We start from the raw sequence: 55,628 nt of genomic DNA, 5'->3' as shown, positions 1-55,628 counted from the left end.
GCCGCGGGAGGAGTGACCGCCCACCGTCGCGGCCGCCGCCGCGCGCACCCCCCGGCACCGCCCGCGCCCGTCGGCCGGTTCAGTCCCATCCCGGGAACGGGCCGGCCCCGGCGAGGGTGGCCAGCAGCTCGTCGTCGTCGACCTCCCAACACGAATGCTCCGCGCCGTCGACCAACACCACCGGCAGGCGGTCGCCGTATTCGGCGGCGAGTTCGCGGTCCGCGGCGTGGTCGACGTCGGTCACCTCGAGCCGGGCGCCCGCACCCTCGCACAGTGGGATCAACTGGCCGTGGACGCGGACGCAGCTGCCGCAGCCCTCGCGGGTCAACAGGGTCACCGTGTGCACCATGGCTCGATAGTGCACCACCCCCTCGGGGCTGCCCTAGGATGGGGTCCCCGCGCCCCTTGAGGAGGTCCCGCCCGGTGAACGACTCCCGCCCGGTGAACGACGACGCCGACGACAACGACGACGACAACGCGCCCACCCCCGGCGGCGAGGCCTCCGAGGACGCCGCCGAACCGGTGGAGTCCCACCGCTCCCGGTCCGGCCCGCGGCTTCCCGGTCGTGCCGATCTCGGCTCGGCTCTGGGTCGGCTGCTGTGGCGGCGCCGCGACGCGCGGATCCAGCGGCGCGCCGGTGAGGCCTCCGCCCAGCACGCCGTCAAACTCGACCCCGGTGCCGAGCCCGGCCCGCCGCTGGCCGACTACGACCCCGCCGAGGGCGAGGGCGAGGGGTCCGGCGCGGGCGCGGGTGCCGGGACCGCCGTCGCCGACCGCCCCGCGGACGCCGTCGCAGAGCGTGTAGCAACCGACCGTGCCGCCGCCGACCGTGCCGCCGCCGAGACCGACGAGTCGCTCGAGCCGTTCGTGCCGGACCCGCGGGTCGCGGCGTTCTTCGACGTGGACAACACCCTCATCCAGGGCGCGTCGATCATCCTGCTGGCCCGCGGGCTGGCCAAGCATCGCTTCTTCACCGCGCGCGACGTCGCCGGGTTGGCGTGGTCGCAGGCCAAGTTCCGGATCTCCGGGGAGGAGAACGCCGAGGACGTCGCCACCGGACGCGACAAGGCCCTGAGCTTCGTCAAGGGTCGCACCGTCGCCGAACTGACCGAATTGAGCGAGGAGGTCGTGGACACCTCGATGCTCGACCGCGTCTGGCCGGGCACCCGCTCGCTGGTGCAGATGCACCTGGACGCCGGGCAGCAGGTCTGGCTGGTCACCGCGACGCCGGTGATGCTGGCGCGGGTGATCGCCGCCCGGTTGGGCCTGACGGGTGCGCTGGGCACGGTCGCGGACGAGGAGTACGGCGTCTACACCGGCCGGCTCGTGGGCGACATCCTGCACGGGCCCGGCAAGGCGCACGCGATCGCCAAGCTCGCCGAGGCCGAGGGCTTCGACCTGGCCAAGTGCTACGCGTACTCGGACAGTTTCAACGACATGCCGATGCTCACGATGGTGGGCAACCCGGTCGCCATCAACCCGGATTCGAAGCTGCGCAAGTACGCCTCGGAGAACGGCTGGAACATCAAGGACTTCCGCACCGTCCGCAAGGCCGCGAAGAAGGCGATGCCAGGCGTCCTCGCCGTCGGCGGGCTCGCGGGCGCCCGAGCGGCCGCGCGCTCGGACTACGCCAGCCGCGCGATGGACCGGGCGCGCCGCATCTTCTGACGCGGGTCCACGCCGGGGCGCTCCCCCGCCGCCGGCTCAGCCGAAGAAGACGCTGCCGCGGCGGGCGAGGTTGCGGAACAGCGTGTTCTGGATGGTCTCCCGGACCTGGTCGGTGATCTCGAAGACCACCATCGGGTCCTCTGCGGCGTCGGGCCCCAGGTGCGAGGTCTCGATCGGCTCGCCGAACTCGATCGTCCACTTGGTGGGCAGCGGGATGCCGCCGAGCGCGCCGAGGAGCGGGAACGCGGGCGTGACGGGCATGTACGGCAGGCCGAGCAGCCGCGCGAGCGCCGGGACCTCACCGATCTTGGGGTAGATCTCCTCGGAGCCGACCACCGAGCACGGGATGATCGGCGCGCCAGCGGCCAGGGCGGTGGCCACGAACCCGCCGCGGCCGAAGCGCTGCAGGCGGTAGCGGTCGGCGAACGGCTTGCCGAGCCCCTTGAAGCCCTCCGGCCACACGGCCACCACGTGACCGCTCTCCAGCAGGCGCTCGGCGTCGGCGGCACAGGCCAGGGTCGCCCCCGCCCGGCGGGCCAGCGGCGCGGACACCGGCAGCGACATGGCCAGGTCGGCGGCGAGCAGACGCAGGGCGCGTCCGGCGTGGTCGTGGACGGCGACGGTGGTCATCATCCCGTCGAGCGGAAGGACGCCGGCATGGTTGGAGACGATCAGGCCGGCGCCGTCGGCGGGGATGTTCTCGGCACCGATCACCTCGACCCGGAACCAGTGCTCGAACAGCGGCCGCCACAGGGGCAGCCACACGTTGGTGTGGAAGTGCTCGTCGAACCCGAACTCGTCGACCTCGTACCCGCCGGTGACACGGGTGGCCAAGAGCTCGCCGGCGGCGTTGACGGCGTCGGCGAGGGTGGACAGGGCGCTGACGTCGCCGGTCGCGAGCATCGTGTCGACACCGCGGGTCAGTTCGCGGACGGGTGCCAGGACCTCGGCGTCGAGGGGCAGTGCGTCGACCACCTGACCGATCGAGCTGCGCAGGGAGGTGAGGAACCTGTCGACGATCCTGCCGAGCTCGGTGGCCGCGGCATCGCTGTTGGTGGTCTCCCCTACGAAGCCCTCGCCGACGGTTCGGTAACCGGGGGCGTCGCGTCGGCCCTCTCCCCAGCGGGGGCCGCCGAGTGGTTGGGACAGGTCGAATTCCGGGCCCTTCACGGCGCCCCCTCCTCGCTCGGGTCGGGCTCGTTCGTCTCCGGCCGGTTCGAATCGGGCTCGATCGGCTCCGGCAGGGCCCCTATCGACTCGAGCTCGCCGATGGTCGAGTTCACGCCCGCGCGCAGTCGGCTGGCCACCGGGCCGGGCAGTCTGCTGGCGATCTTGGCGGTCTTGCGCTCGAGTGCGGCGCGCGTGACGAGGGGCTCGGCCCCTGAGTCGACGAGGTAGGCGTGCAGCGCCTCCTCGGTGGTGTACCGGGGCGTGAACCCGAACCTGGTGCGCATCCGGGTGGTGTCCATGGTGCGGCCGTACCGCAGGTAGCGCAGCTGCGAGGGCCCGATGTCGCGCAGTCCCTGGCTGGAGAGCAACCGCGCCGCGAGTTTGAACGTCTGCGGCATCACCGGCAGCGGGATGTGGCCGGCGCGGCGGATGGCCTGCGTCAGGGTGAGGATGCCGTCGGCCGCGATGTTGTACGTCCCGGGGGGCGCCCCCGTCGCGGCGTGCAGCAGCGCATCGAGTGCGTCCTGCGGGTGCAGCAGCTGGATGCGCGGGTCGTACCCGGCCAGTACCGGCGCCACCGACGGCAGCAGCAGCTCGCCGACCACCGTGGGCTCGGGCAGCCCGAGGATGGCCGGGATGCGCAGGATCGTCACGTCGATGTCCGGGCGCTTGCGGGACATCCCCCGCACGTAGCCCTCGACCGACGAGTGGTCGAGGGGGATGCCGCCGCTGGGCAGGCGCCGGGCGGCCATGTCCTCGGTGAACATCGCCGGGTCGACCCCCGAGGAGCCGTACACCGAGGTCGACGAGATGAGCACGAACCGCTTGACCGTCGCGGCCCGTCCGCACGCGGCGATCACGTGCATGGAGCCCATGATGTTGGCCTCCTTGACGGCCGCGCGGCCGCCGGGGGCGAAATCGGTGTGGTGCAGCCCGGCGTGCACGACCGTGTCGATGCCGGCCTCACGCAGAATCCCCTGCAGGCGCGGGGACTGCGGGTCGAGGCGCACGAACTCGGCGTCGCGCATCCGTCGGCGGTGCTGCGGCGACGGCTTGACCGAGTCGATCGCCAGGACGCGCTCGACGGAGTCGTTGCGCAGCAGCATGCCGACCAGGTGGGCGCCGAGATACCGGCTGCCGCCCACGACCGCGACGGCACGAGCCGGGCTACGGTCGGGCAGTTCGGTGTCCACCCGGCCGAGTCTAACTGCGGACCCCCCTGCCCATGTGCGCGGACCTCGCCGCCGACGCCGGCCGAGCGGCGCCCCGCCCTGCCCTGCCCCGCCCTGCCCCGAGTCGACACCCCGCCCCGAAATACACCGATGCCCGCCACCACTGTGGGTGACGGGCATCCGCTACAGGCGTGAGTCCGGGCGCTACCGAGGCGCCGCCGGACTCACTTACCGAGTTTGCGACGCTGCACGCGGGTACGGCGGAGCATCTTGCGGTGCTTCTTCTTGGACATACGCTTGCGGCGCTTCTTGATCACAGAACCCATATCGGGGTCACCTACCTGTCGACTACTGGTCTGGGGCCTTACAGCCCGCGAAGGGCCTTGACTTGCGCTCCGGCGCCTGAGAGCGAGCTCGAAAGCCGGGACGGAACCCATCCAGACTACCTCTCGCTCCCCGCGGCCACGAAAACGGGCCGGACACCGCCCCGCCGGGGCGGTTCAGTGCGTCAGCCCGCGGAGAAGTACGACGTGTCGAGGTACTCGTGCACGGCCTTGGAGTGGACCCGGAACGACCGCCCCACCCGCACGGCGGGCAGTTCGCCCGAGTGGACGAGCCTGTAGACCGTCATCTTGGACACGCGCATCAGCGCGGCGACCTCGGCCACGGTGAGGAACTGCGAGCCCCCCGCCGCCTGTGCGCCGCTATCGGTCTTGTCGGTAGTCGCCATTGTCACAACCCTTCGTGGCACGCGTCGTGCCGCAGGCTTCCCCTCCTGCGGTACGGACACGCACGTGCTGGGTATGAGCCTAGCGTGAATGGTGTGATCAATGCGACGGGAGTGGGCGAATTACATCGACGACACGCCGCCCGATCCGCGCCTCACCCGCCCTGAACTGGGCTTGTGCTACATAAGCGACCCGCCGGGTGGGTCACATCTCACCCGGCGGGCCGGTTCGGTACGCGCACACCCGGCCCGTTCGGTCGCCTCGGCGACGGGCCCGGGTGGCGGGGTCAGTCGATCTCGTCGTCGTCGTCGCCATCGGTGGAGGCCAGTGCCAACGCCCGCGACCGCGACGCCGCCGCCTCGACCGCGTCCGCCACCGCCGAGCGCAGTCCCCCGGCCTCCAGCCTGCGGATCGCCGCGGCGGTGGTGCCGCCCGGGGAGCTGACGTTGTAGCGCAGTTCGGCGGGTCCCTCGCCGCCGCCGGTGAGCATCGCGCCCGCGCCGAGCGCCGTGCCGGCCGCCAGCTTCAGCGCCACGTCGCGCGGCAGCCCGCGCTCCACGCCGGCGTCGACCATCGCCTCCGCCATGAGGAAGAAGTAGGCGGGGCCGGACCCGGACACCGCGGTCACCGCGTCCATCTGGGCCTCGGTGACGACGACGACGAGGCCCACGCTCTCCATGATCGTGGACACCTGCTCGAGATGCTCATCGCGCGCATAGCGGCCCTTGCAGAGCGCGGAGACGCCGTGCCCGACGAGCATCGCCGTGTTGGGCATGACCCGCACGACCGGCGAGCCGGCGCTGAGCTTGTTCTCCAGCACGGTCGTCGGCACGCCGGCCGCGAGCGAGACCACGATCGACTCGTGGACGCTGTCGGAGATGGCGTCGCCGATGCGGCCGACCACCGCCGGCACGTCCTGGGGCTTGACGGCAACCACGATCACGTCGGCGCCCTCGCAGCCGATGTCGAGGCTGGTGGACAGGATGTTGTATTTCTTGGCCAACTGCTCGGCGCGGGCCTCCACGGCCTCGATCACCACGATGTCCGACGGCTCGGTCCCGGCCTCACGGAGTCCCGCGATGAGGGCCTCGCCGATGCGTCCGCCACCGACCACTGCGATTCTCGTCATGCCCTTTACAGTGCCACACGCGTGCGCGGCCGGCCGCCGGCCGCGGGGGACGGGGCTGCCCGCCGGCCGCGGTCGAACGGGGCCGCCCGCTCGCGCCACCCATCGAATCGCGCCCGCCGCCACCGCCGCCTATTCGATGTCGCTCCACCTATCGCATCCGGTGGGTGGAGCGACATCGGATGGGCGGCGGGAGGGATTCGGTTGCCCGTCGCCGGTTCCCGCTCGCGCACCGCGGCTGAAACGGCCCCGCCCGCACCTGGAGCAGGCGCGGGCGGGGTGCGGGTCGTGGCCGGGATGCGGCTAGGAGACGAGTCTGAGCAGGAGTGGCCCGCACGTCACGCCCAGGCCGACGATCACCGCGAGGGCGATGCTGACGGAGTCGTTGCTCCTGCGCAGGACGCGGACCATGGCCACCAGTCCGACGATCACGACGATCGCCAGCGCAAAGGCCACCCACGGCAGGTCGCGCCAGAGCAATTGGAAGCCGATGAACAGTGCCGCGCCCGCGACCGCGGAGGCGAGCACCTGCGCGACGAGGATCAGCCACTGCGACGCCGGCGACCGCTCGGGCTCGGCTCCGCCGGGGGCGTCGTCGATGTCACGGTACTGCGAGCTGTCCGGCTCCGCCGGGGTCTGCTGCGACGCGGGCGCGGGGGTCGGAGCGTCGGCCCGGTCGGCGCCGGGTTGGTCTGTGCTCGTCCGGTCGGCGACGGGGGCGTCGGCCCCGGGCCGGGCGACCGGCTGCTGGTCCGCTGTCGTTGCGCCGGCCTTCGTCGCCTCGGTCTGCGCCGCGTCGGTCTGCGCCGCGCCGGACTTCGTCTCGTCGAGCTTCGGCCGCTCGGTTCCGGTGCCCGCGCCGGCCACTGCCGCGGCCATTCCCGCGACTCCCGCACCTCCGGCGGCGGCAGCGGTCGCCGCACCCAGGGCACCCCCGCGCGTGGCGGAGTCGGAATCGTCGGACTGCTCGGCGGTCGCCTCGGGGGCGCGGCGGGCGGTCGAGCCACTGCCCGACGGCACACCCCATGCGGAGGCATCGGCCCCTGCGGCGGGCTTGTCTGCGGCGGCGGGCTTGTCGGCCGCCGGAGCGGCGGGGGTCCCGGCGGACTTCTCGGTGACGCGCTTGTCTGCTGTGACGGCCGTGTCGGTGGCCCCGGAAGCCTTGCCGACCTCGGCAGAACCGGAGGTCGCGGCAGACTTGTCGGTACCGGACTTGCCGGTGGCGGGCTTGGCGGTGGCGGGCTTGTCGGTGCCGGGCTTGACCGCCGGGGCGGTGGACGAGGCCGGCGCGGCCTTGTCTGCCGTTCCGGCCGCTGCGGACGGAGCTGACTTGTCGCCCGAGCCCGGGGCTGCGGTGCCGGCGACACCGGCAGCAGCAGCGCCCGCAACACCTGCGGCCGCGGCGCCGGCGGGCCCCACGCCCCCACGATCAGCGGGCGTCGGGCGGGTGGCGGGAGCGTCGGACCCCGACTGCTCCGCATCCTTGCGCTTGCGGCCGAACAGCCCGCGCAGACCGCCCTTCTTTCCCTGCTGGCCGGCGTCATCGGAGGCGGAGCGCGACGGGGCGGGCGCGGACGGAGTCGCCGACGTCGGGGCCTGCTGCGGTGAGGCGGCCGGCATCCGCGTGGTGGCCTGCTGCGAAGCCGGCGGTGTGGTTGCCGACGGCGGGGTGGACGGCGTCGTGGTGGCCGTCGACGAGGCCGGCGGCGTGGTGGTGCCCGATGGCGTGGTGGCCTTCGCCGCGGACGACTTCTCGGCCGACCCGGCCGGCGTGGACGCGGGCGCCCCTGCCTCCGGGGCCCGCCGCCGTCCCGAGGGCCGCGGGGTCTGCGGGGCCTCAGAGGTGGACGACCTCGTCGTCGTCCCCGGGGTCTCCCCGGCGCCCGTCGGGGCACCACCGTCGGCACCCGACTCCGCGTCCCGCTCGGCGTCGCCACCGGCGGCCGCGGCCTCTTCGGCCTCCCGCGCCCGACGCCGCGCCGCGCGACCACCGAGCACGGTGTCGTCGGTGATCTTGGGGATCTCACCGGTGAGCTCGGAGACGCTGAGTCCGCCGCCCTCGTCGGCCCGGCGACGCCGACGCCCGGCCGGGGCGTCCTGCTGCTCCGCGCCCATGCGCTTGAGCAACTCCGCCACGGTGATCTGCTGACCGTCTGAATCCTCGGCCATCGTCAGCTCCCCTTCCCGTCGCCGCCCACGTCCCGGTCGAGACGCTGCAGGATGAGCCCCTCTCGCAGAGCCCACGGACAGATTTTCACACTTTCCAGACCCAACGCACGCATGGACGCCTCCGCCACCAGCGCTCCCGCCACCACCTGATGCGAGCGGTCGGAGCTGATGCCCTCCAACTCTGCCCTGTCGGCGGCCGTCATGCGGGAGATAAACGCGATCACCTGCCGCAGACCGGCGGCCGTGAGGACCCGCTCCACGCGCGGGCCCTCCGACGACGGCGCCGCACCCGTGAGCCGGGCCAACATACGGAACGTCTTGGAGGTGGCGCACGCGAGGTCGGGCTCACCGGCCGCCCGGAGTTCCCGGGCCGGCCCGTCGAGCTCGGCGTCGATGTAGTCACGCAGCTGGTTGATGCGCTTGCGCTCCGGCGGGTCGGTCTTGAACCAGTCGTGGGTGAGCCGGCCGGCGCCCAGCTGCAGACTGAACGCCTGCTCGGGCAGCTCGTCCTCCCCGTGGGTCATTTCCAACGACCCACCACCGATGTCGAGGTTGATGATCCGCCCCGCGCTCCAGCCGTACCACCGACGCGCGGCGAGGAACGTCATGCGCGCCTCGTCCTCACCGGAGAGCACCCGCAGCTCGATGCCGGTCTCCTTCTCCACCTTGGCCAACACGTCGTCCGAGTTGGCCGCGTCGCGCACGGCGGAGGTGGCCAACGCCATGACCTCGCGGCACTTGGTGGCCTCGGCGAGCTCGGCGGCCTCGTTGACCGCGTCGATGAGCCGGGCGATGCCGGTCTTGGAGATATTGTTGTCGTCGTCCAGGTACTCGATCAGGCGTAGCCGGGTCTTGGAATCGTTCATGGGCGTGGGATGACCACCCCGGTGGGCATCGACCACCACGAAGTGGACCGTGTTACTTCCCACGTCCAGGACACCTAATCTCACACGACCACCCTAAACGGTCTACGGTCGCAGGTTGTGACCGCCACCGAACGCCCCCCGACCCCGGGCGCCCCTCAGCCCGAGGTCCCCCTCGACTTCCCGCGGGAGTGGTACACGTTCCCCGACCCCGCGAATGACGAACATCTGATCTCCGCCGACATGACCTGGCTGCTGTCGTCGTGGACGTGCGTCTTCGGCACGCCCGCCTGCCACGGCATCGACCGCGACCAGCCCGACTCCGGCTGCTGCACGCACGGCGCCTTCCTCTCCGACGACTCCGACCGGCAACGGCTCGAGGCCAACGTCGCCCTGCTGCGTCCGGAGGAATGGCAGCACCGCGAGGCCGCCCACGCCGCCGCGACGGCGGAGGGGGCCGCGCAGGAGGCGTGGCTGGAGGAGGACGAACTGACCGGCGACGACGGCGAGATGGAGCCCGCTCTCAGGACGCGCCGCCTGGGCGGGAGGTGCGTATTCTTCAACGACGTCGGATGGCCGACCGGGTCGGGCTGCGCCCTGCACCACTTGGCCGGGCGGACGGGGCGGAGCCTGCCCGAGTCCAAGCCGGACGTGTGTTGGCAGCTGCCGATCCACGTGACCCGCGAATGGGAGACCCGTCCCGACGAGGTGGAAATCCTCCACACCCGCGTCGGCGAGTACGACCGCCGCGGCTGGGGCCCGGGCGGGCTGGACCTCGACTGGTACTGCACAGGCTCGCCCGAGGCTCACGTCGGCGTCGACCCCGTCTACGTGTCGTTGCGCGACGAACTGGTCGAGCTACTGGGCGCCGAGTGCTACGAGGTGCTCGCCGCGGCGTGCCGGCGCCGGCGACAGCTCGGGATCGTGGCCGTGCACCCGGCGACCGAGCGGGCGCAGACCGAACGAGCCAGCGAGACCTGACCGGGGCAGTCCGGAATCCGCTACTCCGACTCCGGATCCGCTACCCGTGTAGGGGTAGCGGATCCGGACGGGGGGTAGCGGATTTCCAGCGGGGGCGGATGCTCCTATGGATGTCAAGCGGCTTTGGCGAGGTCGGCGGTGGTCGGTGCTTTGGTGGCGGGGTCGCGAGCCTGCAGGTCGTTGATCAGGGCATGGTAGATCTCGCGCGCGATGTGGCGTTTGAGGCAGCGCATGATGTCTTTCTTGGACAGGCCTTGCGCGGTTCGTCGGTCAACGTATGAGCGGGTGCGTTCGTCCCATCGCATGCGGCTCAGTGCGATGGTATGCAGGGCGTGGTTCGCGGCCCGGTCGCCACCGCGGTTGAGTCGGTGTCGGTCTCGTCGTCCTGAAGAGGCAGGGATCGGGGCCACGCCGCACAGGTGCGCGAACGCCGCTTCGGAGCGCAGCCTGTCTGGGTTGTCGCCCGCGGTGGCCAGAAGCTGCCCGGCGACGTCAGGTCCCACGCCCATGCGGTTCATCAGGGTCGGAGCCGTCTGCGCGGTCAGGGCTTTTAGCTCGACGTCGAGGTCGGCGATCTCCTCACTCAGTGCCAGGATCCGGCGGCTCAGAATGCGTAGTGCCGCCTTGGTCGCGCCGAGGGGACTAGCGAGGTCGCTGGGACGGAACCGGGCGCAGACTGCGGCCAGCTCGCGGGCGGGCAGGCCACGCAACTGGGCTCGCAATTCCTCCGGAGCGGTGATCACCAGCTGCCTGGCCTGGTTGATCGCTTGGGTGCGGGCCTTGACCGCGGAGCGCCGAGGCACACGCAAGGCCCGGACGACCTCCACGATCCCGTCGCGGGTCTTCGGCACGCCAGTGGCACGCCCGGAGGCGACCGCGGTAGCAGCGGCATAGGCGTCTATCGGGTCGGACTTGCCCTTCATCCGCCGGGTCTTGCGGTCGGGTCGGTCGACTTCGACCACCGGTAGTCCGGCCCGGGCCAGCACCCGAGACAGCTCGGCGCCGTAGGCTCCGGTGCCCTCGACCCCAACGGCCTGCACGGTGCCGTGGCCGCCGAGCCATGAAAGTAGCTGCCGGTACCCGGAACCCGTGGCCGGGAACTCTCGGTCGGCCAGATGCCGCCCGAGGGAGTCGATCACCGCCGCGTGATGGGTCTGGCCATGCGTATCCACTCCGGCGATGACATGCACGTGCTGATCGGACATCATGGTCACTGCTGCCTTTCTCGTTGATCCCGGTGGGGCAGCACGCGCCGGCCAGGCGGGCGGACAAGACAGTGGCGGGGCTTCTGAACCAAGCTCCTATGAGGTCACAAACGCCCGTCCGGTCGCGTGCGTAGCGATCCCCCGAGCGGGCCGACAAATCCGCTTCTAGTCAGCCACCGCGACGGTCAGCCCGTGAGTCAGACCCGCCCGAAGAACCACTACACACATCATCACTGTCAGCCCTCGAACTTGTAGCCCAGCCCGCGGACGGTCACCAGGTGCACCGGCTTGCCGGGATCGGACTCGATCTTCGAGCGCAGACGCTTGACGTGGACGTCGAGGGTCTTGGTGTCGCCGACGTAGTCCGACCCCCACACCCGGTCGATGAGCTGTCCGCGCGTGAGGACCCGGCCCGAGTTGCGCAGCAGGTACTCCAGCAGGTCGAACTCCTTGAGCGGCAGCGTGACGGCCGTGCCGCGGACCAGCACCGTGTGCCGCTCGATGTCCATCCGCACCGGCCCCGACTCCAGGACGCCGATGTCGCTGACCGGCTCCGCCTCGGCCTCGGCGCCGCGGCGCAGCACCGCCCGGATGCGGGCGATGAGTTCGCGGGCCGAATAGGGCTTGGTCACGTAGTCGTCGGCGCCCAGCTCCAAACCGACGACCTTGTCGATCTCACTGTCGCGGGCGGTCACCATGATCACCGGGACGGTCGACGTCGTCCGCAGTCGCTTGCACACATCGGTGCCGGACATCCCGGGGAGCATGAGGTCCAGCAGCACGATGTCCGCGCCCTCGGACTCGAAGTTCTCCAGCGCGGTCGGGCCGTCCCCCGCGACGGTGACCTCGAAGCCTTCCTTGCGGAGCAGGAACGCCAGCGGATCCGCCAGCGAGTCCTCGTCCTCCACGATCAGCACCCTGGTCACGGCACCTGGTCCTCTCCTTGGTCGGCGTGCTCGGCGCCGGGGGTCCCCCCGGCGCCACCCGGCTCCACATGAGCCGGAAGTTCGAGTGTGAAGGTCGACCCCGTACCGGGGCGGCTCCACAGGCTGACGGCGCCGTTGTGGTTCTGGGCGACGTGCTTGACGATCGCCAGACCCAGCCCGGTCCCGCCGGTGGCGCGGGAACGGGCCTTGTCGACGCGGAAGAACCGCTCGAAGACGCGGGCCTGGTGCTCCGGGGCGATGCCGATCCCGCGGTCGGTGACCCGCAGCGTCACGGTGTCCCCGGTCGCGGACCGGGTGATCGACACCGGGGTGTGGTCGGGCGAGTAGTTGATGGCGTTCGAGATGAGGTTGGCCACCGCCGTGACCAAGAGGGTCCAGTCCCCCTTGACCTCCAGCCCGGACGGCGCATCGGTGATGAGCTCGATCCCGGCCGCCTCCGCCGCCGACGCGGACCGGCGCAGGGCCTCGGCCACCACGTCGTCCACGTCCACCGGTTCCGGGTCGCGGATCCGTTCGGCGCCCTGCAGTCGAGAGAGTTCGATGAGCTCGGAGACCATCTTGCCGAGCCGCTGGGCCTCGCTCACCACGCGTCCGCCGAAGTACTCGACCGAGTCCGGGTCGTCCTTGGACTCCAGCAGCGCCTCGGCGAGCACCGCCATCGCCCCGACCGGGGTTTTGAGCTCGTGCGACACGTTGGCGACGAAGTCGCGGCGGGCCGCCTCCATACGACGGTGCTCGGAGTCGTCGTCGGCGAAGACCACGACGAACTGCTCGCCGTTGCCCTCGAGGATCTCCCCGCGCCCGCTCACCGACGGTATGCGGCGGCGGCCGGGGGCCATCTTGGCGGGCAGGTCGAACCGGGCGGGGTGGCCGTCCGTGAACGTCGACCGGGCCGCGCGCCAGACCGGCTCCACCAGCAGGCGGTCATCGACGATCCCCAACTCCGCTGCACGACGGTTGTAGAGGACCACGTCCTGGTGGCGATCCACGACCGCCAGTGCGTACGGCGCCTGCTGATAGACGCCCCGCAGGACATCCAGCCGGCTGGGCCCGGCCTGCTCCGCGCGCCGACGCTCACCGCGTCGGTGGATCAGTGGGACGACGAAGCCGCCCACGATGAAGCCGATGATCCCGGCGACGATCGCGAGGAAGATCCCCAGACTGACCTGCACGACCCCGATCCTACGGTGTGGCGTTCCGGCGCCCGAATCGCCAAACCCCCGGCCACCTGCGCGAAGTTCGCAGGCTGCCGGGGGTTCGCGACCCGTTCACCGGGCCTTCACCTACTACTTGCCGCCCTGGTTGGCCACGGCGGCCGCACCCGCGGCGGCGGCCTCCGGATCGAGGTAGGTGCCGCCCGGGTTGGCGACCAGCCCGGTCTCGTCGAAGTGGTAGACCAGCGGGATCCCGGTGGGGATGTTCAGGCCGGCAATATCCTCGTCGGAGATGCCGTCGAGGTGCTTGACCAGGGCGCGCAGCGAGTTGCCGTGCGCGGCCACCATCACGGTCTTGCCCTCCGCGAGCTTGGGGGCGATCTCGGCGACGTAGTACGGGATGAACCGGTCCACGACGTCCTTGAGGCACTCGGTCAACGGCACCTCCGGCAGGTCCGCGTAGCGCACGTCGGAGGTCTGCGAATACTCGCCCGCCGGGTCGATCGGCGGCGGCGGGGTGTCGTAGCTGCGGCGCCACAACATGAACTGCTCGTCGCCGAACTGGTCCTTGATCTCCGCCTTGTTCAGGCCCTGGAGCTTGCCGTAGTGACGCTCGTTGAGCTTCCAGTGCCGGATCACCGGGACCCAGTGGCGGTCACAGGCGTCCAGCGCGATGTTCGCGGTGGTGATCGCGCGACGCAGCAGCGAGGTGTACAGGATGTCCGGCAGGATCCCGGCCTCGGCGAGGAGCTTTCCGCCGCGGACCGCCTCCTCCCGACCGAGATCGGTGAGGTCGACATCGACCCAGCCCGTGAACTGGTTGGATGCGTTCCACGTGGACTGCCCGTGACGCAGGAGGACGAGTGTTCCGTAAGCCATACGGCCATTATGACCCGCGCTCCGAGGACTACGGTGCAGACATGACCGCACACGCCGGAGACACCCCCGAATCGACCGGGCGGCCGTGGACCGTCCACTACACGCCGGGGACCACGCAGGATCTCGACTACGGCACCACCACGCTGATCGACCAGTTCGACGACGCCGTGAGCTCCTACTCGTCCCGGCCCGCCACCGAGTTCTTCGGCCGCCTGACCACCTACGCCGACCTGGGCAGGCGGGTGCGCCGCGCCGCCGAGGGCCTGCGGCGCCTGGGCGTCGACCGCGGCGACCGCGTCGCCGTGCTGCTGCCCAACTGTCCCCAGGGCGTCGCGGTCTTCTATGCGGCCCTGCGCATCGGTGCGATCGTCGTGGAGCACAACCCCCTGTACACCGCCGACGAGCTCGAGGGCCCCTTCGCCGACCACGGGGCGAAGGTGGTCGTGACCTGGAACGTCGTCGCGCCCGTGGTGCGGGACCTCGCCGACCGGCCCGGCACCGCGATCGAGCACATCATCTCGGTCGACCTGCTCGACGAGCTCCCCGCCGCCAAGAGGCTGGCGCTCAAGCACCTGCCGGTGCCGTCACTGCGCGCCTCCCGGGACAAGCTCTCCCGGCCGGCACCCGGCACGCTGGACTGGGCGGACCTCGAGACGGGCGCCGAGCTGGATTTCTCGTACCCGCGGCCGGCGGCCGAGGATCCCGCGTTGATCCTCTACACCTCCGGCACCACCGGCACCCCGAAGGGCGCCGTGCTCACCCACGCCAACCTGGTGGCCAACGCGAAGATGGGTCGCGCCTGGGTTCCCGAACTCACGCCGGGCGAGGAGAAGTTCCTCGCCTCCCTGCCGATGTTCCACGCCTACGGCGTCACGCTGTGCGTGGTGTTCGGGATCGCCGAGGGCGCGCGGCTCCAACTGGTCCCGACCCCCGACATGGACCTCATCATGCCGATCCTGAAGAAGGAGCTGCCGACCTTCATCCCGGCCGTCCCGCCGATCTACACCAAGATCCTGGAGGAGGCCGAAAAGCGGAAGATCCCGCTGCACGGCATCCGGCACTCGCTGTCCGGCGCCATGAGCCTGCCCGCCGAGCTCATCGAGAGGTGGGAGTCCGCCACCGGCGGCCTCCTGGTCGAGGGATACGGGATGACCGAGACCTCCCCCATCACCGTCGGCAACCCCATGTCGACGGCGAGGCGGGCCGGCTCCATCGGCGTCCCGTTCCCGGACACCGATATCCGTGTCGCGGACAAGGACGACCCCTCGGTCGACGCACCGGCCGGCGAGCCCGGTGAACTGTTGGTTAAAGGACCGCAGGTGTTCCCGGGCTACTGGCGCAACGAGAAGGCGACCGCCGAGACCTTCCACGACGGTTGGATCCGCACCGGCGACGTCGTGGTGCAGGACTCCGACGGCTTCCTCCACGTGGTGGACCGGATCAAGGAGATGATCGTCACCGGCGGGTTCAACGTCTACCCGTCGGAGGTCGAGGCGGTGCTGCGCACGGCCCCGGGCGTCGCGGACTGCGCCGTGGTGGGCCGCCCGAGCTCCGACGGCGGCGAGAAGGTCATCGCCGCGGTCGTGCCGGAGCCCGGCGCCACACTCGACCCCGACGCCCTGCGCGCGCACTGCAAGGGCTCGCTGGCCGGGTACAAGGTCCCGCGCGAGTTCGTCGAACTGGACGAACTGCCCACCAACCCGATGGGCAAGGTCCTGCGCAAGAGGGTCGCGCAGCAGATCAACCCCTGACCGGCGGGTTGTCCCGGCCCCGGGCTACTCGGGCTGGGGCAGGTCCTCGGTGAGGTGGCGGAACGCGTCGAGGTTGCGCAGCGGCTCGCCCCGGGACACCCGCCACTCCCACTCGCGGCGGATCGAGGTGTGGAAGCCCAGCTCGATGAGGACGTTGAAGTCGTGGTCGGCGGCCTCGAGCACCTGACCCAGCACGCGGTCGAGCTCCTCCTCGGTCACCGCGACCAGCGGCATCCGGCCGACGAGGTAGATGTCGCTGTTGTTGTCCAGCGTGTAGGCCACCTGGTAGAGCCGCCGGTTGCGCCGCAGCAGGTAGTTGTAGACCTTCTCGAAGTCCTCGTCGGGTCGGCGGCACACGAACGCCTCGATGCGCACGCTCTCCCGGTTCACCGTCAGGTGGCACGCGGTCTTGAGGCGCTTCTCCCCCGGCAGGATCACGACGAAGGTCCGTCCGTCGGCCAGCGTCGACTCGATCTCCCGCTCCACGAGGAAGTTGCGGATCCGCTCGACGGTGGGGGCGTCGACATCGTCCCGGTGCGGGGCCGGCCCGTCGTCGTCCATGCGCTTGCTCTCGGTGGGGTCGATCATCGTGACTCCTTCGGGGTGGTCGGCTGGGACTTCTCGTCGGCTGGGGCCTGTCGTCGGCAAAGACTTGTCGTCGGCCGGGCCAGGCGTCGGCCGGGCCTCGTAGGCGATTCGACGCGGCGGCTCCTGCGGACGGGAGATCAGGACGCGGTGGCCTCCGCACGTCGGGCCCGGTATGCGGCCATCGTGCCCGCATACGAGGACAGCAGCCCGTCGGCGGTGGAGTCCCAGGAAAACCCGGAGGCGTGTACCGGGGCGGCCCGCGACATCGACAGGCGCAGCTCGTCGTCGTCCAACAATCCCGACAACACGCGCGCCCACTCCCGCGGATCGTGCCCGTCGACGGTGATCCCGGTCCGGCCGTCGCCGACGGCCGTCGGCAACCCGCCCACCGCGGCCGCGACCACGGGGGTGCCGCACGCCTGCGCCTCGAGCGCCACCAACCCGAACGACTCCGAGTACGACGGCACCGCCACGATGTCGGCGGCGCGGTAGACGTCCACCAGCTCCGACGGCGGGCGCGGCGCCAGGAAGCACACGCGGTCGGCCACACCCAGCTCCTCGGCCAGCTCCATCAGCGAGCGCGGCCTTTCGAGCCCCGACCCGCTGGGCCCACCGACGACCATCAGACGCACATCGCGGCGGGGCTGGGCGCGCACCATCTCGGCCAGCGCCCGCACGATCACGTCGGGCGCCTTGAGCGGTTGGATCCGGCCGACGAAGGCGATCACCTCGGAATGCTGCCCCAGCCCGAGCGCGCGGCGGGCCCGCTCGGTCCCGCGTTGGGTGCCGGGGGTGTATTGCTCGAGGTCGGCGCCGGGCGGGACGACGTCGGCATGCGCGGGGTCGGCGTCGTAGTAGTCGACGAGTTCGCGCAGTTCGTCGGTGGTATTGGCGACGAGCCGGTCGGCGGCGTCCACGATCTGCTGTTCACCGATCCGCCGGGACTCGGGCTCGGGGGTGTCCCCCTCGGCGAGGACCGCGTTCTTCACCGCCGCCAGGGTGTGCGCGGTGTGCACCAGTGGCACCCCCCAGTGCTCGGACGCGACGAGCCCGGCCTGGCCCGAGAGCCAGTAGTGGGAGTGGATGAGGTCGTAGTGGCCCGGCGCCTGCCCGGCCTCCGCCCGCATCACGCCGGCGACGAACGGGCACAGCTGCGTGGGCAGGTCCTCCTTGCGCAGGCCCTCGAACGGTCCGGCCACGATGTTGCGGACCAGCACGCCGTCGCCCGCCTGCTCGACCGACGGCTGCGACGAGTGGGTGGCGCGGGTGAAGATCTCGACCTCCACCCCGCGGCGGGCCAGGCGGCGCGCGGTCTGCAGGACGTAGACGTTGAGCCCACCCGCGTCGCCCGTGCCCGGCTGGGCGAGCGGCGAGGTGTGGAAGGACAGGACCGCGATGCGCCGGGGCAGGGGGTGCGCGGCGCCGGGGTCGAGGTCGGTTACGGTCACCCGTCCGATTGTGCCCCCGCCCGCGCCGGGGTGCACGTCGCCCGTGCCCCCGCCCGCCCTGAGGTGACGACGACGAGGTGGGCTCCAGCGCGCCGGGCCCGCCCGCCACGAACGGCTACAGGGAGGCGGCGAACTCGTCGAGCTCGGCGAGGAAGCGCGGCGTCTCCTCGAGGAACGGCGCGTGCGCGGACTCGGCGAACTCGACGTAGCGGCCGCCGGGGATCATCTCGGCGTTCGCCTGCCCGGCCGACGGCAGCACCACCCCGTCGTGGGCGCCGTGGATGACCAGCGCGGGGATCGACAGGCCGCGCAGGGTGTCGTCGTTGTCCACCTTGCGGGTGAGCAGCGCCTGCCGGACCGTCGGCGGCGTGGCCAGCGACAGGCCCAGGATCCGCTGCCCGTCCGAGCCCGATCCCGAGCGCATCATGGCTGCTCCGAAGCTGGTGAACGCCGCCAGCGCGACCGACGGCTTCTCGTCGAACGCCCCGCCCGAGGTGACCTCCTTCATGGCCGGGCCGATCGCGCCGCCCGCCGAGCGGGAGAGGGAGGTGACCGCACCGCACAGCACGATCCCGCCGACCCGGCCCTCACCGCGGGCGGCCAGGTAGTCCGCGACCACGACCCCGCCGTAGGACCAACCCAGGAGGATCGCGCCCGAGCCCTCGGTGATCCCGGCGGAGTCGAGGACGGCCTCGACGTCGTCGGCCCACTGCGGTGCCGAGTCGTAGCCGCCGGCCGGGACGTCGGAATGCCCGTGGCCGCGCAGGTCGATCGCCACCACGCGGAAACGCGGGGCCAGGTCGTTCAGCACGTCCTGCCCCCAGCTCGCGCTCGACTGCGCCCAACCGTGGATGAGCACGAGCGGCCGGGCGGCGGGGTCACCGAGCACGCGGTAGGCGATCGCGGTGCCGTCGGACGAAACGGCCGAGGCGAGGGCGGGCGACGGGAGGGTGGGCGCGGGCGTCGAGGCGGCGGGGGCGTCGGTACGGGCGTCGGTTGGCGAGGCGGAGGGGGAGGCTGAGGTCATGAACCTCATGGTGCCAGAGCCGATCGCCGCGATCCGGCCCCCAGACCCCGCCCGCGGCGGTTACCGTTGCGCAATGGCAGCCACCAGCACCCGGACCGACCCCGATGTCGTGGTCCGCACGTTCTTCGACGCCCTGATGACCGGCTCCACCGCCTCCGCCGCGGACCTGCTCAGCGAGGACGTCTGGTGGGCCAACATCGGCCTGCCGACCATCCGGGGCAAGCGCGCGGTAGTCGGCGCGATCTCCTCGATGAACCGCAGCATCCGCTTCGGCGTGGAGATCCACCACCTCGCGGTGTCGGCGCCCGCGGACCCGACCGACCCGGCGGCCCCCGTCGTGGTGCTCACCGAGCGCACCGATTACCTGGGGGTGGGGCGGTTCCGCGTCGGCTTCTGGGTGTGCGGCCGCCTCGAGGTCCGCGATGGCCGGGTGTGCGGTTGGCAGGACTACTTCTCCAAGGCCGACATGGCCAAGGGCGCGGTGCGCGGACTCGTCGAGATGGTCACCGGTCGGGGTCGCTGACCTCGTCGTTGTCGTCCTCCCCCATCGACCGTGTCGGACCCGCCGCCTAGTCTCTAGGCCATGAGCATCGACCACTCCGCCGCCCGTGAGCGGCTCGCCGCCCTGCCCGCCGAGACCCGCATCGCGGTGGTGACGGGGGCGTCGTCGGGGATCGGTGAGGCGTCCGCGCGCGAGCTGGCCGGCCTCGGGTTCCACGTGGTCGTCGGGGCGCGGCGGGTCGACCGGCTGGAGGCGCTCGCGGCGGACATCGGCGGCACCGCCCTGCCCCTCGACGTCACCGACGCCGACTCGTGCGAGGCGTTCTGCGCGGCCATCCCCCGGCTGAACGTGCTGGTCAACAATGCGGGCGGCGCCAAGGGCACGACCAGTGTGATGGACGCCGACGAGGACCAGTGGCGCTGGATGTGGGAGACCAACGTCATCGGCACGCTGCGCATGGTCCGCGGTCTCATGCCGGTGCTGGTGGATACGGGCGACGGGCTGGTCATCACCATCACCTCGATCGCGGCCCTCGAGTCGTACGACAACGGCTCCGGTTACACCTCGGCCAAGCACGCTCAAGCGGTCCTGCACCGGACGTTGCGCGGGGAGCACCTGGGCCAGCCGGTGCGGTTCACCGAGATCGCGCCCGGCATGGTCGATACCGAGTTCTCCCGCGTGAGGTTCGACGGCGACGACGACAAGGCGGCCGCCGTCTACCGTGGGCTCACCCCGATGGTGGCCGAGGACGTGGCGGAGATCGTCGGGTTCGTGGCGAGCCGGCCCTCGCACGTCAACCTGGACCAGATCGTGGTGAAGCCGCGGGACCAGCACTCCGCGATGCGCGCCCACCGGGGCTGATGTGCGGTAGGTGAGGCTGGCCATGGTGTACCCAGGTTAGGCTTACTGACCTGGTGAAACGTCGCCGGCGAACATAGGCTGGCCCCCTACCGAAAGGGGCCTCCTCCATGGCCAGGAACAAGAACTCATTCGTCGAACTCCTCTCCGCTCAGGTCGGTCACGAGTTCGCCGCCAGTCAGCAGTACATCGCGATCGCCGTGTGGGCGGACGCGCAGGACCTACCGCAGTTGGCGTCGCGCTTCTACTCGCACAGCCTGGGTGAGCGGAACCACGCGATGATGATGGTCCAGTACATGCTCGACCGGGAGATCGCCGTGACGATCCCGGCCGTGCCCGCGCCGGAGGCCCAGTTCCGCGGTCCCGCCGATGCGCTGCGCGCCGCACTGGAGCAGGAGAAGCAGGTCACCCGGCAGATCGAGGCGATGTTCCAGGCCGCCCGCGCCGAATCCGACCCGCTCGGCGAGCAGTTCATGCTGTGGTTCCTCCGCGAGCAGGTCGAGGAGGTCGCCAACATGAACACCCTGGTGACCATCGCCGAGCGCGCCGCCGACGACTGGTTCCGCATCGAGGAGTACCTGGCCCGCGAGACCGACTCCTCCACCAACACCGGCACCCCGCCCTCCGTGGCCGGCGGCGCCGTCTGACCCTGCGCCGGCTGCGCCGCCACGCCGCCGGGCCACCGCGCCACCTGGCCACCTCGCCGTCGAGAAGAGTGTTTCGCGCGCCTCTACTCGACAGATACGCGCGAAACACTCTTCTCGACGGCGGCGCGGTGGCAGGCGCGGTGGCGGGGAGGCAGCGGCGCGGCGGGCGTTGCGATCAGCCGCGGGAGAACTCCACGTAGCTCACCCCGCTCTCGAAGTCTCGACGCGTCCGACGGGTCAGCGCCAGCGGGAGCGCCCCGCCCACCGCGTCCGCCCCGCCAGCCGCGCCCGGCCCGCCCGTCGCCCGCGCCACCAGCGGGATGCCCGCGCCGAGGACGACGGGATTGACCTTGAGGCGGAACTCGTCGATCTCGTCGACCACCTGCCCGGCCAGCATCCCGCCCCCGCACAGCCAGATGGCCAGCGGCGAGCCCTCGGCCTTGAGCCGGCGGACCAGCGTCACCGGGTCCTCGTCGGACGCCGTCAGCCCCTCCTCGGCCGGCAGCTCGTCCGGCCGGTGGGTCACCACGTACTGGCGCAGGTGCGGGTACCCGCTGGCCAGTCCCTCGTCCACGGCCACCTGATGGGTGGTGCGGCCCATGATCACGGTGTCGAATGCCCGGTGCGGGGTCCGCGCCAGCCCGAGCGGCTCGCGCAGGTGGCCGGGGATCGTCTCCGGATAGTGCTCGATGATCCAGGGCATGTGGTCGCCCTCGACGGGGAAGGCGTCGACGCCGCCGTCGGGGTCGGCGATGACACCGTCAACGCTCACGGCCACGTAGTAAATGAGCTTGCGCATGGTGGGCCCTCTCTCGGGGATAGGTGTGTTCGCGTGCGTCCACCCCGCCGGAGCGGGGTCAGCCGAGGGTGATCACGTCGTCCACCCCCACTCGATCGCAGAATCCGTCGTCGTGACTGATCAACAGCAGCGCACCGCGCCACTGCGAGAGCGCGTCGGCGAGCACCTCTACACCGTCGAGGTCGAGGTTGTTGGTCGGCTCGTCCAGGACCAGCAACTGCGGGACCGGGCGGGCGAACAGCCGCGCCGCCAGCGCCGCACGGAGTCGCTCGCCACCCGACAGGTCGCCGAGTCGGCGGAACCCGGCCCGGCCGGTGAACAGCAGCCGCGCCGCGTGGGCATGGGCCTCCTCCGCCGACGCGGCGGGGCGGACGGCTCGGATCGCGTCGATGACCGACCACTCCGGATGCTCGACGCGCAGATCCTGCGGCAGCAGGGCAAACGGGACGTGGACCACCTCGTCGTTGAACCCCTCGTCGACGAACCCCTCGTCGACGCCGCCGGCGCGGTCCGGACCGCGAGCGCCGAGGAGGCGTCGCAGCAGCGTCGTCTTGCCGCTGCCGTTCGGCCCGGCCAGGCGCACGCGCGCGGGCCCCGCGAGATGGACCCGGCCCGCGACGGGGTCATCGACGTCCAGCACCACCCGGCCGGCCGGCAACCCTGGGTCGGGCAGCTCGACCCGCAGCCGCTCCTCGCGCCGGACCGCGGCATTGGCCGAGCGCATCCGCTCCCGCGCCTGCTCGACGCCCTGGTCGTGGACCGCGCGCAACCTGCCGGCCGATTCCTGCGCCGACGCGCGACGGGCGTTCATGAGGATCTTGGGCATTCCGCCCGCCGCCTGCACCCGCCGCCCCTGCGCGACCCGCCGGCTCGCCTTCTCGACCCCCTCGACCCTGTCCCGCCTCTCGGCGCGCAGATCGTTCCGCGCCCCGGCCAGCGACTGCACCGCGGCCGCCTGCTCGGTCTCGATCACCTCGCGATAGTGCGCGTACGGCCCGCCGAACACCCGACAGCGGCCGGCGCGCAGCTCGACCGTCCTGCCGGCACGGTCCAACAGCTCGAGATCGTGGCTCACCACCAGGACCACGCGATCGCCGCCGCCCACGAACCCGCCGATCGCCGCGAACAGCCGCTCCCGAGCCCGCCCGTCGAGATTGTTGGTGGGTTCGTCCAGCAGGAGGACCCGGGGCCGCCCGAGCAGCCGACCCGCCACCGCGGCCAGAGTGCGCTCCCCGCCGGACAGCGCCACCACGGGTCGGTCCAACTCGGTCGGCAGGCCCAGGTCGTCGAGCAGCGCGACCGTGCGCTCGGCCACGGCCCAGTCATCGCCGACGAGCTCGAAGTCGTCGTCGTCGCCCTCCCCCGCCTCGATCCGCGCCAGCGCCTCCAGTCGCCCGCCCACGCCGAGCTCATCGGCGAGGGTGTGCTCCGCCGGGGCGTCGGCGAGCAGTTGCGGCAGCTATCCCACGGTGGGCGGGCCCGCCGGATCGCCGTCGACGGTGATCGAACCGTGCGTCGGCCGACGTTCGCCCGCGATGAGGCGGAGCAGGGTGCTCTTGCCGGCGCCGTTGCGACCGACGAGGGAGGTCAGGCCGGGACCGACGGCGAGGTCGAGCCCGTCGAAGAGTGGGGTGTCGTCGGGAAACGCGTACGCGACGTCCGACAGGACGAGGAAAGACATGCGTGCTCCAGGAGAGGTGGCGTGTGGCCGGGACTCACCTGTGGTTCAGCACTGTCCTTCGATCTCCTCGTCTCATTCCCCTCGGCTCCGCGCCCCTCGCGGCCCCGGGTCTCCCCGGAGTCGCGCCGTGCGCCCTACCGACGTTCACGCTGAAGCTACACCGCGGTCCCGGCGGCGGCAAGAGCCGGATTCTGCACGAACCCGCGCCCGCTCACCACGACCCTGCGCCCGTTCACGGAGTTCCGGCGTCTCCGCGGGCGGGACGGTCGATGCGGCAGATCGCGTGGAGGGGCGTGTCACCGGGGTTGTCGGGTGTGAGCTCCGCGTCCGGCAACCGCCGGAACCCGGCCCGGAGCAGGGCAGCCCAGGATCGCGGGTTCTCGATGTTCACGGGCACGATCACGCAGCTCGCGCCGGGGTGGTGAGCCCAGATCTCTGAGACCGCCCGGGCCGCCATCGCCGCACCGGCGCCCCTGCCGCGTGCCGCCGGTTCGGCGATGCATTCCGTCTGTGCGTCATCGAGGTAGGGGCCGAAGTCCTGTTCGACCCGGTCCGGCGAGTTCTCCGACCACCATCGTGCGACGAGCGGCTCGGCCAGCCAGCGCGCGAGCGTCGGCAGGTCGTCGCGGGTCAGCGGACGGAACCTCACCTCTGGAGCGGCGGTCTCCACGGCTCCAGCGTAGACCCGGCCGGGACTCCTGCCGAGGGTGTGACGGCGCGAGTGTGACGGCGCGGGTGTGACGGCGCGGGTGTGCCGGCGAAGGGGGGACGGCGAGGGCTACATGAACGCGCTGGGCGGCAGGCCCTCGCGGCTGCTCATGGGCAGTTCCTTCTCGAGCCGCTCCATGAAGAAGTGCGACTGCACCGCGGTCCAGATGTTGTTGGTGAGCCAGTACAGGCCGATCGCGATGGGGAAGTTGAAGAAGTACGCGCCCACGATCGGGAAGAACGGGAACAGGTACATCATGATCTTCATCGACTGGTTCATCGACTCGGTCATGGACTCGGCCATCGACTGGAAGTCCTGCGGCTTGGCCGCCGCATCAGCGCCTGCTCCAGCGCCCGGACCGGCCGCGCCGGCAGCGCCCGCGGTGGCGGGAGTGCCCGGGGTGCCGGCCGTACCATCGCGGCGGTCGGCGGCAGTGGAGCCGCCCTCCGACCCGACGTCGGCGTCGGCCGCGGTGGCGGGCTTCTCACCGTCGATCTCCACCACTTCGCCGTCGACGAACGGCCCGCCGGCGCGGTCCTCGGCCTCGACCTGCGCGATCGCCGCCTGCTCGGCCGCCTTGGCCGCCTTCTGGCGGCGGAAGGAGTTCCACATGTTGATGAACGTGGCGATGCCGGCCAGGACGAACAGCGGCACGGCCAGCATGAGGATGTCGCTCTGCTGCAGCCCCGGGTGCAGCGAGTCCATGACCTCCTGCGGCATCCGGATGTAGGACGCCAGGGGCACCCCGAAGATCTCGGCGTTGAGGAAGGAGGCGACCTGCTCGGGCTGGAACGCCCCGTTGGTCATGGTCGAGGCCTCCTCGATGGACTTGCCGGGAGGCGAGAAGTTGAGCAGCACGTAGTACAGGCCGAGGAACACCGGGATCTGCACCAGCAGCGGCAGGCACCCGGCCGCGGGGTTGACGCCGGCGCCGGAGTACAGCTCCTGCATCTCCTTGGCCTGCGCCTGGCGGTCCTCGGGGGACTTGCGATCCTTGTACTTGAGCTGCAGCTCCTTCATCTTGGGAGCGAGCTGCGCCATCTTGCGCATCGAGTACTGCTGCCGCCACATGGACCGCATGAGCAGCAGCCGCACGGTCACCACCAGCAGCAACACCGAGCCGACCCATGCGATGCCGGAGTCGGGGTCCACGACGAAGCTCAACGCCCAGTGCCAGAACTTCATGACGAGTGACACCGGATACGCGAACAGGTCCACGGGCTTCTCCAACGACGAGCGGCGCCGGATCGGGCGCACGGGGCGGGACAGACCACGAAGGTCGGGCTCCAGCGTGCCAGGGTGGGCGGCGCAGGGGGGAATCAGGGTCGCGCGGCTGCGCCGGGCGGCCCGGGTCAGATGTGGCAGCCCACCCACACCGGCTCGGGGTGCAGCTCCACGCCGAACGCCTCCCGCACCCCGTCACGTACCTCGCGCGCCAACGCGATCACGTCGTCCGCGGTGGCCTGACCCCTGTTGGTCAGCGCCAGCGTGTGTTTGGTGGAGAGACGAGCGGGTGACGACGACGAGGGATGCCCCTTGGAGAAACCGGCCCGCTCGATGAGCCATCCCGCCGAGAGTTTGACGCCCCCGGGTGCGGAGAAGGCGGGCATCTGCTCGGACTGCGCGGTGCCGAGCCTGGCGGCCACCCGGGATCGCACCGTGGGGAGTTCGTCCTGGGGTATCACCGGGTTGGTGAAGAACGATCCCGCGGACCAGGTGTCGGAGTCGTCGTCGTCGAGCACCATCCCCTTGCCGCGGCGCAGGTCGAGCACCGTGCGCCGCACCACGGCCGGGTCGGTCCGGTCACCAGGGGCGACACCGAGGCGGCCGGCGAGTTCGGCGTAGCGGATCGGTTCGCTGCGTCCGGCGGGATCGAGGCGGAACTCCACCTCGAGGACCACGGCGCGGTCGGTGTTCTTCAGGATGGACGTGCGGTACTCGAGGCCGAGGGCGTCGGGGGTGACCCATTCGTCGACGCCGGTGGCGCGGTCGAACCAGCGCACGCGGTGCAGGATCTGGGCGACCTCCACCCCGTAGGCGCCGACGTTCTGCACGGGCGTCGCGCCCACGGATCCGGGGATGCCGGACAGGCACTCGAGGCCGCCGTACCCGCGCGCGACCGTGTCGGCGACCAGATCGTCCCAGGTCAGGCCCGCGCCCGCGCGGACGACGAGCTGGTCCTCGGTCGGGCCGGCGAGGTAGTCGATCTCCCGGTTGCGCACCGCCACCGCCACCAGGTCGAGGTCGCCGCCGGCCACCACCAGGTTCGAACCGCCCCCCAACACGAGCACCGGCACGTCCGCGGCGTCCAGGGCGCGGACCGCCGCGACGACCGCGTCCGGGGTCGCACACTCCAGCAGCGCGCGGGGGCGGCCGCCGATGCGCAGGGTGGTCAGGTCCGCGAGGCGGGCACCGGGCGCCACGTCGATGCCGCTGATGTGGGACAGCTCGGCGACGACCGGGTCGGCGGGGTGCGGATGGGTGCCCGCGGGGGTCGGCGCGGTGCCGGCGGGGTCGGGCGACGACGGGTTCACACGACCGAGGGTAACCGGCGGCTTGTAGGGTCTGACCCCATGGCGACCCGCTTCTCCCACACGGCACGTATCGACACGCACGTCGAGAACGTGTTCACCTCCTACGGCGACGAGGCCTTCTGGCGCGACCGCATCGCCGCCGTCGGTAGCCCCGAGGACACCCTCGACGACTTCTCCACCACCGGCGACACGATCACCGTGACCGTCACCCAGCACATCCCCGACTCCGACATCCCCGACCTGGCGCGCAAGGTCCTGCCCGGGCAGCTGGTGATCGTCCGGACCAGCACCTTCGGCGACTTCGACGGCGAGCGGTTCACCGGATCGGCCCGCGCCGAGGCCGCCGGTGGGCTCGGGATGATCGACGGCGGCGCCGAGGCCGTCCACCGGGACGGGGCGGCCCACGAATCCGTCTCCGGTCAGGTCAAGGTGTCGGTGCCGCTGCTCGGCGGCAAGCTCGAGAAGCTCGTCGTGGGGCACCTGGACCGACTGTTCGAGGCCGAGTACCAGCACCTGCGCCGCTGGACCGCCGCCCGCTGACCTGCGGCGGGGACGTGGGCACTGCACGACCGGCCCGGATCGGTGACAATCGGACGAATGCAGCAGCCGCACGACACCCAACGCCTCCCCGCCTACGACCGACCCGGCGTCCAGCACGCCGAGACGCAGCAATTCGCCGCAGCCTCCGGAACCGGCTCGCAGGGCCCCGGCGCCTCCGACACGGGTGGACCCTGGACGGCCGAGCGCGGCCCGGGCGGGCCCGGCTCGGGCGGGCCCGGTTCGGGCGGATCCGGCGCTGAGGGCGGGAGCCGGCGGGGACGCGGGCCGCTGATCGCGCTCATCGCGGCGCTTCTCGCCGTCGGTCTCGTCGCGGCCTTGGTCGGTCTCGAGTTCGGCATGCGCAACGCCATCAAGAACCGCATGAGTGACGAGGTGACCGCCAGCCTGGGGTCGCCCGCCCAGGTCGAACTCGGCGCGCGCCCGGTGATCCTGTCCTACATCGACGGCAACCTCGGCTCCGTGCGCATCACCACCGACGGCTCGGCCGCCGACGGCGCGACCGGACCGGCACCGCAGATCGACATCCGGGCCGACGGCGTGCGCACCGAAGGCGACCTGACCTACGTGGACTCGCTGACCGGGACCGCGTTCGTCTCCGAGCAGACCATGTCCGCCGCCGCCCAGTCCGAGGGCGCGGCCGGCGACACCCTGCTCGGCGGGCTGATCCAGGTCCAGGAGATCATCGCCGACCCCGCCGCCGGCACCCTGCGGGTCTCGATCAGCGGCCTGGCCGAGGCGGTCGTGACGCCGAGGCTCATCGGTGGCGACCTCGAGATGCAGCCGGAGCAGGCGTCGATCCTCGGCTTCCCGCTGCCCTCCGAGTTCCTCGGCGGGACCGTCTCGATGATGGACTCGGCGCTGGCCGAACTGCCCGAGGGGGTCCAGTTGACCGGCGTCCGGGTGGTGCCGGGCGGCATGACCGTCGACATCGCCGGTCAGGATGTCGTGCTCGAGGCGACCGAGTGACCCCTGCGCCTCATGCGGACGGCAGGGTCTTGGGCGGCAGGGTCTCAGGCGGCAGGGTCACGGGCGGCAGGGGCACCGGCACCCGCCTGCTGCTCATCGCCGACACCCACGTCCCCACGCGGGCCCGCGACCTGCCCGAGCGGGTGTGGGACGAGGTCGACGCCGCGGACATCGTGATCCACGCGGGCGACTGGATGGACGTGGGGCTTCTCGACTCGTTGGAGGAACGCTCGGCTCGACTCATCGCCTGCTGGGGCAACAACGACGGCCCGGACCTGCGCGAGCGCCTGCCCGAGGTGGCACGCGAGACGATCGACGGCGTGCGTCTGGTGGTGACGCACGAGGCCGGCGCGTCCGCGGGCCGCGACACACGCATGGCCAAGGCCTACCCGGACACCGACGTCCTGGTGTTCGGGCACTCGCACATCCCGTGGGACACCACCGCGCCGAGGGCGTCCGGCCAGGGCGGCCTGCGACTGCTCAACCCGGGCTCCCCGACCGACCGGCGTCGCCAACCGCACTGCACCTACATGACCGCGACCATCGACGGCGGCGCGCTGGGTGACGTCGAGCTGCACCGGCTCTGACGTCGCCCCGCCGCTTTGCGCCCGACCGGCGACCGCGGAATCTGCCTACCCTGGGTCCATGAGCAATGACACCACCATGCGCGCCGTGCACCAGGACACCCTCGGGGAGCCGGACGTCCTCGCCGTCGTCGACCTCCCCCGCCCCACCCCGCGCACCAACGAGGTCCTCGTCCGCGTCGAGGCCGCCAGCGTCAACCCCACCGACTGGAAGCACCGTGAGAACGGCGGCTTCCTCGGCACGCCCCCCTTCGTGCTCGGGTGGGACCTGTCCGGAGTGGTCGAGGAGGTGGGCATCGGCGTCGCCCGCTTCTCCCCCGGCGACGAGGTGTTCGGGATGCTCTCGTACCCGTTCGGGCACGGAGCCCACGCCGAGTACGTCGCCGCCCCCGCGGCCTGGTTCGCCCCCAAGCCCGCCTCCCTCGACCACGTGCAGGCCGCCGCCCTGCCGCTCGTGTCGCTGACCGCATGGCAGGCGCTCGTCGAGTACGCCGACATCCAGCCGGGCCAGCGGGTGCTCATCCACGCCGCCGCCGGCGGGGTCGGGCATGTGGCCGTCCAGATCGCCAAGGCCCGCGGCGCGTACGTGATCGGCACCGCCAGCGCCGGCAAGCACGACTTCCTGCGCGAGCTCGGCGTCGACGAGGCGATCGACTACCACGACGTCGACATCGCCGAGGCGGTCAGCGACGTGGACGCCGCGCTCGACACGATCGGCGGTCAGACGTCCCTCGACTCCCTGCGGACGCTGCGCCCCGGCGGGATCGTGGTGTCGATCCTGCCCGTGGGGTCCGGCGACTTCTTCCGGGAGGCCGAGGAGCTGGGGGTGCGTGCGGTCCGGATGCTCGTGGATTCCTCGCGCCACGACCTGGTCTCGATCACCGAGCTCGTCGAACAGGGTGCGCTCCGGGCGACGATCGCCGAGGTCTTCCCGTTGGAGCAGGCCGCCGAGGCGCATCGTCGCGGCCAGACCGGTCGGACCGCCGGCAAGATGGTGCTGACCACGGGCTGATCCCGGACGGTCGGCAGTCGGACGGTCGGCAGTCGGGCGACGGGCGACGCGGTTATTCGGGGAAGCCCTCCAGCACCGCGCGGGAGCCCGACAGCCCGAGGCGGGTCGCACCGGCGGCGATCATCGCGCGGGCGGCATCCGCGTCACGGATCCCGCCCGAGGCCTTGATGCCCAGCCGGCCGCCCACCGCCCGGTGCATGGCCTCGACCGCGCGCACGCTGGCGCCGCCGGCGGGGTGGAAACCGGTGGAGGTCTTGACGAAATCGGCCCCCGCCCGGGCGACGGCATGGCAGAGGGCCTCGATTCGTTCGTCGCCCGCCTCCTCGCCCAGCGCCTTGTGGATGGCCGCGGTCTCGAGGATCACCTTGATGACCACGGGCGGCGGCACGGCATCCCGCATGGCCAGCACATCGGCCATGACCTCGTCGACCAGTCCGGCGATGGCGGCGCCCACATCGATCACCATGTCCACCTCACGGGCCCCCTGGTCCACCGCGAGCCTGCCCTCCATCGCCTTGACCAGCGAGTGGTGCTTGCCGGAGGGGAAACCGGCCACCGTGGCGACGACGAGCTCCTCACCCCGCACCGGGAGCATGGCCGGGCTCACGCACACGGCCTTGACTCCCAACTCGCGGGCCTCGTCGACGCAGGCCCGGACGTCGTCGCGGGAGGCGTCGGGGGAGAGCAGGGTGTGGTCGATCATGGCGGCGACCCGGGCGCGGGTCAGCTCGTTCGTCGCAGTGGCGTCCATGCCGGCCAGCCTAGCGGGGGCGCCCGTCTTCCCTGCTGGCACAATGGGCACTCATGTCACGTCGCTTCGTCCTCACCCTGGGTTGCCCGGACCGCATCGGTATCGTCGCCCGGATCGCCACCTTCCTCGCCGAGCTGGGCGGGACGATCACGGAGGCGGCCTACCACGCGGACGAGGACTCGAACTGGTTCTTCACCCGCCAGTCCGTGAGCGCCGAGTCGATCGGCATGGAGATCGACGAACTGCGGCGCCGCTTCGAGCGGGTTGCAGCCGAACTGGGCCCGGAGACCGACTGGCACATCTCGGACTCCTCCGAGCCCAAGGACGTCGTCATCCTGGTCTCGAAGGAGGGGCACTGCCTCCACGACCTGCTGGGTCGGGTGGAGAGCGGTGACTACCCTGCGCGGGTCCGGGCCGTGATCGGCAACCACGAGAACCTGCGCGGCATGGCCGAGTCGCACGGTGCGCCCTTCCACCACGTGCCGTTCCCGGCCGACCCCGCCGAGCGAGGCCCGGCATTCGCGGAGGTCGCCGCGATCGTCGACGAGATCGACCCGCACGCGATCGTGCTGGCCCGCTTCATGCAGGTCCTGCCGGACGAGCTCTGCACGAAGTGGGCCGGGCGTGCCCTCAACATCCACCACAGCTTCCTGCCCAGCTTCGTGGGCGCCCGCCCCTACCACCAGGCGCATGTCCGCGGCGTGAAACTGATCGGGGCGACCTGCCACTACGTGACCGCCGACCTCGACGAGGGGCCGATCATCGAGCAGGACGTCATCCGCGTGGACCACACGGCGACGGTGAAGGACATGGTCCGGCAGGGGCGCGACGCCGAGAAGCTGGTCCTGGCCAAGGGGCTGCGCTGGCACCTCGAGGACCGGGTGCTGGTCCACGGCGGACGCACCGTCGTGTTCACCTAGGTCCGCTCCCGGGAAAGTCAGCTCCCCTGGGAGGTCCGCTCCGGGGGAGGTCAGCCCTTGGGGAAGCCGTGCCGCTCGCTGAGCAGGGTCTCGGCCGCCGAGAGGAAGATCAGGCGGGCGGCGGCGCCGGCCCGGGGCATGATCCCCGTGACCCTCTTGATGATGACGGACTGGTCCATCCCGGCGTCGCGCATCGTCTCCACCAGGATGTCGAGCGCCTCGGCCGACGTACTCTGCCCCTTGAGGAACAGGCGACCGATCTTGTCGATCCCCTCCTCACCGACCCCGAGGACGATGAGTTCGCGGAACAGCTCGTACATGTAGCGGTCCGCGAAGAAATGGTCGGCCGCACTCGGCTCACTGACCAGGCCGATGGCCGATCCCTGGTCGAGGAGTTCCTCGGCGAACTCGAAACCCGCGACGGCCTCCACGCCGCCACGAGGGAGGCGGCGGCGGGTGCCGCTCGAGCGTCGCTCCGGTAGGACGGCGTCCGAGTTCAGCTGCTCGGAGAGCGTGAAGCCGTGGCGCTCCGCGATGAACAGCTCCTCGATGGTGGCGAACGTGTAGCCGCGGTCGAGCAGCCGGAGGATCTGGTTCAGTCGGTTCTTGTGGTCGGGCCCGTAGAACGCGGTGCGACCCCTGCGGACGGGGGCCGGGAGAAGTCCCCGCTCCTGGTAGACGCGGATGTTACGCACCGTGGTGCCGGAGTCCTCGGCCAGCTCCTCGATCCGCTGGAACCCGTCGGCCTCCGGCGGTGTCACCTGCGCCGTCCCCCGACAGCGGGCCGGACGTCGGCGAAGAACACACCCACTGCCACCATCGCGATGATGCTGAGGAAGCCGAACGGCCGGATCGCGAACATGAGGGCGGCCACGGCGCAGATGCCGATCCAGGCGGGCTTGGGCCACTTGCCCTCGATCGAGTACGCCGACGCGGGCGGGAGGACTGCCAGCACCAGTCCCGCCAGGGCCCACACGACGAGCGCGCCCTGGATAGCCAGCTGGACCATGCCCCACGTCCCGGGAAGAGTGTCAATCACGCGGCCCAGTGTAGTCGGCACTCATGTCACCGCGGTGTGACCATGTTCACGGCGTCCAGATCCCGGCCCGGCCCCTGCGGCGGACCGCAACGCACGACGCCCCGGCCCCTCCGGAAGAGGAGGGCCGGGGCGTCAGGTGCCGCGGTATCAGACGCGGTCGGTGCCGGCGGGGGGCAACGGGGTGTCCGCGGTGGTCAGCGCGGGATCGTTGTCCGCGAGCTCCATCGGCGTGGGGGCGTCCGAATCGCCCCCGGCCGATGCGGCGGCCGGCTTGGCAGCAGTCGACTTGGTGGCAGCCGGCTTGGTGGCGGCGGGCTTGGACGCCACGGGCTTACCGGCGGCCGGCTTGGTCGCGGCCGGCTTGTCGGCGGTCGCCGCACCCGACGACGACGGGGTGGCCGTGGCCTTGGTGGTCGTCGACTTCGCGGCGGCCTTCTTGGCGGGCGCCTTCTTGGCCGGGGCCTTCTTGGCGGCAGCCTTCTTCGCCGGTGCCTTCTTGGCCGTGCGGGCATCGACCTCGGCGGTGCCGCGAGCGACCTCGGCGGACGCCTTGGAGGCGGCCTCGTCGACGCGGTCGGCGGCCTTGCCAGCGACCTTGTCGACGTTGTCGGCGGCCTTGCCCGCCGTCTTGTCGACGCGCTCGGCCACCTCATCGACCCGCTCGGCCGCCGAGTCGGCGGCGTCGCCGGCGGTCTCGGCCGCCTGGCGGGCGCTCTTGGAGACGCGGCCAGCCGCCTTCACACCGATCGTGCGGGTCTGGCGGGCGACGGTGCCGAGGGCGTCCTCGCCCAGTTCGACCTGCTCCTCGACGGCGCCGGCGGCGCGGGCCACCTGCTCGTTGACGCGGGCCAGGCCGGCCTCGAGCTGCGGGTTCTCCTCGCGTAGCCGGCTCACGACGTCCTCACCGCGGGCGGCGAGGCCACCGTAGATCCCGGCCGCGACCTGGACGTACGCGTCGGCGACCTTGCGCAGCTCCTCCGGGCGGAACCGGGTGACGAGCTCCTCGACCTCGGCCGGCAGGGCCTGGACGCGCTCGGGGACCTCGCTCACGCGGTTCTGGACCTCGGTGACGCGCGTCTGCGCCCCGGCCACGCGCTCGTTGATGCGGTTCTGCGCCTCGGCCACGCGCTCGGTGACCTTGGACTGCGCTTCGGTGACGGCCTCCTCGGCGCGACGGCGCAGGTCCGCGACCATGCCGGAGACGGCCTGGATGGCGAGGTCGTTGACCCCGACGTAGGCGTAGACCGGCGTGCGCACGGCGGCGATGGCCTGACCGAGCGGACCCTCCAGGGCCTGCTCCTTGACGGCCTCGCCCTTGGCCTTCTGCTCGGCGGCCTCGGCGGCGGTCTTCTTGGAAGTGGGCTTCTTATCGGCCATTTTGACTCCTCGGTGGTGTCGTGCGGGTGTTCTCTTGTGCGGTGTCACGTGGCCCTGCGGGCCGTCGTCCGGAGTTCCCTCAGGGAACGTTGACGACCTGGGCGGCTGCCGTTGCGTTGTTCGCTCGGAACGACTCGTAGATCTCCACGAGCACCTCCCTCTGTCGCTCTGTGAGGTCCGGGGCGGTGAGGATCGCATCCCTCACCGGACTCCCCTGCTTGAGTTCGAGGATCCCCGCGCGGGCGTAGAGCACCTCGGCGGACAACCTCAGACCTCGGGCGATCTGACCCAGGACCTCGGCGGACGGCTTGCGCAGCCCGCGTTCGATCTGGCTCAGATACGGGTTGGAGACGCCGGCACGCTCCGCGAGCTGCCGGATGGACACCTCGGCGGCCTCCCGCTGGGCGCGGATGAACGACCCGATGTCCTGCGACTCGGACGACCGCTTGTCGTCCTCACCGTGCGAGGTGAGATCGCTGTGACGCGGCACCTCACCCGTCGGCTTGTTGCGACGCGCGAGGGTTGCGGCGGTCGGTTCATCGACCTGTGCTCCGGTGCTCTCCGCAGCCTCGTCGTGTGTGTGTCCACTCTGTGCGGCCATGGAGTCACCTCCCTCCAGCGTCCGTCTCTCATCGCCTGACCCCAACGCTAGCAACGAGTGCTTGCTACAGCAAGCGCTATGTGTACGGCGATGCGGTGCGATGGGTCACACAGGCCGGTCGGGATCAGACTCGGGCCGGGATCAGAAGATGAGCTCGGTGGTGGTGTGGATGACGAGTCCCGCCAGGGCCCCCACGACCGTGCCGTTGATGCGGATGAACTGCAGGTCCTTGCCCGCGAGCAACTCGATCTTCTCGGAGGCCTCGTCGGCGTCCCACCGTTCGACGGTCTCGGAGATGATCGAGGTGACCTCGCCGGCGTAGTTCTCCGCGACGTAGCGGGCGGTGCGGGTCATGTAGTCGTCGAGGCGCGCCCGCATCTTCTCGTCCCCGACGAGCATGTCGGCCAGGCGGCCCAGGAGATCGTCGATCTTCACCCGCAGCGTGGACGAGGAGTCCTCGGTGGCCTCGACGATCATGTGCTTGGCGGCCGCCCACGCCGATCCGGCGGCGCGGCGCACCTCGTCGCGGCCCATGACCTCGTGCTTGAACGTCTCGAGCTTGGCCATGGTGGACGGGTCGTGCTGGAGGTCGCGGGCGAAGTCCTCGACGAACCCGATCAGCGCCACCCGAACGGGATGCTGCTTGTCGACCTTGATCTGCCAGGTCCACTCGCGCAGCTCGCGGTAGGCACGCTCGGAGAGCAGTTCGTTGACGAACTGGGGCGCCCACGTTGGGGCCTTCTCGCGGACCCAGCGGTCGATGGTCTCGGGGTTGGCCTCCACCCAGCCGTGGGCGCGGTCGGCCATGAGGTCCATCAGGGGCAGGTGGCGTCCCTCGTCGAGGAGCTCGGCGAGGATCCGACCGGCCGGCGGCCCCCATTCCGGCTCGGCGATGCGGGAGACGATGGTGCGTTCGATGATCGCGACGGCGTCGTCGTCGCGGAGCACGGCCAGAACGGCACGGATGGCCTTGGCGGCCTGGTCCGAGGCCATCGCGCGGTGGTCGTCCTCGGCCAGCCACTCACCGGCGCGTTCGGGGATGCGGGCGCCGCGGACCTTCTCGCTCACCATCTCGGGGTCGAGGAAGTTCTCCCCCACGAACCCGCCGAGGGAGGTGCCCAGCTGGTCCTTCTTCTTGCGGATGAGCGCGGTGTGCGGGATGGGGATCCCCAGCGGGTGCTTGAACAGGGCGGTGACGGCGAACCAGTCGGCCAGCCCGCCGACCATCCCCGCCTCGGCGGCGGCGCGGACGTAACCCACCCAGGGGTCGGCGCCGTTGTGTAGCGCGTACTCCGCGACCAGATAGACCAGTCCGGCCACGACGAGGAACCCCGTCGCGACCATCTTCATACGACGGAGGGCTGACCTCCGCTCGGCGTCGGTCGCCGGGTCGCCCGCCCTGAGAGCGGGCGCGCCGGCACCCACGACCGGGTCGACCGTCAGTGTGCGTCCTCGCGGCCGTGCTTACGGAAGCCGTACATACAGATGAACAGCCCGAGGAGGAAGACGGCGGTGGTCGCCACGACCGCCGCGATGACCAGCCCCAGGGAGACCCCGGCGTTCTCCGTGTAGTACCCGATGGCGGTGATGGGCAGGCCCAGCATGCTCATGCTCAGCAGGATGATCACCGAACCCAGGTAGATCGTAGTCGAGTACAGCGGGTACGTGGGGGCGACCTCCGTCGCGTACGACGGGTAGTACTCCTCGACGATGGCGGCACCAGTGTGCTCGAGCGTCTGACCGGCCATGATGTCGTCCTCTTCTCTCCACTACCGATCCCGGGCCCGTGACCCGAGACTCGTTCTATGTCCCATCTTATTGGAACCCCGGGGATCCGGGGCAACCGCCCGTCGGATCCGCCGCGCGGCGGCGACCAGATTGCGCAGGCTCGGCTCCAACTGCCAGGTGTAACGGCTCTTGAGCCCCCCGTCCGGCACCGCCCACACGCGGTCCACCCCCACCGCGTCCACCGCCCGGAGCAGCCTCGAGTGCAGCAGGTCGATGTCCGGGACGAACCCCGACCGTGACTCGTACACCCCGGGCGCGACCTGACGGGTCAGGGTGTGATCCTCCAGGGCCTCCAGTACCCACTCGATCGACCGCGTCGCGACGATCGCGGTGACGTCGGCGTCGAGTCCCTCGATCGCCGCCCTCATCTCCCGCAAAGACGAGTAGGTGAGGTGCGTGTGGATCTGGGTGTCCGGTCGCGTCCCGGCCGAGGCCAGGCGGAAGGTGCCCACCGCCCAGTCGAGGTACGCGCGTCGGTCCGCGCCGCGGCGCGGCAGGAGTTCCCGGATGGCGGGTTCGTCGATCTGGATGATCGCCGTCCCCGCCGCCTCCAGGTCCGCCACCTCGTCGCGCACCACCAGCGCGAGCTGCGTGGCGACCTCGGGCAGTGCCAGGTCCGTGCGGCAGAAGGACCGCGCGAGCATCGTCACCGGGCCGGTGACCATCCCCTTCACCGGCCGGTCGGTCAGCGACTGCGCGTACCCGGTCCACTCCACGGTCATCGGCGCGGGTCGGGCCACGTCGCCGTACAGGATCGGCGGCCGCACACAGCGCGAGCCGTAGGACTGCACCCAGCCGCTGCGGGTGGCGGCGAACCCGTCGAGGAGTTCGGCGAAGTACTGCACCATGTCGTTGCGCTCGACCTCGCCGTGCACCAGCACGTCCAGGCCGATGTCCTCCTGCAGCCGGATCACCGAGGCGATCTCGGCGCGCAGGTAGTCGCAGTACCTGTCGTAGTCGATCCGCCCGTCCGCCAGGTCCCTGCGGGCACGCCGGATCTCCCGCGTCTGCGGGAACGAGCCCAGCGTCGCTGTCGGCAGCGTGGGCAGTCCGAGCCGGTCGGCCTGCCGGGCAGCCCGCTCGGCGTAGGGGACGCGGACCTTGTCGTCGTCGTCGACCCGGGCGGTCCTCGCCCGCACGTCGTCGCGGCGCGCGCTGGGCAGTACCGGCAACCGGCGCCAGCGCGGTGTGGGGCCGTCGACCAGGGCGTGCGCGAGCGAGACCACCTCGGCGACCTTCTGCTCGGCGAACGCCAGTGAGTCCGCGAGCTCGGCGGGCAGGTCGGTCTCGGCGGCCACGTCGTACGGCACGTGCAGCAGCGTGCACGAGGTCGACACCACCACGTCCGGGAAGACGGCCTTCAGGTCACGCAGGTAGTCCAGGGTGGCGAACTTGTCGGTGCGCCACACGTTCTGGCCGTCCACGACACCGGCGTAGAGACGCTTGCCGCGCAGCCCCGGCACGGCCGCGAGGTCCGCCGCCGACCGCCGCCCGTACACGAGGTCCAGGCCGATCGCCTCGATGCCGGTGGCCGCCAGCGCCGACAGCGCCTCCCCCAGGTCGCCGTACTGCCCCGTCACCAGGATGCGCGGTCGCGTCGTCACGGCCGCCAGCCGGTCGTAGGCACGGCGCAACGCCGCGATCTCGTCGGCGGTGCGTTCCATCGTCATGCACGGCTCGTCGAACTGCACGCACGTCACGCCGGCTCCGGCCAGGACGCCCAGCAGCGCCTCGTACTCCGTGAGCAGGCGGTCGAGCAGGTCGATCGGCGCGAATCCCGGCGCGGCGTCGGGCGCCGCCTTGCTCAGCAGCAGCAGCGAGACCGGGCCGGTGACGACGGGCCTGATCTCGAACCCCTGCTCCCGCGCCCGCGCCACCTCCGCGAGCAGCTCGTCCGGCCGCAGCCCCAGCTCGGAGGACTCGTCGAACTCCGGCTGGCGGTACAGGTAGGAGGTGCCCTGCAGCGGGACGAGTTCGAGCGGCGGCACGTTGGCGCGGCCGCGGGCGAGCGCGAAGACGGTGTCGACGGGGCCGAGGTCGCGGACGAGCTCGCGGAACCGCGCGGGGACCGCGCCCACGAGCAGGGCGTCGTCGAGGATGTGGTCGTAGAAGGAGAAAGTGTTGCCGGGGATCTGCGTGATGCCCGTGGCGCGCAGATCGTCCCACGTGGCGTCGCGGAGTCTGCGGCCGGTGGCGAGCAGCTCGGCCCGGGTCCCGTCACCGTGCCAGTACCGTTCGAGGGCGCGTTTGAGCTCGCGGCGCGGGCCGATGCGCGGGTACCCGAGGACGGACGAGGCGCGGGTGGGTTCGAGGTGCGGCGGCGTGGGCGACGACGGTGGCTGTGACGACGGCCGCGGCGGTGACTGTGACGACGACGACGACATGATCTCAGCGCGCGGCGCGTGCCATCGCCCGCGGCGCGTCATAGCGGTAGAAACCGTGGCCGCTCTTCTTGCCGAGCCTGCCCGCCTCGACCATCCGCAACAACAGCGGCGGCGGCGAGTACAGCGGCTCGGCGAACTCGGTGTACATCGAGTCGGCGATCGCCTTGATGGTGTCCAGACCGACGAGGTCTGCCAGGGTGAGCGGCCCCATGGGGTGGGCGCAGCCCAGGACCATGGCCTTGTCGATGTCCTCCGGGGTGGCGAACCCGGACTCGGCCATCCGGATGGCGGAGAGCAGGTATGGCACGAGCAGGGCGTTGACCACGGCCCCGGCGCGGTCGGCGGAGTGGACGACCTGTTTGCCCAGGACCTGCTCGGCGAACGCCTGTGCCCTGTCCCGGGCCGCGGCCCCGGTCTCGAGGGTGCTCACCAGCTCGACGAGCGGGAGCACGGGAACCGGGTTGAAGAAGTGCATACCGATCACGCGCTCGGGCCGGGCGGTACACGTGCCGAGCTTCATGATGGGGATCGACGAGGTGTTGGAGGCCAGGACGGCGTCGGGGTCGGTGACGACCGCGTCGAGTTCGCGGAACACGGCGGTCTTGGCGTCGGTGTCCTCGACGATCGCCTCGATGACCAGCTGCCGGTCGACGAAGTCGCCGAGGTCGGTGGTGAAACGCAACCGCAGGGCGGCCTGCTCACGCTCGCGGGCGGTGATCTTGCCGGAGGACACTCCCCGGTCCAGGGAGTCGAGGATGCGGGCGCGGCCGCTGGTGGTCAGCTCCCGGGTGGACTCCCAGACGAGGACGTCGAGATGCGCGCGGGCGCACACCTCGGCGACGCCGGCGCCCATCTGTCCGGCGCCCACCACGCCGACGCGGGTGATCCGCCCCGGGTCGGCGCCGTCGCGGGAGCTGTTCATCTGTCCAGGGTCCTTCGGGAGGAGGGAACTTGAGGGTGGAGACACCACCGGGGGCCGGGCCGCCTCGTCGAGACGGCCGCGGCCCCCGGTGTGTTCACGCTGTTACTGCGTCGACCGTGTGGGGTCGACCGGTGGTCAGTGGAACTGACCCTCCTCGGTGGAGCCCTTCAGCGCCGCGGTGGACGTGTTGGGGTCGACCGTGGTGGCGATGCGGTCGAAGTAACCGGCGCCGACCTCGCGCTGGTGCTTGACGGCGGTGAAGCCACGCTCCTCGGCGGCCTTGAACTCGCGCTGCTGCAGCTCGACGAACGCCGTCATCTGGTTGCGGGCGTAGCCGTGGGCCAGATCGAACATGCCGTAGTTGAGCGAGTGGAAACCGGCCAGGGTGATGAACTGGAACTTGAAGCCCATCGCGCCGAGCTCCTTCTGGAACTTGGCGATGGTCTCGTCGTCCAGGTTCGCCTTCCAGTTGAAGGAGGGCGAGCAGTTGTAGGCCAGCAGCTGGTCCGGGAACTCGGCCTTGACGCCCTCGGCGAACTTCTTGGCGTACTCGAGATCCGGGGTGCCGGTCTCCATCCAGATCATGTCGGCGAACGGGGCGTAGGCCTTCGCACGCTCGATGCACGGCTCGATGCCGTTCTTGACGTGGTAGAAGCCCTCGGCGGTGCGCTCACCGGTGATGAACGGGCGGTCACGCTCGTCCACATCGGAGGTGATGAGGGTCGCGGCCTCGGCGTCGGTGCGCGCGATGATCACGGACGGCACGTTGGCGACGTCCGAGGCGAGGCGGGCCGAGGTCAGGGTGCGGATGTGCTGGTTGGTCGGGATCAGCACCTTGCCACCGAGGTGGCCGCACTTCTTCTCCGACGCGAGCTGGTCCTCCCAGTGCACACCGGCGGCACCGGCGTTGATCATGGCCTTCTGCAGCTCGTAGGCGTTCAGGGCGCCACCGAAGCCGGCCTCGGCGTCGGCCACGATCGGGGCGAGCCAGTTCTCGACCGAGGTGTCGCCCTCGATGCGGGCGATCTCGTCGGCACGCAGCAGTGCGTTGTTGATGCGGCGGACAACGGTCGGGACCGAGTTGGCCGGGTACAGCGACTGGTCCGGGTAGGTGTGGCCCGAGAGGTTGGCGTCGCCGGCGACCTGCCAGCCGGAGAGGTACACGGCCTCGAGGCCGGCACGGATCTGCTGGACGGCCTGGTTACCCGTCAGGGCGCCGAGGGAGTTGACGAAGTCCTTGTTGTTGACCTTGTCCCAGAGGATCTCCGCGCCACGACGGGCGAGGGTGTGCTCCTCGACGACGGTGCCCTGCAGCTCCGCGACCTGCTCGGCCGTGTAGTTGCGGGTGATGCCCTTCCAGCGGGGGTTGGTGTCCCAGTCCTGCTGGATCTCTTCAGCGGTACGTGCCTTGCCGATGTTCGACATCGCGACTCTTTTCTGTCTCGGGGGCGGGTCCGGATTCGCACTCTTGCGAGTTACGGCCCCTTACGCCAGACACAATGCCACATGGCAGGCAGCGCGTCTACCTGCGACAAGTGCGAATGTGGCGAGTTTCTTTGCCTTCTTTGCAAAGTTTGCGAAGATTGTGGGGCTCGCCACGGACCTCGGAGGGAAAGCCGATGACGGCCTCACATATGGGATCGCGACTCCGCCGACTGCGCGAGGAGAACGGCCTGACCCAGGCCGCCTTCGCGCAGTCGCTCGGCTTGTCGTCGTCGTACCTCAACCAACTCGAGAAGGACGCCCGCCCCGTCACCTCCCGGGTCCTGGTGAAGATCTCCGAGGTCTACGGCGTGGACTCCGCGTTCTTCGCCTCGGACTCGGACACCCGGCTCATCGCGGCGGTCACCGAGGCGCTCACCGACACGCAGCTCTCCGCCGAGGTCCCGGCCGCCGAGGTGGTCGACCTCGTCCGCGCGCACCCGGCACTCGCCCGTGCCTTCATGCTCCTGCACCAGCGCTACCGCAACTCCGCGGATCTGCTCGCGGCGCTGACCGAGACCCGCAACGTCCCGGACAGCTCGGTCGACCGCTCGGTGCTGTCCATGCCGCACGAGGAGGTGCGGGACTACTTCTACCAACGGCAGAACTACATCGACTCCCTCGACACCGCCGCCGAGGATCTCACCACCCGCATCCGGCTCAACCGCGGCGACGTCCGCGCCGAGCTCGAACACCGCCTGGCCGAGGCCCACGGGGTCCGCATCGTCCGCCGCGTCGACCTGCCCGACGGGCTGTGGCACCGCTATTCCACCGAGGACCGTCGTCTCGACCTGTCCGCCCACCTCACGCCCGGTCAGCAGGCGTTCCGCGTGGCCTCCGAGCTGGCCTTCCTCGAGCACCGCGACCTGCTCGACAGTCTCGTCGAGGAGGGCTCGTTCGGCTCCCCCGCCGCCGTCGCGCTCGCGCTGCGCGGCCTGGCCAGCTACTTCGCCGCCGCCGTGCTCATGCCCTACCAGCGCTTCCTCGACACCGCCGAGGACTTCCGCTACGACGTGGAGCGGCTCATGGCCTTCCACGCCACCGGCTACGAGACGGTGTGTCACCGCCTGTCGACCCTGCAGCGACCGGGCGCGGCCGGGGTGCCGTTCAGCTTCGTGCGCGTCGACCGCGCCGGCAACATGTCCAAGCGGCAGTCCGCGACCGGGTTCCACTTCACGACCTCCGGTGGCACGTGCCCGCTGTGGAACATCTACGAGTCGTTCTCGTTCCCCGGCAAGATCATGCGGCAGGTCGCGCAGATGCCCGACGGCCGCCTCCACCTGTGGGTCTCGCGCACCGTCACCACCCGTCCGATGCGTTTCGGCCAGCCGCGCAAGACGTTCGCCATCGGCCTGGGCTGCGAGGCCCGCCACGCCCACCGGACCGTGTACGCGCAGGGCCTCGACCTCGACGACGTCGACGCCGCCACCAAGATCGGCTCCGGCTGCCGCATGTGCGACCGCCCCGCGTGCCCGCAGCGGGCCTTCCCGCCGCTCAACCACGCGCTGCGGGTGGACGCCCACCGGTCCTCGCTCTCGCCGTATCTCCTCGACCAACCGTCCGCCCCCGGCGGGACCGCTGGCCTACCCTGACGGCCATGAGCCAGCCCCACGAGAGCAGCGACAGCCACGACGGCACCGCCGCGCAGGTCCCCCGCATCCGGCCCGGCGGCTTCCGGGAGCTCGGCCCGTTCGGCTGGGCCGTCAACCGGCTCGGTGCACGCGTCACCGGCTCGCGCGACGTGAACCTCTTCGCCACCCTCGGCCACGCCCGCCGGCTCTTCCCCGCGTGGCTCGCCTACTCCGGGATGATGATGCCGTTCGGCGTACTGGACCGCCGCACCACCGAGCTGGTCATCCTGCGCGTCGCGCACCTGCGGGGCAGCGCGTACGAGCGGACCCACCACGAGCGGATCGGCGCGGGCGTGGGTCTCGACGACGACGAGATCACCCGCACGACAGCCGACCCCGCCACCGCCGGGTGGCCGAACCGGCTGCGTGTGCTGTTGACCGCAGTCGACGAGCTGGTGCTGACCAAGGACATCTCCGCCGACACGTGGGCCGGGCTCTCGTCGCACCTCGGCTCGTCCGAACTGGTGGGGCTGGTGCAGTTGGTGGCGCAGTACGACGGGTTGGCCACGTCGCTGCACGCCCTCCGGGTCCAGCCGGACCGCCCCCGCTGACCCGCCGCGCCTGACCCCGCCGCGGCCTGCTCCACCCCGCGGCCTGCTCCACCCCGCGGCTCCCGCGATCCGCCCCCCGGATCACGGTTCGCCCTCCGGCCCCGGGGCGCGGGTTGGATTCCGAGGGGCGGATCGGGCCTCAGCGGGGTTCGTGCGCCCGCCGGGCCGGAGCGGCGGGGCGGCTCAGCCCGCGTCGCTGCAGGGCAGGCAGACGCGAGCCCGGGCATCGAGCTCCATCGACATCGTCCGCCCCGCCGGCACGGTCACCGGCTGGCCCTGGACCGAGCACGCGAAATCGGCGCCGTTGAGGTTCTCGATGGTGATCTCCGTGTGCGTGCACCGCACCCGCACGTGCGTACCCCGCACCGTCAACCGGAAGGTCAGTCCCGTCCACTCCGCGGGCACCCGCGGGTCGAACGAGATCTCACCCCGGTAGTCGCGCATCCCGCCGAACCCGCTGACGAGGGCCGACCACACCCCGCCGGTGGAGGCCACGTGGATGCCGTCGGCGGCGTTGCCGTGCACGTCGGCCAGATCCACCACGAGCGCCTTGGAGAAGTGCTCGAAGGCCTCGTCGCAGTAGCCGATCTCGGCGGCGATGATCGACTGGACCACGGCCGACAACGTCGAGTCGCCGGTGGTCAACGGGTCGTAGTACTCGAAGTTCGCCCGCTTCTCCTCCTCGGTGAACTCGTCTCCGCGCAGGAACATCGCCAGCACCACGTCCGCCTGCTTGAGGACCTGGTGCCGGTAGATCACCAGCGGGTGGAAGTGCAGGAGCAGCGGCCGGCGGGGATCCTCGAGGTCCTGGTCCCAGACCTCCTTCGCGAGGAAGTCCTGGTCCTGAGGATGGACCTTCAGATCCTCGTCGAACGCGATCACCATGTTCTCGGCGGCACGCCGCCATTCGCTGGTCTCGTCGTCGCGCAGCTTGAGCCGCCGGCAGACGGCCTCCCACTGGCCGTCACCCAACGCCGCGATCCGCTTGCAGGCGATCGCGGCGGCCACGAGGTTGAACCGGGCCATGGCGTTGGTGAACAGGTTGTTGTCCACGACGGTCGTGTACTCGTCCGGCCCGGTCACGCCGTGGATGTGGAACATGCCGTCGCCGTCGAAGAAACCGAGCGAGACCCACATCCGCGCGGTCTCGACCAGCACGTCCACGCCCTCGCGGATCATGAAGTCCTGGTCCTCGGTGGCCCACATGTACTTGACCATGGCGTGCGCGATGTCGGCGTTGATGTGGTACTGGGCGGTGCCGGCCTCGTAGTAGGCCGACGCCTCCTCACCGTTGATGGTCCGCCACGGGTAGAGGGCGCCGTTCACGGAGAGGTATTTGGCCCGGTTCCGCGCCTTGTCGAGCATGTTGTAACGGAAGCGCAGGGCGTTACGCGCGAACCGCGGCATGGTGTACGTCAGGAACGGCAGGACGTACGTCTCGGTGTCCCAGAAGTAGTGGCCGGAGTAGCCACTACCGGTGACGCCCTTGGCGGCGATGCCGTTGTACTCGGCCCGTGCCGAGGCCTGGGCCAGCTGGAAGAGGTTGAACCGGATGGCCTGCTGCGTCTCCGCGGGGCCCTCCACCTCGACGTCGGCACGATCCCAGAAGTGGTCGTACCAGTCCCGCTGGGTGCGGTGCAGGTCCTCGACCCCGCGCACGCGGGCCCGTCCCAGGGTGCGCGAGCACCGGTCCGCCAGCTCGCTCGCGGGAACCACCTCGGAGGTGTGGTACGCGGCCAGTTTGGTCAGCTTGAGTACCCGTCCCGGCGTGACGTGGGCGTGGTAGACGATCTTCGAGGAGTCGTCGTCGATCTCGTGGCTCATGGCCACGTCGTCCTCGGTCTCGAGCAGGTGGTCCACGGCGACGGCGATCGTCATGCCCGAGTTGGTGCACCGGTACCCGTGCACGTGGTACCCGCCCTGGTCCTCGGTGACCTGGGGCTCGAGCACCCGGTGCTCGAGTCCCTCGGCGCGGCGGGGGTCGAAGCCCTCTGCCGGGGCGCCGTCGTCCGCGGCGGAGCTGTATTCGTCCTCGCCGTCCTGCCGATTGAGGACCTGCGAGGAGATCACCACGGGGGCGGGCTCGTCCGGGAGCTCGATCTCGTACGTCATCACCGCGAGGTGCTTCTCCACCATCGACACCATCCGGCTGGTGCGGATGACGACCTTCTTCCCGGCGGGGGTGCGCCACACGATCTCCCGACGCAGCACCCCGTCCCGGAAGTCGATGCTGCGCTCGTAGTGTTCGAGGTCGGCCACGGATAGCCGGAGCGGTTCGTCGTCGACGTAGATGCGGATGGTCTTGGTGTCGGGGGCCTGGATCATCGTCTGGCCCTCGCGGGCGAGCCCGTAGGCGTCCTCGGCGTGCTGGATGTGCCACGTCTCGTGGAAGCCGTTGACGAAGGTGCCGTGCTGGGCGGAGTCGCGCCCCTCCTCCGGGTTGCCACGCATGCCCAGGTAGCCGTTCGCCACCGCGAACTGCGTCTCGGACACCCCGAGCGGCGACGCGTTCGGACGGGTCTCGACCCAACGCCACGGGTCGGCGGGGTGGGTGGAGCGGTTGATCTCGGGGACCTCGAGGTGGCTCCGGAGGTTCACGCCGTAGGTGGTGCGGATGTTGCCGGGCACGGACTCGCCGACGGTGTCGTGGACCGGTCCTCGGGAGAAGGGGATACGGGTCACCGGTTCGCCTCCGTCAGTCCGGGGATGAGCTCGGCCAGGTCGACGACGACGAGGTCGGCGCCCTCCGCGAGCAGGGTCTCACGCCCGGCTCCGCGGTCCACACCGACCACGCGCGCGAACCCGCCGGCGGCGCCGGCCTGCACGCCGGGGACGGCGTCCTCGATCACCACGCAGCGGTCCGCGGGTACACCGAGCAGCTCGGCGCCCCGCAGGTACGTGTCGGGGCGGGGCTTGCCGGGGATCCCCTCGGCGGCGGCGACCAGCCCGTCGACGATCACCTCGAACCGGTCCCGCAGTCCGGCCGCGGTGAGCACGGCCTCGGCGTTCTTGGAACTGGAGACCACGCAGGAGGCGATGCCGGCGGCGTCGAGGGCGTCGAGGTAGGCCACCGACCCGGGGTAGGCCTCGATGCCCTCGTCGAGCAGCTCACGGAAGATCACGTTCTTGCGCAGACCGAGCCCGTGGATCGTGTCCGCGTCGGGACCGGCCTCGTCGTCGTCGTCGCCCTCGGGCAGGGTGAGGCCCCGCGCGGCGAGCATCGACGCGATGCCCTCGACCCGCGGCTTGCCGTCTATGTAGCGGAAGTAGTCCTCATCCGAGTACGGGTCGATCCCCCGGGCGTCGAAGTAGGTGGTGAACATCCGATTCCACGCCTGCATGTGCTTCTCGGCCGTCGGGGTGATGACCCCGTCGAGGTCGAAGAGCACGGCGTCCACACCGTCATGGTCCATAGCGTTGTCCTATTTCCGGGTCGGTTTGACGGGTCGGGGTGTTCGTCCGGGTGCCGATCGAGCTCGTCCGGCGACGGACCAAGGCTAGTCCCACCCGGCGATTTCCACTGCTTCCCCCCGCCCGGGCGCCGCCCCCGACTTCGGGCCCCCGGGGCGGTCGGCGTCGATCACCGGGCGGCGGCGCGCGCGGCCTTGATGCACAGAACCGACGGGCCCGGTGGCACTATGAGGGGTAACCGAATGACAAAGGAGAGAGATGCGCCTCCGCACCAGCACCCCCCGCCGCGTCGCGATCGCCGGTCTCGCGCTGGCCACCGCGGCTGCTCTCACGGCCTGTTCGTCGGACGAGGAGAACCCCCGGGGCGGCGAGCCCGCGAGCGAGACCCAGACCTCGGAGACCGCGGCGCAGTCCGCCCCGCAGGCGCCCGTGGAGGAACTCGTCCTGGCGGAGGGCGAGGCGCCCGGTGGTGGCGTCGTCCAGGTCGTCGACCGTCAGCTGCTGCAGGAGGCGGTGGACAAGCTCGTCGCCGACCAGGGCCGCCAGCTCATGGAGGACCCGGCGTGCGACAAGGTCTCGCGCCTGGAGACCGTCTCCAACCACGCCACCACCGATGGGGTGACCGCCGCCGTCCGCTACAAGCAGTCGGAGGAGGACGAGACCGAGCACCGCTTCGGCATCGGCATGGTGGGCGAGCGGCTCGACGAGTTCATGGACCGCTCCCTCTACGAGGCGTGCACCACCTCGCGCAGCGCCGCCAACCCGAACGTCGAGCTGAAGATGACGGTCGCCGACGCCCCAGCCATCGACGGCACCGAGGGCTTCCGGGTCACCAGCGACTTCATCACGACGCAGCCGGACGGCACGCGCGCACTGAGCCGGGCCATCGCCATCCACGGCTTCGCCCGCGACACCACCGTGAGTGTCGAGTACGCGGCCCGCGGTGACGACCCGGCGGCGGACCCCGTCCTGCCGACCGCGGCCGGCGCCCTGGACGCGATCTACGTCGCGCAGATGGAGAAGATCCTCAACGCCGAGTAGTCGCCCGGCACACCGCGGCGGGCCCCCGTCGGGTGGCCCCCCGACGCCGGCGGACCCGGTGCCGGGCCCGCCGCAGGCTGTCAGAGGTTGATCATGTGGCCGCCGACGCCCTCGACGGCCTCCTTCATGGCCTCGGACAGGGTCGGGTGCGTGTGCACGTTGCGGGCGATGTCCTCGGCGGTGAGGTCCCACATCTGCGCCAGGGTCAGCTCGGGCAGCAGTTCGGAGACGTCGGGGCCGATGAGGTGGGCGCCCAGCAGCTCGCCGTGCGTGCCGTCGGCGACGACCTTGACGAACCCGGTCGCGTGACCGAGCCCGTGGGCCTTGCCGTTGGCCGAGAACGGGAACTTGCCGACCTTGACGTCGTAGCCCTCGTCCTTCGCCTGGGCCTCGGTCAGCCCGAACGAGGCGACCTGCGGCTGGCAGAAGGTGGCGCGCGGCATCATGCGGTAGTCGCCCAGCGTCTGGGTCTCGGCGCCGGCCATGGTCTCGGCCGCCACCACGCCCTGGGCTTCGGCGACGTGCGCCAGCTGCAGCTTGGCGGTGACGTCGCCGAGCGCGTAGATGCCGTCGACGTTGGTCCGCATGTTGTCGTCGATGTCGATCGCGCCGCGGTCGGTCAGCTCGACGCCGGTGTTCTCCAGCCCGTAGCCCTCGACCCGCGGGGCGAACCCGACGGCCATGAGCACCTTGTCGACGGTGACGGTCCGGGTGTCCTCACCGTCCTTGGACTCGATCTCCACCTCGACCGAATCGCCGTTGTCGCTGATCGACGTGGTCTTGTGGCCGGTGAGGAGCGTGATGCCGAGCTTCTTGTAGTGCTTGGCGATCTCCTTGGAGACCTCCTCGTCCTCGTTCGGCAGCAGCCGATCCATGAACTCGACGATCGTGACGTCGACGCCGTAGGCGTTCATCACGTACGCGAACTCCATGCCGATCGCCCCCGCGCCGACGACGACGATCGAGTCGGGCAGGTCGCGCGTGAGGATCTGTTCCTCGTAGCCCACCACGTTCTCGCTGAACTCGATCTCGGGAAGCGTCTTGACCACGGAACCGGTCGCGATGATGCAGTTGTCGAAGGTGTACTCGGTGCCGTCGACCTCGATCGTCTTGGCGTCGGTGAACTTCCCGAAGCCGTCGATCTCCGTGATCTTGTTCTTCTTCATGAGGAAGTGGACGCCCTTGACGATGCTGTCCGAGACCTTACGGCTGCGGTCGAACGCGGCGCCGAAGTCGAAGCTCACGTCCCCGGAGATACCGAAGAGCTTGCCGTCGCGCTGGACGGTGTTGGCCAGCTCCGCGTTGCGCAGGAGGGCCTTGGAGGGGATACATCCGACGTTGAGGCATACGCCGCCCCAGTACTTCTCCTCGACGACGGCCACCTTGAGGCCGAGCTGCGAGGCGCGGATGGCGGCGACGTAGCCACCGGGGCCCGCGCCGAGGACGATGAGATCGTAATGAGTGTCAGCCACGACACTCAGGGTAGCGCTCCCGGCGGCACCGGAACGGCGGAGCGGGCCGGAACTGCACCCGAAATGACCGACGCCGCCCCCTCCGTGTGGAGAAGGCGGCGCGACCGCTCGCGTGAGCGAGGATCAGGACAGGTTGCCCAGGACCGACTTGAGGGCGGTGGCGACCAGCTCGCCGATGGTCTCGGCGATCGTGTCAGTGATGTTGCCGGTGGCGCTGCCGCCGCTGAGGGAGCCGGACTCGCCGGAACCGGCGCTGAGGAGGTCGGTGATGGAACCCATTGTGTGTATCTCCGTTTATTGAAATGCACTCCCGCGTTGATCGGGAATGGCCGGGTCAGTCGACCTGCGGCTACGGAAGATGCTACCGACCTCACGAACGCGTAACAAGAGCCTGTGAACATCCGAGGTGGGTTTCGGTCTGTTCGCTTGATCACGTGCATCATCGAGGGCATGACCGACACCACGATCTCCGACCCGTTCCTCCACCTCGAGGCCGTCGACTCCCCCGAGGCGCTCGGATGGGTGCGTGAGCGCAGCGACCGGACGGTCGCAGATCTCGCCACCGGCGATCATGCCGAAGCCGCGCATTCCCGCGCCCTGGAGATCCTCGACGCCACCGACCGGATCGCGTGGCCGGTCCTGCGCGGCCGGTACGCCTACACGCTGTGGAAGGACGGTGACCACCCCCGCGGGCTGTGGCGCCGGGTGCCGTGGACCGTGCTGGCCGACGGGGCGCCGGGGGTCGACCACCCGGCCTGGGAGACGCTCGTGGACGTCGGGGCCCTCGCCGACGAGGAGGGCGTCAACTGGGTGTACTCCGGCACGGTCGTGCGTCGTCCCGTCGACGACCGGGCGCTCCTCCGGTTGTCCCGCGGGGGCGCGGACGCCGTGGAGGTCCGGGAGTTCGATCTGACCGAGCGCCGCTTCGTCACCGCCGGGGAGGGGGCGTTCCACCTGCCCGAGGCCAAGTGCTCGGTGTCCTGGGTGGACCGCGACACCGTGCTCCTCACCGCGCCGCTGGACCCGGACGGCTCCGACGCCACCGACTCGGGGTACGCGCGTGTGGTGCGGCTCTGGCGTCGCGGGACCGATCCCGCCCAGGCCCCGGTGATCTTCGAGGGCCGCACCGACGACGTCGCGGTGGGCGCCTCGCACGACCCCGTCACCGGGCGGTTCCTGGCCAGCCGGGCGCCCGACTTCCACACCTCGCAGGAGGTGTTCTGGACCCCGGGCACCGACCCCGCCTCCACCACCCCACTCGCGGTGCCCGTGCCCGAGGACTGTGACGTCACCTCGTGCGGCGACTGGCTCATGCTGCGCCCCCGCACCGATCTGGAGATCGCCGGCCGCTCCCACCCCGGTGGGTCGGTGCTCGTGGTGCCGTGGGCCGCCGTCGACGCCGAGCCGGGTCGGCTGCCGGAGCCCGTCGTGCTGTTCTCCCCCACCCCGTCCACGACCGTGGAGGACGTCACCTGGGGCCGCGGCCGGATCCTGCTCACCGTCCTCGACGACACCGAGTCGCGGATCGACGCGTTCTCCCTCCCCGACACCGCCGACGGCGAGTGGTCCCCGTTGCCCGTCGAGGGCCTGCCGGAGCACGTCTCGGTCGACGTGCTGTCCTGCGACCGGCTCTCCGGGATGGACGACGACCCGGTATCAGGAGCCGCACCCGGTTCAGCCGCACCCACCCACGCGGGCGAGCGCCCACACCCCGACGACGCGGTGCTCGCGGTCTCCGGGCCGGTCGTCCCGCCGTCGCTGGTCCTGCTCCGGGCGGACGGCAGCACCACCACCCTCGGCTCGACGCCGCACCGGTTCGACTCCTCCGGGATCGAGGTCACCCGCCACACCGCCGTGAGTGACGACGGCACCGAGGTGCCCTACACGGTCATGCGCGGGCCCGGCCCCGCCGGACCACGTCCGACCATCCTCTACGGCTACGGCGGGTTCGAGGTGTCCATGCGCCCCGCCTACGCCGCCCTCCGCGGCGCGCTCTGGCTCGAGGGGGGCGGGGTGTACGTCGTGGCGGGGATCCGCGGCGGCGGTGAGTACGGGCCGTCGTGGCACCGCGCCGCCGTACGGGACAAGCGTCCCCGGGCGTTCGAGGACTTCGCGTCCGTGGCCCGCGCCCTCGTCGAGGAGGGCGTGACGACCCGCGATCAGCTCGGGGCGACCGGCGGGTCCAACGGCGGCCTGCTCATGGGCGTCATGCTCACCCGCTATCCGGAGCTCTTCGGTGCCCTCGCGATCGCCGTGCCCCTGCTGGACATGAAGCGCTACCACCTGCTCCTGGCCGGAGCGTCGTGGATGGCCGAGTACGGGGACCCGGACTCCGCCGACTGGGACGACTTCCTGGGTGCCTACTCCCCGTACCAGCACATCCGGCCCGCCTCGGAGCTCCGCTACCCGCCGGTCCTCATGACCACCTCGACCCGGGACGACCGCGTCCATCCGGGCCACGCCCGCAAGATGACCGCCGCCCTGGAGGACGCGGGACACGAGGTCCGGTACTACGAGAACATCGAGGGCGGGCACGCCGGCGCCGCGGACAACTCCCAGGAGGCCCGGAAGGCGGTCCTCACCTACGAGTTCTTCAGGCGTCGACTACCTCGTCGTCGTCCCTACCAGGGGTGACGGCACCCAGCTCGCGGTCGATCCACGACAGCACCCGGGCGACCACCTCGGCGGGGCGGCGGGCCCACGCGTTGTGGCCCAGCGCCTCCGGCTCCAGCTCCAGCGTCGTCCGCGCCGAGGGAAGCATGGCCAGGAGGTTCCGCGCCGCGCCGGCCGGGGCCAGTGGGTCGTCGGCGATCGCCACCGCCAGCGCCGGCACGGTGACCCGCGCGAGGCCTGCCGGGTAGTCGAGGTCCGCCCGGGCCGGCTGCATGACGCCGCGCCCGGCGAGCCGGGACCAGTCGCGGACCCGGTCGGCCGGGATTCTCCCCTGCGCCCCGAAGAACTGGCCCGGCACGTGCCCGGACAGCCAGGCCAGCGTCGGGAGGATGACCGACGCGGCGCGAAGCTTGTGCCCGAAGGAGCCCGGGAAACCCCGGTGGAACGGTGACTGGGCGGCCACGGCGATCAGGCCCACGACCCGCGGGTCGTGGCGGGCGAGGTGGTAGACGCCGATCTGCGCGCCCATGCTGTGGCCCAGCAGCACGACGGACCGCGCGCCGAGACGCTGCTCCATCGCGTCCAACGCGAGCGGGACGTCCTCGGCGGCGCTCTCGTGGTAGCCGGCCGGGCCGCTGCGACGCCCGATGCGGTAGGTGCTCTCACCCTGACCGCGGAGCTCGGTGATGGCGACATCGACGCCCTCGGCCGCCAACGCGCGGGCGAGGGGGAGGTAGTACCGGGCGCCGACGGCGATGCCCGGCAGCACCAGGATCGCCGGCCGGCTCTCGTCCCGCCGAGCCGTCTCGACGATCAGCAGCGGACTCGTGCTGCCGTCCGAGTGCTGCAGCTCCACCCGCTGCGGGTCCTCCATTGTGGTCATGTGTACAGGATGCCGGACTACGCTCCGGTCTGCGCGGTCACCCCTGGATACGACGAACCCCGCACCACCGGTCGTCGGTGGTGCGGGGTTCGTGGAGGTCCGGGGCGGCGCCTGCGCCGCTCGGCATCAGGGGATCAGGCTCAGCCCCAGCTGGCACCCATGGCGCGACCCATCATCGGCCAGGACTGCTTGAGGTCGTCCTCCCAGTAGCCCCACGAGTGGGTGCCGTTGGGCGCGAAGTCGAAGTGGGCCGGGATGCCGAGCTCGCCGAAGCGGCGGGCGAGGTTGGCGGTGCAGTACTGGGTGGCCGCCTCGATGACGCCGCCGACGATCGCCTGGTTGGCCAGCGCCGGGATGCTGTTGCGCAGACGCCAGTTCTCGAGCGACTCGTGCGGCCCGGGCAGGCCGTTGCCGGTTGAGATAAACATCGCCGGGAGCTGGTTGTTCTTCATCTGCTCCTGGAAGCGGAAGGCACCCCAGACCGGGTCGTTGTCGAACCAGTTGTTGGTTCCCGTGCGGGGCTCGCCCGGGAAGGGGCCCCACATGTTGTCGAGGTTCGCACCGCCGCGCATGCCGGTGACGATGTTGATGAACTCATGACCGATCGGGGTGGACGTCTCGGCACAGCCCGAGTACGAGCCGATGGCCTGGAACCTGCCCGGGTGCTTCTGTGCGATGGTCAGGACCGAAGTGGCGGTCATCGAGATCGCGGCGAGGCCACGCTTGCGGCCCTCGTAGTTGCCGCCGTAGCGGCCCTCGAAGAGATTCGGGAGCTCCTCGGCGAGGTAGGTCTCGAACGCCATCGGGCGATCCGTCTCGCGGGCGAAGCGAGTCTGGACGTTGGGATCGTGACGCTGCCAGTCCGTGTAGTAGGAGAAGGCGCCGCCGATCGGGGTGACGGTCCACGCGTCCTTGTCGGACATGAATTTCTTGACGTCGGACTGCGCCTGCCAGGTGGCCGAGTCCTCGCCGCCGCCGGCGCCGTTGATCAGGTACAGCACCGGGGCCCCGGCGTTGCCGTCACGCGGCGGCTGGACGATGTTGGGGACCTCGATCGCCATCTTGTCCGACCACACCGAGACGATCATGCGGCCGTCGGGCAGCTTGCTCTCGACGACCTTGTTCGCGGCCGTGGCCTTGGTGTACTGGATGCTTCCGCCTTGGGCCTGGGCCGTGCCCGTGGCGACGACGGGGACCATGGCCGCAGCGAGGGCCGCTGTCGCGACCTTCGTGCCGAACCGCTTCACTGAACGCATATTTCGACGCCTTACATTCTCGTTGTTCACAGACGGACCCGGGCATTCCTGCGGAAACGCTAACCCGATTCCCAGTAGTCACACAAGTCCCACTAGGCACATTAGTACCACGATTGCGTCCGCAGGTCGTGCGTACTGCATCCGCGGGGCACGCTCCGAGGCTCCCACAGGCAGGTGAACCGAGGGAAACCGCGGAGCCGACCGGTGCGGCTCACGTCAATATCATCGACGGTGACCGGCGCCCCGTTACCGGTATGAACAAACTTATATCCCCCGATCTCCCACGGGGCAAGTACCGGCGACCGGCGGGGGTGCGAGGAAGGGCCCCGGACGCCAGTCCGGGGCCCTTCCGCGAGTCGGTGGACGACTCAGGCCATGAAGCCCTTGCCCAAGGCCTCCTGGAGGTCGCCACCGGCGAAGTAGCCGATGCCCTTGACCAGGTTGTTGACAGCGCCGAGCAGGCCGCCGGCGAGGTCGACGAGACCGTCCGGGCCGAGGACGCCGCCAACAGAACCGAGATCGATACCCATTACGTTCTCCTTAGAAGTGTGTGCAGTCCGATCGCTTCAGAGACCGGATCGAGAGGGGCTTTCCGCTCCTGCGCGGCGCGCGGGAGCGGGACCGTGGCGGCTTCGCCACGGGACTGAAGTCAATCTCAGTTTGTGGTGGTCTCCGCGGCGTCGCTGCTGAAGCCGGCCAGTTCCAGCGCGCCGTTGAGGCCGTCACCAGTCAGAGACCCGGTGAGGCTGACGACGCCATCGATAAGGTTCTTGACCGCGGAGAGCGCGGCGCTGATCGCGCTGAAGTCAGGCATGTGTTTCTCCCTTTGCTGTGATGTCGCCCCGACTCGTGGGGCCCTCGGTAAGGTTAACCTAAGTCGCGCTGATGTCAATCGTGACGCGCGTCTCAGGTTCGCCTCTTGACGCTGGCCAGGCACCTACTCTGGGCCCGTGTCCTAGGCTACTGTAGCCCACCAAGGCTTAAGAAGACTCATTAATCGAGCACCTTGCAGGGAATTTCTTTCATACGTCACCCGGAGGACGTCTGCCGTTGGCGAACGCCGTTCCGGCGTCAACCCCTGTTCACCCTCGAGGGCACCGCGGGCGCGGTTCTCACCCCGTCGCGCGCCCCTCCGGCGACGTCGAAGCGGCCCGCGCGAAGGAGAGTCGCGCGGGCCGCATCGGAACCGTCAGGGGCAGCGCCGCCCCGGACGGGGCTCGTGTCACTGCAGGAAGCCTCCTGTCAGCGCCTCCTGGAAGTCACCTCCGGTGAAGTACGCAAGGCCGGAGAACATGTCTCCGAACGCGCCGAGGAAGTCGTTGAGAAAGCCCAGTGCGCCACTGACGCCGGCAAGGGATCCGAACTCGGGGAAAGTCATCGTCTGCTCCTGGAGGTGTTCTGGTGTGTCGTGGGCGGGTCGTGACGGCTATTCGGCGCTGATGCTCGTGATCGCACCGATGAAGTCGTTGACCCCACCCTCGCCACCCAGGGACCCGGTGAAGAAGACGACGGCGCCGAGGATGTCGGTGATTCCGCCGAAGAGGTCGGACAGTTGACCGAAGTTAGGCATGGAGGTCTCCGTTCTCAGTGTGTACCGGCGCCCTCCGGGGCGCCTGACACAGACATTAGGGCGGCCGTTCAGCAGCCACCAGAGACGAAACCGTTCCTTAACCGCAGGTCACAGACGTTTTACGCGGAACGACCCACGTGACGATCCTGTTACGCGACCCAATGCCCCAGGAGAGCCCGATAAGAGCCGTGGCCCGCACCGGATCTC

57 protein-coding genes (1 of these 57 only partly in view) are annotated in these 55,628 nt (G+C 70.9%); 16 read left to right on the top strand and 41 right to left on the bottom strand.

What is annotated here, in order from left to right:
- Positions 1 to 16 carry the 3' end of an HNH endonuclease gene (locus Q2K20_RS02310; protein ID WP_132063680.1) on the top strand. 335 nt of this gene lie to the left of the window's left edge, so the window shows 16 of its 351 coding nt (coding positions 336–351); its start codon lies off the left edge, out of view; the stop codon is at positions 14 to 16.
- A gap of 63 nt (positions 17 to 79) precedes the next feature.
- On the opposite strand, the gene Q2K20_RS02305 is transcribed toward Q2K20_RS02310, so the two are convergent.
- Positions 80 to 349, bottom strand: coding sequence for a glutaredoxin family protein (locus tag Q2K20_RS02305; RefSeq protein ID WP_082923762.1), 270 nt, complete (start codon positions 347 to 349; stop codon positions 80 to 82).
- A 74-nt stretch (positions 350 to 423) separates the two neighbouring features.
- On the opposite strand from Q2K20_RS02305, the gene Q2K20_RS02300 reads away from it, so the two are divergent.
- A complete protein-coding gene (locus Q2K20_RS02300) occupies positions 424 to 1,668 on the top strand; it encodes an HAD family hydrolase (RefSeq protein ID WP_410494165.1) in 1,245 nt (414 codons plus the stop codon).
- A 36-nt stretch (positions 1,669 to 1,704) separates the two neighbouring features.
- Here the strand turns inward: Q2K20_RS02300 and Q2K20_RS02295 are convergent, their stop codons facing one another.
- From Q2K20_RS02295 to Q2K20_RS02265, 7 genes are all read right to left on the bottom strand, one after another.
- Positions 1,705 to 2,838 (bottom strand): lysophospholipid acyltransferase family protein, encoded by a 1,134-nt coding sequence (locus Q2K20_RS02295; protein ID WP_069389582.1) that lies wholly within the window; start codon positions 2,836 to 2,838, stop codon positions 1,705 to 1,707.
- A complete protein-coding gene (locus Q2K20_RS02290; protein WP_317176602.1) occupies positions 2,835 to 4,031 on the bottom strand; it encodes an NAD-dependent epimerase/dehydratase family protein in 1,197 nt (398 codons plus the stop codon). Before Q2K20_RS02290 ends, Q2K20_RS02295 begins: the two co-directional genes overlap by 4 nt.
- Before the next feature lie 203 nt (positions 4,032 to 4,234).
- Positions 4,235 to 4,336: a 30S ribosomal protein bS22 gene (locus Q2K20_RS02285; protein WP_003855542.1), complete on the bottom strand. Its 102-nt coding sequence runs from the start codon at positions 4,334 to 4,336 to the stop codon at positions 4,235 to 4,237.
- Between the two features lie 182 nt (positions 4,337 to 4,518).
- Complete coding sequence (locus Q2K20_RS02280; RefSeq protein ID WP_067718677.1) at positions 4,519 to 4,740, bottom strand: helix-turn-helix domain-containing protein; 222 nt, start codon at positions 4,738 to 4,740, stop codon at positions 4,519 to 4,521.
- A gap of 284 nt (positions 4,741 to 5,024) precedes the next feature.
- The gene (proC, locus tag Q2K20_RS02275; RefSeq protein ID WP_096906784.1) at positions 5,025 to 5,867 is read right to left on the bottom strand and encodes a pyrroline-5-carboxylate reductase; all 843 of its coding nucleotides are present in this window, start codon (positions 5,865 to 5,867) and stop codon (positions 5,025 to 5,027) included.
- Between the two features lie 300 nt (positions 5,868 to 6,167).
- The gene (locus Q2K20_RS02270) at positions 6,168 to 8,033 is read right to left on the bottom strand and encodes a hypothetical protein (RefSeq protein ID WP_268092568.1); all 1,866 of its coding nucleotides are present in this window, start codon (positions 8,031 to 8,033) and stop codon (positions 6,168 to 6,170) included.
- 2 nt (positions 8,034 to 8,035) lie between these two features.
- Positions 8,036 to 8,983 carry a Ppx/GppA phosphatase family protein gene (locus Q2K20_RS02265; protein WP_172815755.1) on the bottom strand — a complete coding sequence of 316 codons (948 nt, stop codon included), beginning with the start codon at positions 8,981 to 8,983 and terminating at the stop codon, positions 8,036 to 8,038.
- Positions 8,984 to 9,016: 33 nt separating this feature from the next.
- Here Q2K20_RS02265 and Q2K20_RS02260 point away from each other — a divergent pair, with 33 nt between their 5' ends.
- Entirely contained in the window at positions 9,017 to 9,877 is an 861-nt protein-coding gene (locus Q2K20_RS02260) for a hypothetical protein (RefSeq protein WP_317176601.1), read from the top strand.
- A 113-nt stretch (positions 9,878 to 9,990) separates the two neighbouring features.
- On the opposite strand, the gene Q2K20_RS02255 is transcribed toward Q2K20_RS02260, so the two are convergent.
- The 4 genes from Q2K20_RS02255 to Q2K20_RS02240 form a co-directional block, all read right to left on the bottom strand.
- The gene (locus Q2K20_RS02255) at positions 9,991 to 11,082 is read right to left on the bottom strand and encodes an IS110 family transposase (protein ID WP_317176929.1); all 1,092 of its coding nucleotides are present in this window, start codon (positions 11,080 to 11,082) and stop codon (positions 9,991 to 9,993) included.
- Between the two features lie 236 nt (positions 11,083 to 11,318).
- Positions 11,319 to 12,008 carry a response regulator transcription factor gene (locus Q2K20_RS02250; RefSeq protein ID WP_067717069.1) on the bottom strand — a complete coding sequence of 230 codons (690 nt, stop codon included), beginning with the start codon at positions 12,006 to 12,008 and terminating at the stop codon, positions 11,319 to 11,321.
- On the bottom strand, positions 12,005 to 13,201 hold the full coding sequence (locus Q2K20_RS02245; protein ID WP_067717072.1) for a sensor histidine kinase: 1,197 nt from the start codon (positions 13,199 to 13,201) through the stop codon (positions 12,005 to 12,007). The genes Q2K20_RS02250 and Q2K20_RS02245 overlap by 4 nt, the downstream gene beginning before the upstream one ends.
- A gap of 114 nt (positions 13,202 to 13,315) precedes the next feature.
- On the bottom strand, positions 13,316 to 14,062 hold the full coding sequence (locus Q2K20_RS02240) for a phosphoglyceromutase (RefSeq protein ID WP_067717075.1): 747 nt from the start codon (positions 14,060 to 14,062) through the stop codon (positions 13,316 to 13,318).
- A gap of 41 nt (positions 14,063 to 14,103) precedes the next feature.
- Between Q2K20_RS02240 and Q2K20_RS02235 the strand changes: the two genes are divergently transcribed.
- The gene (locus Q2K20_RS02235) at positions 14,104 to 15,813 is read left to right on the top strand and encodes a long-chain-fatty-acid--CoA ligase (RefSeq protein WP_067717079.1); all 1,710 of its coding nucleotides are present in this window, start codon (positions 14,104 to 14,106) and stop codon (positions 15,811 to 15,813) included.
- A 24-nt stretch (positions 15,814 to 15,837) separates the two neighbouring features.
- Here Q2K20_RS02235 and Q2K20_RS02230 read toward each other — a convergent pair whose 3' ends face one another.
- From Q2K20_RS02230 to Q2K20_RS02220, 3 genes are all read right to left on the bottom strand, one after another.
- Positions 15,838 to 16,401: a YbjN domain-containing protein gene (locus Q2K20_RS02230; RefSeq protein ID WP_069389592.1), complete on the bottom strand. Its 564-nt coding sequence runs from the start codon at positions 16,399 to 16,401 to the stop codon at positions 15,838 to 15,840.
- Positions 16,402 to 16,538: 137 nt separating this feature from the next.
- Positions 16,539 to 17,849 carry a D-inositol-3-phosphate glycosyltransferase gene (gene mshA / locus Q2K20_RS02225; protein ID WP_067717081.1) on the bottom strand — a complete coding sequence of 437 codons (1,311 nt, stop codon included), beginning with the start codon at positions 17,847 to 17,849 and terminating at the stop codon, positions 16,539 to 16,541.
- Between the two features lie 115 nt (positions 17,850 to 17,964).
- Positions 17,965 to 18,876, bottom strand: a complete 912-nt coding sequence (locus tag Q2K20_RS02220; protein ID WP_163376353.1) for an alpha/beta fold hydrolase — start codon at positions 18,874 to 18,876, stop codon at positions 17,965 to 17,967.
- Between the two features lie 73 nt (positions 18,877 to 18,949).
- Here Q2K20_RS02220 and Q2K20_RS02215 point away from each other — a divergent pair, with 73 nt between their 5' ends.
- From Q2K20_RS02215 to Q2K20_RS02205, 3 genes are all read left to right on the top strand, one after another.
- A complete protein-coding gene (locus Q2K20_RS02215; protein ID WP_067717084.1) occupies positions 18,950 to 19,399 on the top strand; it encodes a limonene-1,2-epoxide hydrolase family protein in 450 nt (149 codons plus the stop codon).
- A 60-nt stretch (positions 19,400 to 19,459) separates the two neighbouring features.
- The gene (locus Q2K20_RS02210; RefSeq protein WP_067717087.1) at positions 19,460 to 20,239 is read left to right on the top strand and encodes an SDR family oxidoreductase; all 780 of its coding nucleotides are present in this window, start codon (positions 19,460 to 19,462) and stop codon (positions 20,237 to 20,239) included.
- 107 nt (positions 20,240 to 20,346) lie between these two features.
- Complete coding sequence (locus tag Q2K20_RS02205) at positions 20,347 to 20,883, top strand: ferritin (protein WP_067717088.1); 537 nt, start codon at positions 20,347 to 20,349, stop codon at positions 20,881 to 20,883.
- A gap of 175 nt (positions 20,884 to 21,058) precedes the next feature.
- Here Q2K20_RS02205 and Q2K20_RS02200 read toward each other — a convergent pair whose 3' ends face one another.
- The 6 genes from Q2K20_RS02200 to Q2K20_RS02175 form a co-directional block, all read right to left on the bottom strand.
- Positions 21,059 to 21,682: a dihydrofolate reductase family protein gene (locus Q2K20_RS02200; RefSeq protein ID WP_317176600.1), complete on the bottom strand. Its 624-nt coding sequence runs from the start codon at positions 21,680 to 21,682 to the stop codon at positions 21,059 to 21,061.
- A gap of 58 nt (positions 21,683 to 21,740) precedes the next feature.
- Positions 21,741 to 23,084, bottom strand: a complete 1,344-nt coding sequence (locus Q2K20_RS02195) for an ATP-binding cassette domain-containing protein (RefSeq protein WP_317176599.1) — start codon at positions 23,082 to 23,084, stop codon at positions 21,741 to 21,743.
- A gap of 57 nt (positions 23,085 to 23,141) precedes the next feature.
- Positions 23,142 to 23,363, bottom strand: coding sequence for an ATP-binding cassette domain-containing protein (locus Q2K20_RS02190; protein ID WP_240341391.1), 222 nt, complete (start codon positions 23,361 to 23,363; stop codon positions 23,142 to 23,144).
- Positions 23,364 to 23,595: 232 nt separating this feature from the next.
- Positions 23,596 to 24,033: a GNAT family N-acetyltransferase gene (locus Q2K20_RS02185; protein WP_205475816.1), complete on the bottom strand. Its 438-nt coding sequence runs from the start codon at positions 24,031 to 24,033 to the stop codon at positions 23,596 to 23,598.
- A gap of 108 nt (positions 24,034 to 24,141) precedes the next feature.
- Positions 24,142 to 25,329, bottom strand: coding sequence for a membrane protein insertase YidC (yidC, locus tag Q2K20_RS02180; protein WP_254050598.1), 1,188 nt, complete (start codon positions 25,327 to 25,329; stop codon positions 24,142 to 24,144).
- A 95-nt stretch (positions 25,330 to 25,424) separates the two neighbouring features.
- Positions 25,425 to 26,510 (bottom strand): UDP-N-acetylmuramate dehydrogenase, encoded by a 1,086-nt coding sequence (locus Q2K20_RS02175; protein WP_120286121.1) that lies wholly within the window; start codon positions 26,508 to 26,510, stop codon positions 25,425 to 25,427.
- Positions 26,511 to 26,645: 135 nt separating this feature from the next.
- Between Q2K20_RS02175 and Q2K20_RS02170 the strand changes: the two genes are divergently transcribed.
- The 4 genes from Q2K20_RS02170 to Q2K20_RS02155 are packed head-to-tail and all read left to right on the top strand — an operon-like array spanning position 26,646 to position 29,729.
- Entirely contained in the window at positions 26,646 to 27,146 is a 501-nt protein-coding gene (locus Q2K20_RS02170; RefSeq protein ID WP_120286060.1) for a DUF2505 domain-containing protein, read from the top strand.
- 57 nt (positions 27,147 to 27,203) lie between these two features.
- Entirely contained in the window at positions 27,204 to 28,133 is a 930-nt protein-coding gene (locus Q2K20_RS02165; RefSeq protein ID WP_163376352.1) for a DUF2993 domain-containing protein, read from the top strand.
- A 29-nt stretch (positions 28,134 to 28,162) separates the two neighbouring features.
- A complete protein-coding gene (locus Q2K20_RS02160) occupies positions 28,163 to 28,720 on the top strand; it encodes a metallophosphoesterase family protein (protein WP_119192670.1) in 558 nt (185 codons plus the stop codon).
- Positions 28,721 to 28,778: 58 nt separating this feature from the next.
- Entirely contained in the window at positions 28,779 to 29,729 is a 951-nt protein-coding gene (locus Q2K20_RS02155) for an NADP-dependent oxidoreductase (protein WP_317176598.1), read from the top strand.
- 52 nt (positions 29,730 to 29,781) lie between these two features.
- Here Q2K20_RS02155 and deoC read toward each other — a convergent pair whose 3' ends face one another.
- The gene (deoC, locus tag Q2K20_RS02150; protein ID WP_159147909.1) at positions 29,782 to 30,480 is read right to left on the bottom strand and encodes a deoxyribose-phosphate aldolase; all 699 of its coding nucleotides are present in this window, start codon (positions 30,478 to 30,480) and stop codon (positions 29,782 to 29,784) included.
- Positions 30,481 to 30,533: 53 nt separating this feature from the next.
- Here deoC and purU point away from each other — a divergent pair, with 53 nt between their 5' ends.
- Positions 30,534 to 31,400 (top strand): formyltetrahydrofolate deformylase, encoded by an 867-nt coding sequence (gene purU / locus Q2K20_RS02145; RefSeq protein WP_067717112.1) that lies wholly within the window; start codon positions 30,534 to 30,536, stop codon positions 31,398 to 31,400.
- A gap of 50 nt (positions 31,401 to 31,450) precedes the next feature.
- Here purU and Q2K20_RS02140 read toward each other — a convergent pair whose 3' ends face one another.
- The 9 genes from Q2K20_RS02140 to aceA form a co-directional block, all read right to left on the bottom strand.
- Positions 31,451 to 32,161, bottom strand: a complete 711-nt coding sequence (locus Q2K20_RS02140; protein WP_317176597.1) for a MerR family transcriptional regulator — start codon at positions 32,159 to 32,161, stop codon at positions 31,451 to 31,453.
- Positions 32,158 to 32,439 carry a DUF2516 family protein gene (locus tag Q2K20_RS02135; protein ID WP_067717117.1) on the bottom strand — a complete coding sequence of 94 codons (282 nt, stop codon included), beginning with the start codon at positions 32,437 to 32,439 and terminating at the stop codon, positions 32,158 to 32,160. The genes Q2K20_RS02140 and Q2K20_RS02135 overlap by 4 nt, the downstream gene beginning before the upstream one ends.
- 147 nt (positions 32,440 to 32,586) lie before the next feature.
- The gene (locus Q2K20_RS02130) at positions 32,587 to 33,816 is read right to left on the bottom strand and encodes a hypothetical protein (RefSeq protein WP_317176596.1); all 1,230 of its coding nucleotides are present in this window, start codon (positions 33,814 to 33,816) and stop codon (positions 32,587 to 32,589) included.
- A gap of 79 nt (positions 33,817 to 33,895) precedes the next feature.
- A complete protein-coding gene (locus tag Q2K20_RS02125; RefSeq protein WP_096906772.1) occupies positions 33,896 to 34,417 on the bottom strand; it encodes a helix-turn-helix domain-containing protein in 522 nt (173 codons plus the stop codon).
- Positions 34,418 to 34,558: 141 nt separating this feature from the next.
- Complete coding sequence (locus Q2K20_RS02120) at positions 34,559 to 35,767, bottom strand: DUF445 domain-containing protein (protein ID WP_096906771.1); 1,209 nt, start codon at positions 35,765 to 35,767, stop codon at positions 34,559 to 34,561.
- Positions 35,768 to 35,856: 89 nt separating this feature from the next.
- Positions 35,857 to 36,165 (bottom strand): hypothetical protein, encoded by a 309-nt coding sequence (locus tag Q2K20_RS02115; protein WP_096906770.1) that lies wholly within the window; start codon positions 36,163 to 36,165, stop codon positions 35,857 to 35,859.
- Positions 36,166 to 36,186: 21 nt separating this feature from the next.
- On the bottom strand, positions 36,187 to 38,589 hold the full coding sequence (gene metE / locus Q2K20_RS02110) for a 5-methyltetrahydropteroyltriglutamate--homocysteine S-methyltransferase (RefSeq protein ID WP_317176595.1): 2,403 nt from the start codon (positions 38,587 to 38,589) through the stop codon (positions 36,187 to 36,189).
- 4 nt (positions 38,590 to 38,593) lie between these two features.
- Entirely contained in the window at positions 38,594 to 39,511 is a 918-nt protein-coding gene (locus tag Q2K20_RS02105) for a 3-hydroxybutyryl-CoA dehydrogenase (protein WP_067717132.1), read from the bottom strand.
- 135 nt (positions 39,512 to 39,646) lie between these two features.
- Positions 39,647 to 40,936: an isocitrate lyase gene (aceA, locus tag Q2K20_RS02100; RefSeq protein WP_067717135.1), complete on the bottom strand. Its 1,290-nt coding sequence runs from the start codon at positions 40,934 to 40,936 to the stop codon at positions 39,647 to 39,649.
- Positions 40,937 to 41,130: 194 nt separating this feature from the next.
- On the opposite strand from aceA, the gene ramB reads away from it, so the two are divergent.
- On the top strand, positions 41,131 to 42,585 hold the full coding sequence (gene ramB, locus Q2K20_RS02095; protein WP_159149093.1) for an acetate metabolism transcriptional regulator RamB: 1,455 nt from the start codon (positions 41,131 to 41,133) through the stop codon (positions 42,583 to 42,585).
- Between the two features lie 5 nt (positions 42,586 to 42,590).
- On the top strand, positions 42,591 to 43,175 hold the full coding sequence (locus Q2K20_RS02090) for a carboxymuconolactone decarboxylase family protein (RefSeq protein WP_159149092.1): 585 nt from the start codon (positions 42,591 to 42,593) through the stop codon (positions 43,173 to 43,175).
- 183 nt (positions 43,176 to 43,358) lie between these two features.
- Here Q2K20_RS02090 and Q2K20_RS02085 read toward each other — a convergent pair whose 3' ends face one another.
- Both Q2K20_RS02085 and Q2K20_RS02080 read right to left on the bottom strand, forming a co-directional pair.
- Positions 43,359 to 45,857 (bottom strand): glycoside hydrolase family 65 protein, encoded by a 2,499-nt coding sequence (locus Q2K20_RS02085; protein ID WP_132062522.1) that lies wholly within the window; start codon positions 45,855 to 45,857, stop codon positions 43,359 to 43,361.
- Positions 45,854 to 46,588: an HAD family hydrolase gene (locus tag Q2K20_RS02080; RefSeq protein ID WP_182633957.1), complete on the bottom strand. Its 735-nt coding sequence runs from the start codon at positions 46,586 to 46,588 to the stop codon at positions 45,854 to 45,856. The genes Q2K20_RS02085 and Q2K20_RS02080 overlap by 4 nt, the downstream gene beginning before the upstream one ends.
- 256 nt (positions 46,589 to 46,844) lie before the next feature.
- Here Q2K20_RS02080 and Q2K20_RS02075 point away from each other — a divergent pair, with 256 nt between their 5' ends.
- On the top strand, positions 46,845 to 47,627 hold the full coding sequence (locus Q2K20_RS02075) for a hypothetical protein (RefSeq protein ID WP_067719249.1): 783 nt from the start codon (positions 46,845 to 46,847) through the stop codon (positions 47,625 to 47,627).
- Positions 47,628 to 47,707: 80 nt separating this feature from the next.
- Here the strand turns inward: Q2K20_RS02075 and lpdA are convergent, their stop codons facing one another.
- Both lpdA and Q2K20_RS02065 read right to left on the bottom strand, forming a co-directional pair.
- Positions 47,708 to 49,099, bottom strand: coding sequence for a dihydrolipoyl dehydrogenase (gene lpdA / locus Q2K20_RS02070; RefSeq protein WP_317176594.1), 1,392 nt, complete (start codon positions 49,097 to 49,099; stop codon positions 47,708 to 47,710).
- A 123-nt stretch (positions 49,100 to 49,222) separates the two neighbouring features.
- A complete protein-coding gene (locus Q2K20_RS02065) occupies positions 49,223 to 49,378 on the bottom strand; it encodes a hypothetical protein (protein ID WP_173674796.1) in 156 nt (51 codons plus the stop codon).
- Between the two features lie 171 nt (positions 49,379 to 49,549).
- Here Q2K20_RS02065 and Q2K20_RS02060 point away from each other — a divergent pair, with 171 nt between their 5' ends.
- A complete protein-coding gene (locus tag Q2K20_RS02060; RefSeq protein WP_317176593.1) occupies positions 49,550 to 51,733 on the top strand; it encodes a prolyl oligopeptidase family serine peptidase in 2,184 nt (727 codons plus the stop codon).
- On the opposite strand, the gene Q2K20_RS02055 is transcribed toward Q2K20_RS02060, so the two are convergent.
- From Q2K20_RS02055 to Q2K20_RS02030, 6 genes are all read right to left on the bottom strand, one after another.
- A complete protein-coding gene (locus Q2K20_RS02055; protein WP_317176592.1) occupies positions 51,693 to 52,595 on the bottom strand; it encodes an alpha/beta fold hydrolase in 903 nt (300 codons plus the stop codon). The genes Q2K20_RS02060 and Q2K20_RS02055 overlap by 41 nt on opposite strands.
- 140 nt (positions 52,596 to 52,735) lie before the next feature.
- Positions 52,736 to 53,851 carry an alpha/beta hydrolase family protein gene (locus tag Q2K20_RS02050; protein WP_317176591.1) on the bottom strand — a complete coding sequence of 372 codons (1,116 nt, stop codon included), beginning with the start codon at positions 53,849 to 53,851 and terminating at the stop codon, positions 52,736 to 52,738.
- 368 nt (positions 53,852 to 54,219) lie between these two features.
- Entirely contained in the window at positions 54,220 to 54,381 is a 162-nt protein-coding gene (locus Q2K20_RS02045; RefSeq protein WP_317176590.1) for a hypothetical protein, read from the bottom strand.
- 125 nt (positions 54,382 to 54,506) lie between these two features.
- Positions 54,507 to 54,665 (bottom strand): hypothetical protein, encoded by a 159-nt coding sequence (locus tag Q2K20_RS02040; RefSeq protein WP_317176589.1) that lies wholly within the window; start codon positions 54,663 to 54,665, stop codon positions 54,507 to 54,509.
- 408 nt (positions 54,666 to 55,073) lie between these two features.
- A complete protein-coding gene (locus tag Q2K20_RS02035; protein WP_167507209.1) occupies positions 55,074 to 55,229 on the bottom strand; it encodes a hypothetical protein in 156 nt (51 codons plus the stop codon).
- Between the two features lie 48 nt (positions 55,230 to 55,277).
- Complete coding sequence (locus Q2K20_RS02030) at positions 55,278 to 55,421, bottom strand: hypothetical protein (protein WP_167457909.1); 144 nt, start codon at positions 55,419 to 55,421, stop codon at positions 55,278 to 55,280.
- Between the last annotated feature and the right edge of the window lie 207 nt (positions 55,422 to 55,628).

Source organism: Dietzia sp. IN118 (genome assembly GCF_032905965.1).
GTDB lineage: Bacteria > Actinomycetota > Actinomycetes > Mycobacteriales > Mycobacteriaceae > Dietzia > Dietzia kunjamensis.
This window is presented reverse-complemented; position numbering and strand designations above follow the sequence as displayed.

Excerpts from the sequence above, each read along its gene's own strand:
- Q2K20_RS02305 (WP_082923762.1), bottom strand. The coding sequence starts at position 349 with ATGGTGCACACGGTGACCCTGTTGACCCGCGAGGGCTGCGGCAGCTGC.
- Q2K20_RS02285 (WP_003855542.1), bottom strand. The coding sequence starts at position 4,336 with ATGGGTTCTGTGATCAAGAAGCGCCGCAAGCGTATGTCCAAGAAGAAG.
- Q2K20_RS02280 (WP_067718677.1), bottom strand. The coding sequence starts at position 4,740 with ATGGCGACTACCGACAAGACCGATAGCGGCGCACAGGCGGCGGGGGGC.
- proC (WP_096906784.1), bottom strand. The coding sequence starts at position 5,867 with ATGACGAGAATCGCAGTGGTCGGTGGCGGACGCATCGGCGAGGCCCTC.
- Q2K20_RS02270 (WP_268092568.1), bottom strand. The coding sequence starts at position 8,033 with ATGGCCGAGGATTCAGACGGTCAGCAGATCACCGTGGCGGAGTTGCTC.
- Q2K20_RS02255 (WP_317176929.1), bottom strand. The coding sequence starts at position 11,082 with ATGTCCGATCAGCACGTGCATGTCATCGCCGGAGTGGATACGCATGGC.
- Q2K20_RS02240 (WP_067717075.1), bottom strand. The coding sequence starts at position 14,062 with ATGGCTTACGGAACACTCGTCCTCCTGCGTCACGGGCAGTCCACGTGG.
- Q2K20_RS02235 (WP_067717079.1), top strand. The coding sequence starts at position 14,104 with ATGACCGCACACGCCGGAGACACCCCCGAATCGACCGGGCGGCCGTGG.
- Q2K20_RS02230 (WP_069389592.1), bottom strand. The coding sequence starts at position 16,401 with ATGATCGACCCCACCGAGAGCAAGCGCATGGACGACGACGGGCCGGCC.
- Q2K20_RS02220 (WP_163376353.1), bottom strand. The coding sequence starts at position 18,876 with ATGACCTCAGCCTCCCCCTCCGCCTCGCCAACCGACGCCCGTACCGAC.
- Q2K20_RS02215 (WP_067717084.1), top strand. The coding sequence starts at position 18,950 with ATGGCAGCCACCAGCACCCGGACCGACCCCGATGTCGTGGTCCGCACG.
- Q2K20_RS02210 (WP_067717087.1), top strand. The coding sequence starts at position 19,460 with ATGAGCATCGACCACTCCGCCGCCCGTGAGCGGCTCGCCGCCCTGCCC.
- Q2K20_RS02205 (WP_067717088.1), top strand. The coding sequence starts at position 20,347 with ATGGCCAGGAACAAGAACTCATTCGTCGAACTCCTCTCCGCTCAGGTC.
- Q2K20_RS02200 (WP_317176600.1), bottom strand. The coding sequence starts at position 21,682 with ATGCGCAAGCTCATTTACTACGTGGCCGTGAGCGTTGACGGTGTCATC.
- Q2K20_RS02190 (WP_240341391.1), bottom strand. The coding sequence starts at position 23,363 with ATGTCTTTCCTCGTCCTGTCGGACGTCGCGTACGCGTTTCCCGACGAC.
- Q2K20_RS02170 (WP_120286060.1), top strand. The coding sequence starts at position 26,646 with ATGGCGACCCGCTTCTCCCACACGGCACGTATCGACACGCACGTCGAG.
- Q2K20_RS02165 (WP_163376352.1), top strand. The coding sequence starts at position 27,204 with ATGCAGCAGCCGCACGACACCCAACGCCTCCCCGCCTACGACCGACCC.
- Q2K20_RS02155 (WP_317176598.1), top strand. The coding sequence starts at position 28,779 with ATGAGCAATGACACCACCATGCGCGCCGTGCACCAGGACACCCTCGGG.
- deoC (WP_159147909.1), bottom strand. The coding sequence starts at position 30,480 with ATGGACGCCACTGCGACGAACGAGCTGACCCGCGCCCGGGTCGCCGCC.
- purU (WP_067717112.1), top strand. The coding sequence starts at position 30,534 with ATGTCACGTCGCTTCGTCCTCACCCTGGGTTGCCCGGACCGCATCGGT.
- Q2K20_RS02130 (WP_317176596.1), bottom strand. The coding sequence starts at position 33,816 with ATGGCCGATAAGAAGCCCACTTCCAAGAAGACCGCCGCCGAGGCCGCC.
- Q2K20_RS02125 (WP_096906772.1), bottom strand. The coding sequence starts at position 34,417 with ATGGCCGCACAGAGTGGACACACACACGACGAGGCTGCGGAGAGCACC.
- Q2K20_RS02120 (WP_096906771.1), bottom strand. The coding sequence starts at position 35,767 with ATGAAGATGGTCGCGACGGGGTTCCTCGTCGTGGCCGGACTGGTCTAT.
- Q2K20_RS02115 (WP_096906770.1), bottom strand. The coding sequence starts at position 36,165 with ATGGCCGGTCAGACGCTCGAGCACACTGGTGCCGCCATCGTCGAGGAG.
- metE (WP_317176595.1), bottom strand. The coding sequence starts at position 38,589 with ATGTCGTCGTCGTCGTCACAGTCACCGCCGCGGCCGTCGTCACAGCCA.
- Q2K20_RS02105 (WP_067717132.1), bottom strand. The coding sequence starts at position 39,511 with ATGAACAGCTCCCGCGACGGCGCCGACCCGGGGCGGATCACCCGCGTC.
- aceA (WP_067717135.1), bottom strand. The coding sequence starts at position 40,936 with ATGTCGAACATCGGCAAGGCACGTACCGCTGAAGAGATCCAGCAGGAC.
- ramB (WP_159149093.1), top strand. The coding sequence starts at position 41,131 with ATGACGGCCTCACATATGGGATCGCGACTCCGCCGACTGCGCGAGGAG.
- Q2K20_RS02090 (WP_159149092.1), top strand. The coding sequence starts at position 42,591 with ATGAGCCAGCCCCACGAGAGCAGCGACAGCCACGACGGCACCGCCGCG.
- Q2K20_RS02080 (WP_182633957.1), bottom strand. The coding sequence starts at position 46,588 with ATGGACCATGACGGTGTGGACGCCGTGCTCTTCGACCTCGACGGGGTC.
- Q2K20_RS02075 (WP_067719249.1), top strand. The coding sequence starts at position 46,845 with ATGCGCCTCCGCACCAGCACCCCCCGCCGCGTCGCGATCGCCGGTCTC.
- Q2K20_RS02065 (WP_173674796.1), bottom strand. The coding sequence starts at position 49,378 with ATGGGTTCCATCACCGACCTCCTCAGCGCCGGTTCCGGCGAGTCCGGC.
- Q2K20_RS02060 (WP_317176593.1), top strand. The coding sequence starts at position 49,550 with ATGACCGACACCACGATCTCCGACCCGTTCCTCCACCTCGAGGCCGTC.
- Q2K20_RS02055 (WP_317176592.1), bottom strand. The coding sequence starts at position 52,595 with ATGACCACAATGGAGGACCCGCAGCGGGTGGAGCTGCAGCACTCGGAC.
- Q2K20_RS02050 (WP_317176591.1), bottom strand. The coding sequence starts at position 53,851 with ATGCGTTCAGTGAAGCGGTTCGGCACGAAGGTCGCGACAGCGGCCCTC.
- Q2K20_RS02045 (WP_317176590.1), bottom strand. The coding sequence starts at position 54,381 with ATGGGTATCGATCTCGGTTCTGTTGGCGGCGTCCTCGGCCCGGACGGT.
- Q2K20_RS02040 (WP_317176589.1), bottom strand. The coding sequence starts at position 54,665 with ATGCCTGACTTCAGCGCGATCAGCGCCGCGCTCTCCGCGGTCAAGAAC.
- Q2K20_RS02035 (WP_167507209.1), bottom strand. The coding sequence starts at position 55,229 with ATGACTTTCCCCGAGTTCGGATCCCTTGCCGGCGTCAGTGGCGCACTG.
- Q2K20_RS02030 (WP_167457909.1), bottom strand. The coding sequence starts at position 55,421 with ATGCCTAACTTCGGTCAACTGTCCGACCTCTTCGGCGGAATCACCGAC.